Source organism: Rhodococcus sp. 14C212 (assembly GCF_011058195.1).
Classification (GTDB): domain Bacteria; phylum Actinomycetota; class Actinomycetes; order Mycobacteriales; family Mycobacteriaceae; genus Rhodococcus; species Rhodococcus aetherivorans.
Genome location: NZ_JAALEH010000004.1, coordinates 114126 through 170892, shown reverse-complemented (window position 1 = coordinate 170892; position 56767 = coordinate 114126). Strand labels below are relative to the sequence as shown.

The window sequence follows — 56767 nt, the reverse complement described above, 5'->3', positions numbered from 1 at the left end:
GGGGATGGGGAATCGCGATCACCCGCATGCCGGCCGCCGCCGCCGACCGCAGCCCGTTGCTGGAATCCTCCACCGCCGCACACCGAGCCGGGTTCGTCCCGAGTCGCTCGGCCACCGTCAGGTAGATGTCGGGGGCCGGCTTCCCACGTGCCACACCTTCGGTGGACAGCGCCACGGTGAACACGTCTCCCAGCGCGGCGGCGTCGAGCACGACGTCGATCAGCGCCTGCGGGGACGAGCTGGCCAGTCCGAGCGGCCACCGCGCCGCCATCGCGCGCACCGCCTCGACCGCACCCGGAATCAGCGGCAGCCGGTCGGCGTAGCGGGCACCCATACGATCGATGACCAGCGCCGCCACCTCGTCGGGCGGCAGGTCGACACCGAGGTCGTCGCTGAGATACCTCGCCCACTCCGGGGTGCTCATGCCCATCAACCGGCTCTGCGCGTCGTCCGTCCAGCGTCCACCGTGCTCGGCCACGACCTGCCGTCGTACCTGCTCCCACAGCGGTTCGGAGTCGACCAGCACCCCGTCGAGGTCGAACACCACCGCTTCCACACCACCGTTGTCGGACACAGGCCCAGTCTCGGCCACACCCGCCCGTCGGCAGGACACCGACACGCAGCCGATCGACGGCCGGACCCGGCGCCACGCGGCGGGTAGGTGGCCCGCGATCCCCCGAACCCGCCGAGTGCCGGACACCCGAGGTATTGCGCGCGCAGAATCGGATCCGACATGAAGTCGCGGCAGGAGGAGCCCGGTGGACATCGGAGTGGTATTCCAGTGCAATCCGCCGGCGGCGCGGGTCGTGGAGCTGGCCCGGCAGGCGGAGACGCACGGCTTCTCCCACGTCTGGACGTTCGACTCGCACCTGCTGTGGCAGGAGCCGTACGTCGTCCACAGCATGATCCTCGCCGCGACGCGCACCGTCATGGTGGGGCCGATGGTGACGAATCCGGCCACCCGCGACTGGACGGTCACGGCCTCGACCTTCGCCACGCTCAACGGCATGTTCGGCAACCGCACCGTCTGTGGAATCGGTCGGGGCGATTCGGCGGTGCGCACCCTCGGCGGTGCACCGGCGACGCTGGCGACGCTCCGCGACGCGATCGAAGTCATCCGCGAGCTCGGCAACGGCCGCGAGGCCCGCGTGCGGGACACGACGGTGCGCTTCCCGTGGGCAGAGACGTCGTCACTCGAGGTGTGGGTGGCCGGGTACGGTCCGAAGGCGCTCGATCTGATCGGCCGGGTGGCCGACGGATTCATCCTGCAACTCGCGGATCCGGAGATCGCGAAGTGGACGATCACGCGGGTCCGCGCGGCCGCCGAGGCGGCCGGTCGCGACCCGGCGGCGGTGACGATCTGCGCGGCGGCACCCGCATATGTGACGGACGGATCCGGCACGGCCCTGACACATGCCCGCGAGCAGTGCCGCTGGTTCGGTGGGATGGTCGGAAATCACGCCGCGGACCTCGTGGCCCGGTACGGCACCGACAGCGACGTGCCGGTGGCACTCACCCGCTACGTCGCCGGGCGTCCCGGGTACGACTACAACCAGCACGGCCGCGCCGGGAACCCGCACGCGGAGTTTGTGCCCGACGAGATCGTCGACCGCTTCTGCATCGTCGGCGCCGCGGAGGAGCATCTGAACCGGCTGAGGGAACTCGAGGAGATCGGGGTGGACCAGTTCGCCGTGTACCTGCAGCACGACGCGAAGACGTCGACCCTCGAGGCGTACGGGGAGACCGTGATCCCTGGGCTCGCGCCGCGGCCGGCCGCGACGACCGCCGAGCCGGCCGGCGTGTCCCGGCCGGCGAGCGAATGAATCGTTCGCCCGGGTAGCCGACACATCCGCCCGCTGCGACCGTCGCTCGGCTTCTGCGGATCGCGCGATCGGCGCCGCACCGGCGCGTATCGTTCTCCGATGTATGCACGTGCTCGTCGTGAGGGGGACGACCGTGAGCGAAACCGTAGGGCTGGTGGTATCCGGCGCGGGCGCCCGAGGGGCGTACGAGGCCGGAGCGATCGCATCGCTGCTGCCCCACCTGCCGCGGTCGGAGCGCCCTCCGATTCTGGTGGGAACCAGCGCCGGCGCGCTGAACGTCGTCGGACTGGCCGCCTTCGCCGGGGACGGGTACAAGTCCGCCACCCACAAGATCGTGAGCCTGTGGTCGACGGTGGGACTGGACGACGTCTTCGGGCCCGTCGGCACGCTGGTCGGCACCGGCCTGCGTTACCTCGGTCAGGCCGCCGGTCTGGACGTCACGCTGCCGAGCCTTCTCGACACCGAGCGCATGCACGACATGCTGGAATCACTCATCTGCTGGGAGGACCTGCACGCCAACATCCGCAGCGGGGCCATCGGGGCGGTCGCGGTGACGGCGACCTCGGTCGCCACCCGCGGCACCGTGGTCTTCGTCGAGAAGCACTCGTCGGTGCCGCTGCCCGACTACGACGAACATCGCAACATCAGCTACGTCGAGACGGAGCTGTCCGTCGAGCACGTATTGGCATCGGCGGCGGTGCCGGTGCTGTTCCGGCCCGTCCGGGTCACCGAACCGGCGGCGTGGGCGGGCTGGTACGTCGACGGCGGTCTGCAGCTCAACACCCCGCTGAAGCCGGCCCTCGCCCTCGGCGCGGACACCCTCGGAGTCGTCGCGACCCAGCCGCGGCACTGGATCGAACAGCCTGCCGCCGACCTCGCGCCCGGCGACGACGAACCGCCCGACGTGTTCGGCGCCGCCGCACTGGTCCTGCGCGCCGTCCTCTCGGACCGCATGATCGAAGACCTGCACCAGCTCGAGGTCCGCAACGACCGGCTGATGCGCATTCGTGCAGCCGGAGTGGACAGCGCGGAGGTGACCTCGGATCGGGAGATCGGGGTGCGGTTCGCGGGCCCGTCGCTCGAGCAGGTATACGACCTCGGCCGACTCGCCTACGCCGTGTACAACGAGAAGGGCACGGGGGTGGGCGGTCTGCGCCATCCCTGGCTGTCGGTGCTGGGCCGACTCGTGGGAGGAACCCGCGAGGACCACGGCGACCTGCTGAGCTTTCTGCTCTTCGACCCGGACTTCACCTCCGCCGCAGCCGAACTCGGGCTCGAGGCCACGCACGAACAGCCGCCGTCCGAGCGAATGTATCGCTCATCTCGGTAGTCCGACGGAACGATACATTCGCTCGGCGCGCGCGACGGGTGGCGGGGCGCGCGGCCGTGACGACGCGCGGGTGAAGTAGCGCGCGCCGTCGCCGCATCAGGTTCCCGGCTTCGCCGTCAGCAGCACCTTGAGGGCACCGGTCTCGGCGGCCCGGCCGAACACGTCGTAGGCCTCCTCGAACTCGTCGAGGGCGAACCGGTGGGTGATCATCGGCGAGGTGTCGAGCTTGCCGCTGCGGACCAGGCCGATCAGCGTCGGGGTCGAATGCGTGTCGACGAGCCCGGTGGTGATGGTGAGGTCCTTGATCCAGATGCTCTCGAGGTGCAGGGTGGCCGGCGCGCCGTGGACGCCGATGTTGGCGACATGGCCGCCCGGCCGCACCAGTTCGACGGCCTGCTCGAACGTCGCCGGCACTCCGACGGCCTCCATGGTGACGTCGGCGCCGAGGCCGCCGGTGAGGTCGCGCACCACCGCAGCGACGTCGTCGCGCCCGCCGTTGACCACGACGTCGGCGCCGAACGCCTTGGCCGCCTCGAGGCGGCTGTCGGCGAGGTCGACCGCGACGACGTGACTCGGACTGAAAAGCCGGGTCGCGAGGATCGCGGCGAGACCGATCGGCCCGGCGCCGACGATGACGACGACGTCGGCGGGCCGCACGCAACCGTTGAGCACGCCGACCTCGTAGGAGGTGGGCAGGATGTCGGCGAGCATGAGCATCTGCTCGTCGCTCACGCCCTCGGGTACGCGGTGGGTGGAGTTGTCGGCGAACGGAACTCGCACGAGTTCGGCCTGGGTGCCGTCGATGAGGTGGCCGAGGATCCAGCCTCCGCCGCCGAGGCACTGGCCGTAGCGGCCCTCGCGGCAGAAGCGGCAGCGGCCGCACGAGGTGATGCACGAGACGAGCACCCGGTCCCCGGGCGCGAGGTTCTGCACGCCCGGCCCGACCTCGACGACGGTGCCGACGGCCTCGTGCCCGAGGATGCGCCCGTCGGTCACCTCGGGGACGTCGCCGCCGAGGATGTGCAGGTCGGTGCCGCAGATGGTGACCGCGTCGACGCGGACGATCGCGTCGGTGGGGTCCTGGATTCGGGGATCGGGGACGTCCTCCCAGGAACGCTTTCCCGGACCGTGGAACACCAGTGCCTTCATTGCTTCGGGCCTTTCGCCGATCGGTGTCTGCCGGGTTCAGCGTCTCACCCGTAACGCCTTCGGGAAATGGCCATTGGGCCTCGAATCGGGCGGGTGGAGGTCACACCGAGGCGATCAGTGGCCGGAGACAATCGTGAGCCGGTCGGAGTCCGCCGCCTCGACCAGCGCGTCGGGGGCGGCGTACCCGTCGACCTCGACGACGGGTGCCCGGTCGACGGCGGCGCGGACGACGTCGCCGTCGGACATGAAGACGATCAGGCCCTGCCCCGCGGCGTCGGGAAGGTTCTCCCACACGGTGCCCCTCAGGCCGAGGTCGCGGTTGATCGAGCTCATCAGCAGGGGCAGCGAGAAGCAGTACATGCGGTCCCACGATCCCGGCGACAGACCGGCGTCCTCGGCGACGGAGGCGAGGGTGCGGGGTTCGCCGGTCAGCAGGACCGTGTCGAACTCCGCCTCGAGGATCGGATCGTCCTGCACCCGGACCGTGTCCGCGGACCCGCCGCAACCGGCGACGGCGAGCACCGTCGCCACCAAGAGCATCCCCGACCTCCGGGCCGTGCACGTCGGCACCGTGGATCTCGGCACCGTGCATCTCGGCACACTGCGCAGCACCCGTTCACCCCCAGTCGATTTCGCTCGAGAACGCGTGAAAGCTACAGCACCGCCCGCACGGGAAGCAGCGGCGTCGGGCGACGTCGGAATCACCGAGGAACTGCGCTGTGACGGCTGACAATCGGCGCGGGCGGTCTCACTCCCGCGCGGTGAGCTCCGCGATGTCGCCCCTCAGCTCCGACCGGAGCGAACCCATCAACTCTGCGGCGATCCCGAACTGGTCGCCGACGAAGTGGGTGTTGTCGGCGGACAGCTCCCGCGCTCCCGATCGGCCGATGAGGGAGTCGATCCGCTCGTCGAGGCTCGCGGTGCGTGCCTCGACCTCGGCGGTGCGCAGCTGGACCTCGGCGACGGTGAGCAGCTCGCCGATGCGCGCCAGTGCCGCCACCCGGTCGAGAAGCTGGTCCCACACCGGTGCGAGCGCGGCGATCCGCGCGTCGAGGGCCGCGCGAGCGGACGGCGCCGCGCGCCGGGCGTCGGCGAGTTCGGCGAGCAGGCCCCGCAGCGTGACGGTATCTACGGCGATCTGCGTCAGCTCGTCGGCGAGATCGAGCTGGGACCGCTGCACCGCGAGGTGTTCCGACCGCCACGCCGTGGAGCCTTCGATCCGGTCGTAGAGGGTGCCGGCGAGGAAGAGCAGGGTGTCGTACCGGTCGACGAAGTGATCGTCGCCGTCGGGCACCTGCCGGCCGAGGGCGTCGGCGGCGCGACGCCCCGCTGCGGCCGCCGCGGTGCCGTCGGACCAGCGCGTCACCCGGTCCACGGCGACGCCGAGCACGGCGCCGCGCACCTGATCGGTCGTTCTCTCGGGGATGGGCGCGGGCGTGCGCTGCAGCGCCGCGAACAGGGCGTCGCGCTGGTGCGGGTCGAGGTGCACGCCGTCGCGCCGTTCCCGCCGCACGGCCCGCACGCCCTGCGCGTAGTGCCGGCCGGACACGGTGACCGCGTAGTGGGCGTTGCGCAGCCGCTTGGCCAGCTCCCCCGCCCGGTACTCGAACACCAGCCGGGCGGCGCCGGGGCGCAGGTCCGTGGCCCGCGCCGTGAGGCGGGCGTGCTCGTCCGTGAGATGGCGCAACGCGCCGAACCCGCCGAGGGTGGGCAGGCCGCGGCCGATCCGGCGGCGCCGGGCCAGGATGTCGCGGGTCTCGTCGTCGAGACGGCCGGCGGCCAGGCAGAGCGCGGCGGCGTCCGACAGCGGGGCGTGCCGGCCGTCGAGCCGGTGCTGCTCACACCAGCGGCGCACCTGCGCGGCCATCCGCACGCGGCGCTGCTCGGCCGGTTCGAACCCGACCGGGAACTGCGGGTCGTCGGACATCGGGACCTCCTCGTGGCGTCCGGACCCTTCCACTGTTCCAGAAATCCCGGGACGGCGACGGGAGCGCCGGTCAGGCGAGGAACTCGGTGACGGCGTCGACCGCGGCGCGCTGGGCCCGGCCCTGCCCGGCCGGGGTGCCGCCGAAGGCGATGCCACTGCTCCACTGGGCGTCGCCGGGGAACATGCCGAGGCGGATCAGGTGGCCGGCGCCGTCGACGGACAGGTGCCTGTCGCGACCGTCGCGGCGGCGGCCGAGCAGCGCGCCCGCCATGTCGGTGGACGGCCACAGCTGGTCGTCGGTGCCGGTGATGCACAGGATCGGGGCGTCGACCTTCTCGGACCGCAGGTGGGCGGGGTCGGGTGCGTCGTGCAGGCCCGCGCGGTAGGCGTCGGACAGGCGCAGCAGCGACGGTCGGTGCCGGGCGACGTCGCGGCCGGCACGCCAGGCGTTGCGGATCATCTGCGGCATCAGCGCGGAGCTGGGCAGCGGGGCCCAGGGCTGGGGCTCGCCGCTCCGGGTCCACGACGGGGTGTCCGGGATCTCCCCGTCCGGCCCGAGTCCCTGCCACGATACGGAGCTGGGGCTGACGAGCACCAGCGCCCGCAGCGACGCGCCGTCGGCCGCGACGGCGGCGAGAAGACCTTCGGCGCCCCGGGAAATGCCCATGGCGGCAACGCTGTCGGTGTCGATCTCGGGCAGGGCGGCGAGATGGCGCAGCGCGCCGGTGAAGCGCTCGAGCGGAACGGCGGCGACCTCGGCGTTCTCGTCGAGCCACGAGTAGGCGAGGGCGACATGGCCGTGGGAGGCGAGGGCGGCGATGGTGGCGCGCTGGGAATCGACGCCGCCCTCGGATCCACCGACGCACAGCACCGCCGGCCATCCACGCGGCGGAGCCGGGCCGTCCGGGCGGGCGAGCAGACCCGGCCGTCCGGCGACGTCGAGATCCTCGACGGTCACGCCGGGCGCGGCGTCGGTGCGGATCACCGTGCGCCGCGTGGTGTGGGGACCGTCGGTGACGGTGAGCGTGACCGGCCACCGGCCGGGCGGGGGGACGAACAGGTCGGGTACGCGGTCGGGCTCGTCGAACCGCATGTCCCACAACGGTTCGTCGACGACGTCGACGCTGCCGTCGTAGCTGCGGTGGGACCGCCAGCGGGCGCCGAACATGTCGGCGCCCTCGGCGGTGACGGTGATCGTCGCGTCCGGCCGCGATCCGGCGAGGGTGAGGCGGAACGGCTCGTCGTGCCGCGACTGGCGCGGCACGACGAGGTGGACCCGGGGCGAGTCGAGGTCCGGGGGTGGTGCGGCCGGGGACGCGGGCTCGGGGCTCGGGTTGGCGGTGGCGGCGAGCGCGGACTTCGTGTCGAACCACTTGGGGAACAGGGCCGAAACCAGCCCGGCGGCGCCCAGGACGACGAAGGGGACGACCCAGTAGCCGACGACGGACAGCGCGTCGGTCTCGTCGCGGACGGTGGCGGAACCGTCGACGATCGGCGGGATCAGCGAGGACACGGTCATCACGGCGAACGCGGCGGCCCACATCCACGTCATCGCGGTGGTGACGTACCGGAAGCCGCTCGACGCGGCGGTCGCGGGATCGACTGTCTCGACGGCGTATTCACGCACGAACGGCCGCCCGGTGAGGATGCCGCCGAGGACGACGAGCAGCAGCCCGAGATTGCCGAGCGGCTGCAGCCAGCGTTCGAGGACGTCGTCGTCGAGCGTGAGCGCGGCGATCAGCAGCAGCGCGAAGACGACGACGGTGCCGACGTCGAGGGAGCGCCACGGCTTTCCGCGCACTCGCTGTACGAGGGGGCCGGCGGCGGCGAGCGCGAGGGCGGCGGCCACGGCGGTGACGAACCCGGTGTTGCCGACGAGGATCCAGTACACGATCCACGGCGCGAATCCGACGACGAGGGACATTCGCGGATTGTCTCCTGCCGCCTGGAGGTGTGGGGGTGCTTCCGCGATACGCCTCAGGAGTTCACGGGAACGAAGATCACCGTTCGCACTTCCTCCACGGGGGTGCCCGGCGGGCTCCAGTACTCCTCCCACGCGGTGCTCAGGTCGAGGTCGTGACCCTCGCGGGCGGCCCAGGCGGCGAGGGCCTCGTAGGTGTGCTCGAGCGTGTCGTAGGGACCGAGGTGGGTTTCGGTCGCGACCTCGCCGGCGGGCAGGTCGATCGGGACCACGTGGCCGTCGCCGTCGATCGGGGTGGCGACCTCGAAGCCGGCGGCGCCGTCGAAGCCCTCCTTGGTGAAGTTGCGGTAGTACGCGACGGCCGGGCCGGCCGGCGACGTACCCGCGCCGGCCAGGTACTGCTCGACGGCGCCGTACGCTTCGCCGAGGTGCTCGCCGATGTGCGCCACGTCGGTGCTGAATTCCACGGCGGCCAGATGCCTGGCCGATGCGTTCACGATCTCCGGCATGCGTCCTCCCCTGTCGAAGCCTGGGGCCACGATAGGCGATTCACACTGCCGGTTCGTGAACTTCCGGAGACATCGGGTGAGTGGGGGGTGCAGGGGTTGCCGGCGGCCGAATGTCACATCCGGTCGATGCGATCGAATCGATGTGACATTCGGCCCGCACACACGAGCACTCCGACGTCCGTGACAATCGTCACAACACCGGCCGGACCGCAGCGACCCTCGCCGCGGCGGCGCGGCGGGTCCTGCAGCCGGCGGCCCGTGTCCGCTTCGACCCGTTCGCGGCGTCGATACCGGTCCGATGCTGGACAATTCACGTAGTCGACGACGCTCGCGGGTCCGGCATCGCGCCGTGCGAAAGACCAACGGGCCGAATGTTACTGCCCGGTGTTACCCGGCGGTATTACCGGCCCCGCCGGGCCCGAGCCCCGGCACCGGCCCACATTTCAATCGTAATCGCCTGTCCGCCAGCAGTTCCCGCTTGCGAGCCGGAGAGGAACCGTCGAACCCCGCCCCGCCGAGCGCAAAACGTGACAAACCCTCATGTTTCCTTCATGCTGTTAGCGGAAGGATCGTCCCCACCGGGGGGCACTCGGCCGTCGACGACGACGGTCCGCGGGACGAGGCCGACCGCCTGTCCGCCGACACCCAGGCATCCGCCGGGCCAGTCGGTGCACACGTCCGCACGCATACGCCGACACGAGGAGCCGACCGATACATGTTCTTGCTCGCGTTATCAACCCGTGACGCGGGCCTCGGCATCGGTTAACTTTTTTCACTCACTGGCGAGAAGCTTCGACGAGCGTCGCACGAGCGCGCACAAACCTGGAGAACGGTGGCAACGAGTATGTTCAAACGGATCGCGGTGGTCAACCGAGGTGAGGCTGCAGTACGCCTCATCAGAGCAGTCCGGGAGCTCAACTCCGAGCACGGCTACGACATCAAGACGATCGCCCTGCACACGGAGGCCGAGCGGCGGGCCATGTTCGTCCGCCAGGCCGACGAGGGCGTCACCCTGCGGCCGTCCACCACGGCCGCCACCTCCTACCTCGACCACGCCGAACTCGAGCGCGCCCTCCTCGAAGCGAAGGCCGACGCCGTGTGGGTCGGCTGGGGCTTCGTAGCCGAGGATCCCGCGTTCGCGGAGGTCTGCGCCCGCCTGAACATCACCTTCATCGGCCCGTCGGCCGAGGCCATGCGCCTGCTCGGCGACAAGGTCGAGGCCAAGCTGCTCGCCGAGAAGGTCGGCGTGCCCGTCGCCCCGTGGTCGGGCGGACCGGTCGAGACCCGCGCCGACGCGCGCCGGCATGCCCAGGCCATCGGCTACCCGCTGATCATCAAGGCCCGCTCCGGCGGCGGCGGCCGCGGCATCCGCAAGGTGTACTCCGAGGACGAGCTCGAGCTCGCCCTCGAGCGCACCCAGGGCGAGGCCGAGCGTTCGTTCGGCGATCCCGTGGTGTTCATCGAGCGTCTCGTCACCGACGCCCGCCACGTCGAGGTCCAGGTCATCGCCGACGCCCACGGCAACGTCTGGGCGCCGGGCGTGCGCGACTGCTCCATCCAGCGCAAGAACCAGAAGGTCATCGAGGAGTCGTCCTCGCCGCTGCTGACCAAGGAGCAGGCCGACCACCTGCGCGCGGTCTCCGCGGACCTCGTGCGCGCCGCCGGGTACTGCGGCGCCGGCACCGTCGAGTACCTGTACCAGCCGGACCTGAAGATCTTCACCTTCCTCGAGGTCAACACCCGCCTGCAGGTCGAGCACCCCATCACCGAGGCCACCACCGGCATCGACCTGGTCAAGCTGCAGATCCGGGTGGCCTCCGGCGAGACGCTGCCCGGCGACTGCCCGCCCGAGTTCGGTCACGCCGTCGAGGCCCGGCTCAACGCCGAGGACGCCGACAACGGCTTCGCCCCCGCCCCCGGCTCCGTGCAGCTGCTCAAGTTCCCGCTCGGGTCCGGCCTGCGCGTCGACACCGGCATCGCCCAGGGCGACGTCATCCCGCCGGACTACGACTCGATGGTCGCCAAGATCATCGCGTGGGGCCGCGACCGCGACGAGGCCCTGGCCCGCCTGCGCACCGCCCTGCGCGAGACCACCGTCGTCCTCGAGGGCGGCACCACCACCAAGTCGTTCCTGCTCGACCTGCTCGACCGCGAGGAGGTCGTCTCGGCGTCGGCCGACACCGGCTGGCTCGACCGCACCGGCGCCGGCACCGCCACCGGCCCGTCCCGGGTGGCCGACATCGCGCTGATCGCCACGGCCGTCGACGTCTACGACGCCGAGGAGAGCCACGAGCGCGCCGCGTTCCTCACCTCCGCCCGCGGCGGCCGTCCCCGCGCCGGGCACTCGGTGGGCCGCAAGGTCGAGCTGAGCTACCAGGGCCAGGCCTACGAGCTGCACGTCGGACAGGTCGGGCCGCACCGCTACCGCATCGACGCCGGCAGCGGCGAACTCGAGGTGGACGTCGACCGGCTCGGGCAGTTCGAGTCCCGGCTCGTCCTCGCCGGCCGCCGCCACCACATCGTCTCGATCGCCGGCGCCACCGGCTTCCTCGTCGAGGTCGACGGCATCAGCCACCAGATCAGCCAGGACGAGGCCGGCGTCGTGCGCACCCCCGCGCCCGCCGTCGTCGTCGCGGTGCCCGTCGCCCCCGGCGACGAGGTCGAGGCCGGCCAGACGCTCGTGGTGCTCGAATCCATGAAGATGGAGACCGCGGTGCGCGCGCCCTTCGCCGGCCGCGTCCGCGAGGTCCTCGCCGTGGTCAACTCGCAGGTCGACGCCGGCGCACCGCTGCTGCGTGTCGATCGGATCGCCGAGGAGACCGTCACCGAGACGGTCGAGCGCGTGCAGTTCCCCGCCCCCGCTGCCGTCGTGACCGGCGACGCCGCCGCCGACGCGCTGGCCCGGCTCGACGCCCTCGAGGCGCTCGTCACCGGCTACGACGTCTCCGGCAAGCGGACCGCGACGCTGCTCGCCGAGTACGACCGCCTGCGCGGCGAGGCCGCCGGGAACTGCGACCTGGTGCGCGCCGAGCTGGCGCTGCTCACCACGTTCGCCGACGTGTGCGAGCTCTCGCGCAACCGCCCGACGCAGGCCGAGGAGTCCAGCGACGAGCGCGTGCACAGCCCCCGCGAGCACTTCCACGGCTACCTGCAGTCCCTCGACGTCGAGGTCGGCGGCCTGCCCGAGAGCTTCCGGGCGCGGCTGGCGCAGGCGTTGCGGCACTACGACGTCACCGAGCTGGACCGCACTCCCGAGCTCGAGGAGGCCGTCTACCGGCTGTTCCTCGCGCAGCAGCGCATCGAGACGCAGGTTCCGGTGGTCTCGGCACTGCTCGAGCGGTGGCTCGCGGAGACCGAGGGACCGGCCGGCATCTCGCAGGAGCTCAACGAGGTCCTCGACCGGCTCATCGTCGCCACCCAGGTGCGCTACCCGGTGATCGGCGACGCGGCCCGCAACCTGCGCTACCGCCTCTTCGAGGAGCCGGTGATCCGCAAGGTCCGCGAGCAGGTGTACGACGGGGTGCGCGGCAGCCTCGCCCACCTCGCCGACCACCCCGGCGCCGCGGACTACGCGCAGCGCGTCGAGGCCCTCGTGGCCACGCCCGAGCCGCTGATCGACCTGCTCGCCCAGCAGATCGCCCGACCGGAGACCGTTCCGGGCCCGCTGCTCGAGGTCATCACCCGCCGCGCCTACAAGATCCGCACGCTCGAGCAGGTGCAGTCCGACGTGCGCGGCGGCCGGCAGTTCGTCACCGGCAACTTCGATCTGCGCGGCACCCGGCTGTACCTGATCTCCACCGAGGCCCGGCACGGCGAGCTCGAGGCGGCGCTGGACACCGTCGAGGAGTCGGCGCGCACCCTGCCCGGCACCGAGAACCTGGTGATCGACCTGTACCTCGCGTGGGACGACGCCCCCGCCGACGCCGACGCGCAGGCCGAGGCACTGCGCGCGGTGCTGGCCGGCCGTGCGGTCACCGCCGCAGCCCGCCGGGTCACGGTGACGGTGTGCCACACCGACCGCGCCGAGGAGCACGTCTTCACGTTCCGCCCGTTCGAGACCGGGTACGCGGAGGAAGCCAACATCCGCGACATGCACCCGCTCACCGGCCAGCGCCTGGATCTGTGGCGGCTGAAGAACTTCGTCGGCACCCGCCTGCCGGCGAACCCGGACTCGTACCTGTATCACATTGCGGCGAACGAGAATCCGTCCGACGAGCGGCTGATCGCCCTCGCCGAGGTGCGGGACCTGACCCCCCAGCGCGACGAGACCGGCACGATCGTGGGCCTGCCCGCGTTCGAGCGGGCCCTGTCGAGCTGCCTCGACGCGATCCGCCGGTCGCAGGCCGGCCGCGGCAAGCGCCGCCTCGACGCGAACCGCGTGGTGCTGTTCGTGTGGCCCGAGGTGGATCTGAGCATCGACGACCTGAAGCGGGTCAGCCGTGGGGCGGCCCCGCTCACCGTCGGTGCCGGCCTCGAGGAGATCACCGTCATCGGCTGGTGGCGGGAGACCGCGGAGGCCGAGCCCCGCGAGGTGGCGCTGCGGTTCTCCTACCGCTCCGGCGCCGGCGTGGTCGTGCGCGTGACCGATCCGCCGAAGGAGCCGCTGCAGCCGCTCGACGAGTACACCCAGAAGGTCCAGCGCTCCCGCGCCCGCGGCACCGTGTACCCGTACGAGCTGATCCCGCTGCTCACCGGCAGCGAGGGCAGCTTCGTCGAGTACGACCTCGACGGTTCCGGTGCTGTGGTGCCGGTGCAGCGCCCGTACGGCCGGAACAAGGCCGGCCTGGTGGTCGGGCTCGTCACCACCCCGACGCCGCGGTACCCCGAGGGCATGACCCGCGTGGCGCTGTTCGGTGATCCGACGAAGGCGCTCGGCACCGTCGCGGAGGCCGAGTGCGCCCGCGTCGTCGCCGCGATCGATCTGGCCGAGCAGCTCGGCGTCCCGGTCGAGTGGTTCGCGCTGTCCTCCGGTGCCACCATCTCGATGGAGTCCGGCACCGAGAACATGGACTGGGTCTCGCGGGCCCTGCGCCGCATCATCACCTTCACGCAGGCCGGCGGCGAGATCAACGTCGTGGTCACCGGCATCAACGTCGGCGCCCAGCCGTACTGGAACGCCGAGGCGACGATGCTCATGCACACCAAGGGCATCCTGGTGATGACCCCGGACAGCGCAATGGTGCTGACCGGCAAGCAGTCCCTGGACTACTCCGGTGGTGTGTCGGCCGAGGACAACTTCGGCATCGGCGGCTACGACCGCGTCATGGGCCCCAACGGTCAGGCGCAGTACTGGGCGCCGAACCTGTCGGCCGCGGTCGAGGTGCTCTTCGGGCACTACGACCACGCCTACCTCGCCCCGGGCGAGCGGTTCCCCCGCAAGGCCGAGACCGTCGACCCGATCGAGCGCGACGTGCGGGTGTACCCGCACGTGCACCCGTCGAGCGACTTCACCACGGTCGGTGACATCTTCTCCGCGGAGACCAACCCGGACCGCAAGAAGCCGTTCGACATCCGCACGGTGATGCGCGCGGTGGTCGACCAGGACCACCCGGTGCTCGAGCGGTGGGCGGACATGGCCGACGCCGACACCTCGGTGGTGTTCGACGCCCACCTCGGCGGCAACGCGGTCACGGTGATCGGCATCGAGTCCCGCGCCATCGCCCGCAAGGGCTGGTTCCCCACCGACGGGCCGGACCAGTGGACCTCGGGCACGCTGTTCCCGAAGTCGTCGAAGAAGACGGCGCGGGCGATCAACGCGGCCAGCGGCAACCGCCCCGTGGTGGTGCTGGCGAACCTGTCCGGGTTCGACGGCTCGCCCGAGTCGCTGCGCAACCTGCAGCTCGAGAACGGCGCCGAGATCGGCCGGGCGATCGTCAACTTCGACGGCCCGATCGTCTTCGTCGTGGTCTCCCGCTACCACGGTGGTGCCTTCGTGGTGTTCTCCGGCGCGCTGAACGAGAACATGGAGGTGCTCGCGGTCGAGGGCTCGTTCGCCTCCGTGCTCGGCGGCGCACCCGCCGCCGCGGTGGTGTTCACCCGCGACGTCAATGCGCGCACGGCGGCGGATCCGCGGATCACCGAACTCGAGGCGCAGCTCGCCGCGGCCGAGGACGGGGAGAAGGCCCGCCTGCGGGTCGAGCTGGCGACGCAGCGCACCGCGGTGCGCTCGGAGAAGCTCGGCGAGGTGGCTGGGGAGTTCGAGGCCATCCACAACATCCAGCGCGCCCAGCAGGTCGGCTCCGTGCACTCGATCATCCCCGCGGCAGGGCTGCGGCCGGAGATCGTCGCCGCCGTCGAGCGAGGCATGGCGAAGGTGCTCGCGCAGTAACCGCACGATCCCCGAAGGGCCCCGCACCGGTTCGCCGGTGCGGGGCCCTTTCTCGTGCCCTCACGAGTCCGTCACCGCCTCGGGCGGTGTTCCGGGTACTTTCCCGCCGTCGCGGCGGTCGCACATCGCCCTGAGGCCGCTGAGTGAGGCGACCGACCCGCGCGCGCCACCCCCGATCCGGGGTGGCCCAATCCCCGAAAATGTGGGATCGTGAGCAAGCTCACAGGTTTGACGCCGCGCGGTTGCGGGTACCGATTTCCGTCCCCCACGGTCCCCGCGCGGGCCGCTACATGCACCCTGTTGGCACGCAGTGCTTCGCAGGCGACACCCCCGGGGCGAGCGGAACCGTTGCCACTCGAAGGTCGAATTATCCTGCAGCGCAGCTTATTTCGTAGCCGATTCACGGCAAAGTCAACAGACCAGCTGCATGTATGCCACACTCCTGACCGCGCAGTAACACCGCGCGCCATTCCGAACAGCCCTCCGTGCGGGGCGTTTGGTGGCAAAGGTCCCGGAACGGACATGCAGTCGGCCGGTAGATGAACGCCACCCCAACTCTGAACGTAAATCGTTGCTACTCAGGCCTATTCAATATCATTAGCGTAAGTCATTGCCCTGCCAATCATTTTCGGCGAAAGACATGACACACGCCGCGCGATGCTGCATCATTGATCTCGACAGGGGAGAACGAGCGGGAGCACTACGTGAATTCGGTTGGCAGGGGCGAATATCGCGAAGCGTGCAGGGACGCTCACATCAGCTGCTCGCGGTAGTACCCACGCCGATCGGACTCCGGGCACCGCCGCTCGGGGCACCGGCATCGCCGGCCCGACACATCTGTACTCGACGGCATCCGTCGAGTTCGCCGCATTCGAGGAGAACCGACATGACCAGCACCATCGAACCGTCGTCCCGTACCACCGTCGCCGGCACCAAGCTTCGCGGCCGCGTCGCATTCGTGACCGGTGGAACGCGCGGCATCGGCTCGGCCATCAGCCGCAGCCTCGCCGCCCAGGGCGCCACGGTGGCCGCCGGGTACGGGCGCAACACTGCCCAGGCCGACCAGTTCCTCGCGGACATCCAGGCGAACGGCCAGAACGGCGTCGAGTACAGCGTGCACAAGGGCGACGTCGCGAACGCGGACGACTGCCGTCGCACCATCGACGAGGTCATCGAGCGGCACGGGCGCCTGGACATCCTCGTCAACAACGCCGGCATCACCATCGACCGCACCGTGCTGAAGATGGAGGACGACGACTGGAACAACGTCATCTCCGTCAACCTCTCCGGCGCCTTCTTCCTGGCCCAGGCCGCCCTGAAGCACATGCTCGAGCGCGGCACCGGTCGCATCGTCAACGTCTCGTCCGTCATCGGTGAGACCGGCAACATCGGCCAGGCGAACTACGCGGCCTCGAAGGCCGGCATGTTCGGCCTGACCAAGACGCTCGCGAAGGAGGCGGCGTTCACGTTGGCCCGCTCCGGCAAGCTCACCCCGGACAGCATCGGCGTCACCGTCAACACCATCACCCCCGGCTTCGTCGCCACCGAGATGGTCGCGACCATCCCGGACAAGGTCCTCGACCGAATCAAGAGCACGATCCCGGTGAACCGCCTGGCCGATCCCGAAGAGATCGCCCGCGTCGTGCACTTCCTGGCCGCCGACGCCTCGTCCTACATCACCGGCCAGGTGTGGGGCGTCAACGGCGGACTCGACATGTGACCCGCTGCACCCAGACACACCTCCGCACTTCTCACTGAACGGTACTTCGGCACATGCAGCCTTTCGAGCTCAACCGACACGGGCGGATCGTCTTCCCGTCCAACTTCTTTCCCGATCTCGATTTCTCGACGATGACGAGCGTCGAGCAGCTCGATGCCGTCATCCGCCGCGATTTCGAGACCAAGGCACCCACGGTCTCGGAGATCCTCTCGCGGCACGCGCAGGGCGTCTACCGCACCAAGGTCGATCTCATGCGCGACATGGCCTTGAACCTTTTCTGGGCCAACCGCTTCGCGATCACGATGTTCGACAAGCGCCCCACCCGGTGGTCGGACGTGCCGCGCAACCGCGACGACGTCTACATGCCCGTCCTGACGCCGTGGCCGGACAGTGAGACGAAGACCGCCCAGGTCGCGGACGCCTACCGCGGCCTGCCCGCGGGCTGGGACGACCCCGCCGAGGACCGGATCTTCGAGACCCTCTTCGACGTCTTCGGTGCCCGCAAGCACATCGCCACCGGACTGCCGACGGTCAAGCCCACCGTCGCGCAGCTGATCGCCGATCCGTCGAACCGGACGATGCGCCTCGGGGAATACAACCCGGACTTCCCCCGGTTCGGCTACGACGAGATCCTCGACTGCCACGAGGACGTCGCCGAACTCGAGGCGCTGCGACGCTGGTCGATGGTGCTGCACAACCAGCAGCCGTGGGAGCGGACCCAGGTCGAGCTGACCGAGGTGGGACAGCTGCGGGACGACGACTACGTCGTGCTCTACTACCCGCGCGACCGGCACGTACAGCGGTTCATCTCCCGGGTCACCTCCGGGCGGACCGTCCCCACCGCCGTCCCCGCGAAGGTCGAGCCGGTGCAGCCCTCGCGGCCGTACCCGACGATCGACGTACGCCGCGACTTCACGGTGCAGCCGCGCATCGAGGCCCTCGCCGTTGCGCACGGTGATCAGGTGTGCACCAACGAGGATCTGATCCGCAACTCGGCCTACAACTGGTCGCCGATGACCGCGGACGAGATCACCGCCAAGACCGGGATCGAACAGCGCCGCTACACCTCGGGCAGCTTCGAGGACCTCGCGCTGTCGGCGGCGAAGTCGGCGCTCGAGCACGCGCAGGTGGGCCCCGAGGACATCGGTGCCGTCATCGTGTGCACCTGCACCAGCGCCCGGCTCATCCCGTCGCTGGCCACCTGGATCTCGGGCGAGCTGGGCATCGCCCAGACTCACGCCTCGTTCGACCTGGTCGCCGCGTGCGCCGGCCTGCCGTACGGGCTGGCGGAGGCCACCCGGATCCTGCAGCAGGTGCAGCGGCCGGTGCTGGTGGTGTGTGTGGAGAAGTTCTCCGACAAGATCGGCAATGTGCGTCCGTCCCGCATGATCTTCGGCGACGGTGCGGCAGCGCTCGTGGTCGGCGTGGCGCCCGAAGGCTCCGCACCGGACATCGAGTACATGCAGACCTACGCCAGCGGCCCGAACAGCCAGGTCAACTCGATCATCTGGCCGAACCCGGACTTCGACAACTACATCACCGTCTACGGACCCGAGGTCAAGGCTCTCGCCGGCCGTTATCTGGTCCAGATGCTCGACGACGTGAAGGCCCTGCCCGCCCCGGAGGGCGGCATGGGAACGCTGCTCGACAACATCGACCTGATCGTTCCGCACCAGGCGAACAAGACGATGATCACCGAGCTCGCAGCGGACGCCGGTCTTTCGTCGGACCGCCTGTACTTCAACATCGAGAAGGTGGGCAACGCCTCGTCGGCGAGCATCCCGCTCGCCATCCACGACGCGGTCCGGGACGGCGTGATCACCGAACCCGTGCGGATCTTCGCTCCGGGCTTCGGCGCCGGCGCCGTCGCCGGCTTCACGGTGCTGCGAATCGATCCGGCGGTGGTGGCCCCCTTCCGCCCGGTCGACGGCGAGGCCGTGGCCATCGACCCGCTGCGCGCAGCGTCCTCCTCGGACGACGTGACACTCGCCTTCGGCTGATCGAACCGTTGTCCCCCGCGTGGGGAATCGTTGCCCGCGTGCGCACCAGCGCACGCGGGCAACGGCTTTCGCACGGATGCTCAGGGCAGGACGCGGATCCAGTCGGCCAGGGCCCGGGCGACCTCGTGCGGAACCTCGGGAATCAGGGCGTGCCCGGCGCCGGGGATCAGCACGACCGTGACCCGGTCGGCGCCGAACTGCCCGGTGAGTTCGCCGCGGGTCGGCGCCGGACGGAACACGTCGTCGCCGGCCTGCAGGTCCAGCAGCGGCGACGGCGCGACCGTCCACCACGACTCCTTGTCCGTGGCCGCCATCGCCCGGCGCTGGGCGACGATCGCGGCGGGCCACCAGCCGTCCAGCCACACCGCCGGGTCGTGCCCCTCGGCGAAGAACACCGCCCGCAGGTGCTCGAGCCGCTCGGCATCCGGCAGCGACAGGTCGGAGCACTTGGCGACGCGTTCGGTGAGCGACTCCGGGAAGCGGCGGGCGCCCGCGGCGAGAATCGCCACCCCCCGCACCAGGTCGGGCCGATCCGCAGCGAGGACCCGCGCGACGTAGTGGCCGAAGGCGTGCCCGGCGAGGACGGCCGGGGCCGCACCGAGCCGCTCGATCACCTCGGCGACGTCGCGGGCGAGGTCGTGCAGGTCCAGGTCTTCGAGCGGACCGCGGCTCGTGCCCACGCCGCGCGGCTGGGGCCGGATCGCGCGGAAGCCGGCTTCGGCGAGATCGATTGCGATCGGGTCGAACTCGTACGAGTCGCGGCCGAGCGAGGGCAGCAACACCACGGCCGGGCCGGTTCCGTCGACGAGCACCTCGATCTCCACGTCGCCGAACGCGACGGTGTGTATATCGCTCATGGCGACATCCTTCCAGTGCCGCCGAGCCGACACCGAATTCCTGAGGCTTGCAGCCGTTACAGGCGCTCGCAACTGTTGCGGGCTCCCGGGAACCAGTGTCTGCTTCCTCCGTCCCGGCGCTGCATCATCACCACCGACACCGCACCGACCAGGGGCGCGGCCCTGTCCGACACTTGCGAGGCTACTGCCGAAAGAATGCGATCCGTTGGGGTCTGACGACTATTCGCCTTCTGTGTCCGCCTTCTCGGCCGGAGCGTCGAGTTCCCATCGGGAGGCTCTGCCGAAATTGTTGCTCGCCAAATATCAATAGCGATACCTTCCGATAGTCGAGATTGATCAATGGGGGCAGTAGTGGAGATCCGTCACCTGCGTACGTCCTTGCGGTAGCGGAGGAGCTTCACTTCGGCCGGGCGGCCGCGCGGCTTCATATGGCGCAGCCTCCCGTCAGCCAGCAGATCCAGCAGTTGGAGAAGGAGCTCGGCGTCCAGCTGTTCGAGCGCAACACACGGTCTGTCTCACTCACGAAGGCGGGCCAGGCGTTGCATGGCCCGGCGCAGAAGGTTCTGAACGACTTGGACCTGGCAAAACGCGCGGCGATGTTCGGTAGCTCGGGAATCACCGGCAGAGTTTCACTGGGTTTTGCCAGCGCCAGCAGCCGCCGCGTCCTGCCCCTGATCACCAGGGCCGTCAAGGGCAGCGAACCGGGCATCGACCTTGCTCTACAGGGGCAGACGTACGGCGGAGCGGTGGTGAATCAGATCCTCTCCGGAAGCCTCGACATGGGCTTGGCTCGTCTGCCTGTGCGCGACCCGTCGATCGACTGGCACATCATCGACTTCGAGACGCTGGTGGCTGCGCTGCCCGAAGACCACCCACTGGCGGCGAAACCGGAGCTGGAAGTCGCCGACCTGGCCGGTGAGCCGTTCGTGACCTTCCCGGGCACGCAAGGCTCCACGGTCAGGGACGCCACGGCCCTGATCGCCCTGCAGGCGGGCTTCTCCCCGCGCATCGTCCAGGAGGCGCCCGATTCCTACACGATTCTCAGTCTCGTCGCCGCCGGTGTCGGGATCACAGTGACCGTCTCCTCCGTCCAGCACATCCAAATGCCCGGACTTTGCTATCGGGCGTTTCCACACCTGTACCGAAAATGGCCGCTGTGCTGGCGTGGCACAGAAAGAACACGGATCCTGCCCTGCACGCTGTCGTGGCCATTGCCCGGGAGCTCCTGCCCACACCCGAGCCCGAGCCGGTACTCCTCATCCGGTAGTCCGAAGTTGCCTCGAAATGGCCGGATCAACCCCGACCGGACTCACTGAAGCCCCGGTTCCGCTGGGGTTCTTGTCGTTCTCGTAGACGTACCTTCGGATCGGTTAATCCCCGCTATCGAACTCATAGTGAATTCAGATCAATCAGAATTGGATTGCACTACTGTGGAAATGAGAAGCTCTGCGCGGTGGGTCACAACCCCCACCCCGGGGGCCGTGACTCACAGGAGCCGTTCCCCTCCCTCAACTTCTCCCTTCGATAGGTTCTCCATGTCAACGACAGCCACTGCCGGCGACGGCGCCGGAATACCCGACGGCACAGGGCACTTTCCGAGAAATCAGCGGAAGTCCATGATCGCCGTCGTCTCGTGGAACTTCCTCGAGTGGTTCGACTGGACCATGTATGCGCTCCTGACCACATACTTGGCCGCCAACTTCTTCGACAAGAACGATCCCCAGTCGGCGCTGCTCTCCACGCTGGCGGTGTTCGCCGGTGGCTTCCTTGCCCGCCCCCTCGGCGGGCTGATCTTCGGCCGACTGGGAGACAGGCTGGGACGCAAGACACCCCTGGTCATCTGCATGCTCATGATGGGCGCAGGCAGTCTGCTGATCGCAGTGATCCCGACCTACGACTCCATCGGCATCTGGGCCTCGGTTCTTCTTCTGACGGCTCGGCTCATCCAGGGCATCGCCCACGGCGGCGAAAGCGGAAACGCCTACACATACCTGGCCGAGATCGCCCCGGCGAACAAGCGGGGCCTGTGGGGCAGCAGCATCATGATGACCATGCTGCCCGGCGTCATGGCGGCAACCGCGATGAGCATCCTTCTGACGTCGATCATCTCCGAGGACGACATGTCGGAGTTCGGGTGGCGCATCGGCTTTGCCATCGGAGCAGTGCCGGCCGTCTTCGCGCTGTTCCTCCGCCGTCAGGCCGAAGAATCCGGATTCTTCGAGGAAGCCAAGGCGGCCGCCGGCACCGCGTCGGTCCGAGTGATCACGCGCCGGCAGCTGGTGATCATCGCCGTCCGCATTCTGATGCTGAGCCTCCTGACCAACGTCCTTTACTACACGTGGGTGAACTTCTCCTCGTCGTTCGCCATTTCCGGTAAGGGCATGGATCCCAACGGGGCTTACATCGCAACGTTCTGCGCACAGATTCTTGCCTTCATCGCACTGCCGTTCTGGGGGCGGCTCTCGGACCGGATCGGGCGCCGCAAGCAACTGGTGTTGTGGGCTGTCGCGGTCATTATGGTGGTGTTCCCCATCAACTGGGTCCTGACGTCGGCGCCGTGGACCCTGTTCGTGTCGCAGGGAATTGCCCTGCTCGTATGGGGCATCCAGTCGTCGATCCACTCCACAGTCATGTCCGAGCAGTCGCCGACGGAAGCCCTCGCGACGAGCGTAGGCATCTGGACCTCCGTGGGTGCCGCACTCTCCGGCGGCACGGCGCCCTATCTCTACGCCTGGCTCAACTCCATGGATGTCGGATGGATCTTCTCGGCCCACATCGTGGTGCTGGCTCTGGTCACCCTGGTAGCCATCAGGTTCATCCCGGAAACAGCCGGTCTCGAAATGGACCGCATCCCGCTGCCCGGCGAAGAGAAGGTCTCCAGCGAGGACGAGAGCACCGCCGTCCCGGTAGGCCGTTGAGGTCCCCTGAATCAACTCTGACGATCGGCTCGGCCCCAGCCTGGAATGCAGGCGGGGCCGAGCTGTTTCTTCATCGCGACCGACTCGAGATGACACGCAACATCCATGTGGTCGAACAGCACCCCGAAGTCGGGCTGATCGACACCGAGCTGAGCCTGCACCGCGGGTGAGGTCAGGCCGATCTTGCGGCCGACAATGCGGTGACCGGCGGCGACCGCCGCATCGACGTTGCGAGTTTGTACGCGGTAGGCGGTATCGATGTCGCTCCGCCCGATCAGATCCCGTACCGGCTTGCACGGGCGCCAGTACGTTCGGCGTCGGCCAGCCGTGCGGCGGCATCCTCGATCAGATGAGTGTCTACTGGGCGGACGAAGGTCATCCGGGGCCCCTTTCGGTGAACCTGCGTGGCGGGAGCGGCGGGGTCTATTCGTCGACGGATACGGCGGTAGTGATTCCGAATCCGGCTATCCACTCCGGGATTTCGCGGTAGAAACTCGAGGTGACGCGGTACTTCCCGGCGGCGCTCAGTGCCGCGTACGCGGCGATCCAGGTGCGCACTTCGTGGGAGGAGTGTCCGGCCAGTTCGACGAACCAGTCGTTGGTCCACCCGTCGATCTGCTCGAGGTCGCCGGAGGCGAGGACGTCGAGCAGGTGCCGGTCCCATTCGGGGTTCAGTGGCTGGATGGCGGCGGTGCCGGCGGCGAAGTCTTGTCCTGCGGTGATGACGCGCTGTTCGCGGGCATCACGTTCGGCGGGGGTGGGGTTGCGGCCGTCGATGAGACGTTCCCGCACGTCCGGTGGTGCGGTGGCGAACTGCGGGACCGGCGGGTCATGGGACAGGCCGCCGGAGCCGACCAGCAGCACACGCTTGCCCAGTTTCGTGGCGGCCTGGCCCACGGCCTCGCCGAGCAGCCGGACCCGGCTGACCGGGCCGAGTGGTTCGGCGACGGAGTTGATGAAGATCGGCACGGTCGGCACGGCGGTGTTCGAGCCGACCAGCAGTTGGAGTGCTTGGGCGAATCCGTGGTCGACGTGCATGCGTTCGGAGAAGGCGACGTCGATGCCGCTGTCGAGGACCTCGCGGGCGATGGCGTAGGCGGCGTCACGGTCGACGTCGAGAGGGCCGGCTTCGGTGCCGTAGTCGCCGACGGACTGCGCGGCGGCGCCGATACAGAACGGCGGTAGCAGGTCGTAGAAGACGCCGTTGTAGTGGTCGGGAGCGAAGATGACGATGAGATCGGGGGCGAAGTCGGCGATGAACCGGCGCGCGTGGTCGAATGCGGCGTCGACGGCGTCGATGACGGTCTGATCGGGATCGTTGCGTCCCATCAGGGGGGAGTGCGACATCGCGCACAGCGCTACGGGCATCGGTGGTCTCCTTGACGGTGTCCTCAGAGCTCGATTCTCCGAGGGCGGAGAAAGGGCGGGGAGAGGGCGTTTGGTGAGTGGTGGGTTCCGGGTCGGTGCCTGCCGGGTTCCACGGGGCGGGCACCGACCCGGGGTCTGGGTCAGCTGCGGCCGAGGAGGAAGTCCAGGTGCAGCTTGTTGAAGGTGTCGGGGTCCTCGTACTGGGGCCAGTGGCCGCAGTTCTCCATGATCGCCAGCGTGGCGCCGGGGATGTGGGAGGCGATGCGCTTGGCTTCGTCGACCGGACCGGAGGGGTCCTTGGTGGTCCACAGCACCATCGCGGGCACCGTGATGCCGTCGAGGGTGGCGTCGGTGATCATGTTCCGTTTGCGGGTTTCGAGGTCCTGCAGTGCCATGTTCATCTCGCACGCCTTGAGCCAGTCCGGCTGCTGGAAGATGGCCTGTCGGGTGCGGATCAGGTCGTCGGTGACCATGGTCGGGTCGGCCATGAGCCATTCGAGGCGTGCCTTGACCCGTTCCCAACTCGGGTCCTTCGCGGCTTCCATCGACAGGGTGTAAAGCCGTTCCATCACCTGAGGGTTGGCCATGGTGCCGCCCATGGTGTTGAGCACGATCCGGTCGACCTTCTCGGGATGGTCGTGCGCGAACTGCGCGGTGACCCAACCGCCGAGCGACTCGCCCGAGAAGGAGGCCTTCTCGACGCCGATGGCGTCCAGGAACTGCAGCACGTGGTCGATGTAGTGCTGGATCTCGAGCGGGTGGTCAGGCTTGGTCGAGTAGCCGTGGCCGATGAAGTCGATCGCCCAGACGTTGAAGTGCTCGGCGTGCGACCGCAGATTACGGACATAGGCTTCGGCGTGGCCGGTGATGCCGTGCAGCAGGATCAGTGCGGGCTTCGACGGGTCGCCGGCGTGCAGATAGCGGGTGCGGTAGGGGCCGGCCTGGATGAATCCCTGGCTGAACTCGACCTGGTTCAGGTCGTCCCAGACGCTGGTGTACGGGCGGCTCATGAATTTTCTCCTTCGACTGTGGTGGTGGCCGGTGCTGCGTCTTCGGCGGTGACGTGTGGGACGATGATCGGCACGGCCCGGGTGCTGTATTGCGGCTCGTCCGTTCCGCTCGGGTTCCCGTTGTCGCTGGCCGAGTGGTCGAGGACCGCAGTGAGCGCGTTCTCGAGGCTGGTGAGCGCTTCGGTGTCGTCCCACACCGGGGCGCTGTGCCGCCACGCGATGTAGCCGTCGGGCCGCACGAGCAGGGCACCGGCCTCATCGATGTCGCGGACCTGCCGCCAGTAGCCGTACGGGTCGAGGGTGCCGGGCTCGCCGACGACCACGGTCCGCAGGAACGGCAGGTCCAGCTTGGCGGCGGCACGCTTCCATGCCTGGCCGCCGATCCCAGTCAGCAGGGTCATCTGTCCCTTGCCGGTGACATCGAGCGTGGAGATCCGGGTGCCGTCGGCGCCGACCAGCCACGCATGCGGCAGCTTCGCGCCCGGCCGGGTCGTGGCCTGCAGATACAGTTCTCGGTCGCGTGCCCACACTTCCTTGCCGGCGTCGGGGTCGGGGACGACCGCGCAGGAGGCGTAACGTTGGTTGAGTTCGACGCCCTGGGCGTTGAACTCGCTGTTCTTGACCTCGAGTGCCTCGTACAACCGCTCCCGCAGCGCCCCACCTTCGGGGGAAGGATCCTTGAGTTTCACCAGACCGGCGGCGACCGGGTCGTCGCTGTCGTGATCGAACCACTCGCGCAGCCCGGCGTAGTCCTTGCGGGACTGGTTGGCACGAGTGACGATCTGCTTGCCGACCGGAACCCGCTCCGGGGAGTACGACTCGAGCAGACCCGGCCCCGCGTAGCCCTTGACGGCATAGGCGATCTTCCACGCCAGGTTGAATGCGTCCTGCATGGAGGTGTTCGAGCCCAGCCCGCTGCTCGGCGGGTGCCGGTGCACGGCGTCGCCCCCGCAGAACACCCGACCGGACTGATAGTGCTCGGCCCACTGCTGATTGACGTACCAGAAGGACCGCGACACGATCTCGATGTCCAGCTGCGGGTCACCGACGAGGGTCCGGATCTGTTCGAGAACGACATCATCGGACACGTCGGGCTCGCCCTGTGCCATGTCGAAGCCCCAGCCGGCGATCCACTGGTCCCACGGTTTGATCGCCCGCAGCAGGCCCATGCCGATCTCACCGAAACCGGCCTTGGAGTTGAAGATCCAGTGCAGGATGCTCGGCCGGTGGGCGACGTACTTGCTCAGGTCCGCGTTGAACCGGATGTAAGCGGTGCCGGCGCGGGCAAGCTCCCCTTCGAACGGTAGGCCGATCTGTTCGGCGATCTTCGAGCGGGCGCCGTCGAAGCCGAGCAGGAAGCGAGCTCGCTGGATGAACTCGGTCCCCGAGCGCACGTCCCGCAAGCGCACGGTCACGCCGTCCTCGTCCTGGCTGTGGTCGAGGTATTCGGTGTGGAAGCTGATGACTGCGCCGCGTTCGGCGGCGTTCTTGATCAGCACGGGTTCCATCAATGGCTGGGGAATATCGAGCATCGCGCACGGGCTCCCCGCGAGATAGTCACCGTAACGAGCACCGGTACCCCACGTTTGCATCCGGACGATCTCCTCGCCGGCCAGGCTCGTGGTGAACAGGGTGTCGCCCATCTGGTCCCAGGGGGTGGCATATTTGCGGGCCTCGTCTTCGACACCCAGATCGCGGAGTACCTCGACAGCGCGCTGATTGGTGATGTGCGCGCGCGGCGAGTTCGCCACCCACGGGAACATCGAGACGGCGTGAACGCGGATGCCGTACGTGGCCAGGGCGAGCGCCGCTGTGCCACCGGCGGGGCCGAGGCCGACGATCACGACGTCGGTGTCGTAGGAGGTGCGGTCGTGGTCACTCATGTCTGTCATCACTTCACTTGTCGAGGACGCGCAGGGGTGCTGCGGTGTCCGAAACTGTCGGAGTCGAAAATGTTTCGGTGTCAGGTGTTTTCGGGGTGGATGTGGACTGGTCGCGAATGAGCTGGCTCGCAGCGCCCTTGCGCCCCCAGCCGCCGGGCAGCAGGATCACCGAGACGATCGAGATGGCCGAGACGATCAGCAGGTAGGTCACGATCGAGTTGCTGGTGTGGGTGGAGGCATACAAGGCGGTCGCGATCGTCGGCGCGAACGCGGAGCCGGCGACCTGGGAGATGGTGTAGCCGATAGAGACCCCGCTGTAGCGCACGTCCGCGTCGAAGACCATCGTGAACAGGGACCCCGTCACCCCGGCGGCGGGCGCCATCGCGATGCCGAAGACCAGCACCTGCGCCGCCATGAACAACCACGGGTTTCCGGTATTGATCAACGCGAAGGCGGGGGCGATGACCACACCCATCGCGGCGGCGCCGAGCAGGTACATGGTCTTGCGGCCGAAGGTGTCGGACAGAGCGCCGAACACGGGGTAGAGAAGGACAGCGACGATGCCGGCGACGAATACTCCGGCCAGGGCGAAGGTGCGGCTGATCCCCGCCACGGTGGTGCCGTAGGAGACGAGGTAGGCCATGCAGATGTAGGCGAACACTCCCTGGGACAGGTAGGTGCCCGCGATCAGGAGAATTTCCTTCCAGTGCTTGCGGAACGCTTCGGCGATCGGCATCCGCACCACGGCGCTCTGTGCCTTCACCTCGGCGAAGTCAGGACTTTCGGCCAGGGACAGGCGAATGAACAGCCCGATCACGATCAGTACCGCGCTGAACAGGAACGGCAGTCGCCATCCCCAGGACAGGAACTGCTCGTCGGGCAATTGGGAGACCGCGAAGAACGCCAGGGTTGCGACGCTGGTCCCGGCGGGTGCCCCCATCTGGGAGAAGGATCCGAAAAAGCCCTTCTTCGCGGTGGGGGCGTGCTCGACGGCCATCAAGGTGGCTCCACCCCACTCGCCGCCGACGGCGAAGCCCTGCACCAGGCGCAGCAGGGTCAGCAGGATGGGGGCGGCGATCCCGATTTGGGCGTAACCGGGCAACAACCCCATCAGTACGGTGGCCGAGCCCATTCCGACCAGGGAGATCACCAGCATCTGCTTGCGGCCGACCCGGTCACCGAAGTGCCCGAAGACGACGCCACCCAGCGGGCGGGCGAGGAACCCAACGCCGAAGGTCGCGAACGACAACAGGATACCGATCGCGGACGAGACATCCGGGAAGAACAACTCAGGGAATACCAGCGCGGCCGCGGTGCCGTAGATGAAGAAGTCGTAGTACTCGACGGTGGTGCCGATGAAGCTGGCCATCGCTACCCGCAGCGGTGAGGTCTTCGTCAAGGAAGTAGGTGTGGTGCTCACGGTCGGGCTTCCCCGATCTGTGGGCGGAAGCAGGCTCGTGCCCCGAAGGACGATGCATGCGAAGCGGTCGTCATGGCCGCTCCTTTCTTCTGGGGATGTTCGAGAGGGGGTTCTCTGGAGAATTTTCGAGAGGGAGCACCCAACTGGAATGCTAGACGTCTAGTACAGACGCTACGCGGGCATGATGGGTGACGCAAGTCTCTGGGTGGGGGTAAAGGTGATCAACGGCGCGCCCGGCTAACAGAGCCGGGACAGGGGCAAGCGTGCAGGGTGCCGGCGATCGTCTGCAGTGCTACGGCCGAGAGCCCGCCCTCGGCTTTGTCGGCGCGAGAGCAAGCCCCGGTCGACGGCCCAGCTGTCGGGGTCTAGCTGGGCGGCTGGGCGTCGGATTCGTCACGGATGACCGCGATGGTGCCGACGATGTGGCGTTCCATGGCCTCGCGGGCGGCAGCTTCGTCGCGATTGCGGATGGCCTCGGTGATTTCGTGGTGGTCATGCTGCCGGTCGGGCAGTGCGCTCGAGAGCGGGTTGGTGATGCCGGTGGTGTTGATCAGGAAGTCCGACAGATCCCACATTCGCTGGCTGGTCTCCTCCATGATCCGCGAGTGCGCCATCGCATGGATGGCCGCATGGAACTCCCGGTTGTGCACGCGGTACCCGTGGGCGCGGACCACCGGGTCCTGGGAGGCGATCAGGGCATCGACCCGTGCCGAGATCAGATCCAGCTCCAGCAACTGGGCCTCCGTCCGCCGGGAGGCCGCCACCGCGGCGATGGCCCCTTCGAAACCGCCGAACAGGGTGTAGAAGTCTTCAACTTCGCGGGGGGTGTAGGAGACGACCTCGCAGCCGACCTGCGGAACGATGTGGACCAGCTTGTCGCTGGACAGACGGCGCAGGGCGTCCATGACAGGCTGCTTGCTCACCCCGAACTCCTGCCGGATCGACTCGACGACGATCTTCTCCCCTGCCGCATACCGACCCTCGAGCAGCCGGTTCTTCAGAATGTCGTACAACGCGGAGGACAGCCGCGCTCCCGAGGTGCGAACATTGGCGAGCAGGGCGGCGGCCTCGCTGCCCGGCTTGGGGCCGGTGTCGGTAGTGGTCATCGAGTCAAGCTTTCCGTCGGCGTCCCGGGCATGGCTTCCCTGTTCTGCGGCGTTCACCGCACCAGCTTGCATTCTAGTACTTGTGGTGTGAGTCACTGTGGGTTACCTTCATCTGGAACGCTAGCATTCCAGGATCTTGGTGATAGGCATCGTGGCCAACCTGTGGCTACCGCCGGAGGGCACGCGGTACACGCCATATCCCGGTCCCCGGATCCCCGCCCTGTGCGGGCGAGCGGCAGGAGCCGAGCCCACGGCCACGCGGGCCACATGCAAGGAGAACAACATGGAATTTTGTATCGGCATCTGCGCCAAGATCGATCAGGTCGCAATGGTGAAACGGGCCGAGGACCTGGGAGTCACCCACTTCGGCGTCGGCGAAGGACCACTGCTGTTCTCCGATCCCTACCAGTTCCTCGCTCTTGCCGCCCCGCAGACCACCACCATCAGCCTGGGCACCATGGTCACCAAATCCGCTGACCCGGATCGCCCCGGTCACCGCGAACTCGATGGCCACCCTCAACGCGCTGGCCCCGGGCCGGACCTTCCTCGGCATCGGCACCGCCAACAATGCCCTGCGCTCGATGGGCAACCGCACCGCGAAGATCTCCGAACTCACCCAGGCGATCGAGGTCTCACGGGAGCTGATGGCCGGCCGCCGGGTCACGCACCATTGGCTCGGGCAGTCCCGGGAAGTGGAATTTCTCGACAAGGACAGCGGCTTCTACAACGTCACCGACCACGTACCCATCTGGGTCGCGGCCGGCGGGCCCCGCGGGCTCGCCGAGGCGGCGAAGTACGCCGACGCCGTCGTCTACTGCCTCGGGCCCGACACCGACATGATCGGCCTGATCCGCCGCGAACTCGACAAGGCGGTCGCCGACGCCGGCCGGGCACCAGATTCGGTCAAGCTCGTCTCTCTGTCGTGGTTCTACCAACTCGGCAGCGGGGAAACCTGGGAAGACGGCGTCACCAACGGCTTCGGTTCCGGCCCGATCAGCTCGTGCATCACCAACGCCGACCTGATGGACCAGCACCGCGAAGAGCTCGGTGATCCGATTGTCGACGCGTCCCTCACCGCCGCCCAGCAATACCTCGGTGACCCGAAGGCCCCGGACCAGCCGCACTACCTCGATGTCTGGGCGAAATACCTGCGCGGACTCGACCCCCGACACCGCCCGATCATCACCAAAGAACTCGTCGACTACTGGTGCCTGTACGGATCCCCCGCCGAGCTGCGAGAGAAGGCGGCCCTGATGCGCGAGGCCGGCGTCGACATACTCCAGGTCTTCCTGTCCAACCCGTTCACCGCTGCCCGCGACATCGACAACATCGGGCACTCGATCCTCGCCCACGCCTGACCGCCTACCCTTCCCATCCAGGAGCTCTTGATGGAACTCGACCCGCGCACCACCGCCGTCGTGGCAGTTCACTGCCAAGGCGACATCGTCGGCCCCACCGGCGCCTTCGCCGACTTCTTTCACCAGCAGGTGACCGAACGCCACGTCATCGACCAGATTGCCGCGCTCATCGCCACCGCCCGTACGGCCGCCGCAACCGTGGTCTACACCCGGGTCGCGTGGAAGCCCGACTTCTCCGATCTCGAGGTCAATTCACCCCTGCTGGGCATCGTCGCTCAATCCGGCTGCCTCAAAGAGGGCAGCGAACTCGCCGAGATCGTTGAACCGCTCGCACCGCACGGAGATGACATCGTGCTCACCCATCAGCGCATCGGCGCGTTCGCTCGTACCGACCTCGACACCGTCCTGCGTGAGAAAGGCATCACCACTCTCGTCTTCGCCGGAGTGGCCACGAACGCCTCCGTCGAGGGCACTGCCCGGGTGGCCAGCGATCTCGGCTACCGGGTGGTGATCGTCGAAGATGCATGCTCCGCAGCCACCCCCGCAGCGCACCACGCGAGCATCGACTCACTCGGACTGCTGGCCGAGATCAGCACCGTCGACGAGGTCCGCACCGCCCTGACCGCGACGGTCACCGGCACCCGCGCCTGATCACACCGAAGCTCGCTTCGATGCGGGCACATGCCCGCGCCAGTACGTCGCCACCTATAGACCACAACCAAACACAATAAATACCAGGAGTTTTCGTACATGAAGTCCACCATGCGTGTGGCCCGCCTCCACGAGATCAATCAGCCGATGCAGATCGAGGACCTCCCCGTCCCCGAGCCACGGCCGACCGATGTGCTGGTACAGGTCAAGGCGTGCAACGTCGTGCCGAACCTGAGCAACGTCCTGGCCACCTACAGCGAATGGTTCCCCTACCTGCCGCTGCCCAAGCTCCCCGCCGTCTTCGGTCTCGACTCTGCCGGTGTCGTCGCCGCCGTCGGCAGCCATGTCACCGACGTCGCCGTCGGTGACCGGGTCTACGTCAACCCCGGCATCTCCTGCGGCAGCTGCCGCGCCTGCCGGCAAGGCAACGATCAGAACTGTGACCGCTATACCTTCATGGGCTACTTCTCCTTCGGCGCCGACGGCCAGAAAATGTTCGACGCCTACCCCTACGGCGGCCTCAGCGAGTATCTGACCGCACCCCAACGCAATCTGGTCAAACTGCCCGACACGGTCAGCTTCGAGGAAGGCGCCCGCTTCGGCTATCTCGGCACCGGCTACTCGGCACTGCGCAAGGCCGGCGCCGGCCCGGGCACCACGGTCCTGATCGACGGCATCTCAGGAACTCTGGGCCTGGGCACCTGCCTGAACGCCCTCGCGCTCGGCGCGACCCGCATCTTCGGCACCGGCCGCAACGCCGGTCTGCTCGACGACGTCCGCGCGATCGCCCCCGACCGCATCCACGTCCTCCCCGCCGGGGAGGATGAGCTGCGCAACTGGGTGCACGAGCACAACCACGGCGAGGGCGTCGACATCGTCATCGACGCCCTCGGTCCCGGCGCCCCTGCCGAATCGTTCCTCGACGCCATTACCACCCTCCGTCGCGGTGGCGTCGCGGTCGATATCGGCGGCATGATGGAACGCCCACCGCTGGATATGTTCTCGCTGATGTGCCGGCAGATCAGCGTGCTCGGCAGCTTGTGGTTCTCCACCGCCGAAGCCCAGGACATGGCCGACCTCGCTGGCGCCGGGGTCCTCGACCTCTCGGTCTTCGAACACCACAGTTTCCCGCTCGAGAAGATCAACGAAGCACTCGCCGACCTGCCTGCCCGTCATGGCGGATTTTCGAACTTCATCAGCGTTCCATGAGGTGACACGCGAAAGATGAGAGCGAGACGCGGTGCAGATGACCTTGGCGATGAAGATGCGAAGGTCATCTGCATTCAGCGCCGGTAGCTACGCGCGTATTGCAGGTTCAGTGCCGATAGCCGAAATCATGTGAGAATTTCTGTCCCTTCCGGTGACGCCTTGCCGGCGTGAAAATGGGTCAGGGTTGCCTGCCGACGCCGTCCTACATCTGGGATGTGCAAGCCCGTATGTGAGCCTGGCGCCGGGGTCCCGACCTGGAAGGGTCACGCACTGTTGCTTCGAGCACGCCGGTCAGTATTTCGGTTCCCTTGACCGAGACCCCCGGGCGGCCCGCCTGTAACAAGCAGTGGATGCGGCGGGAGGACGAACGACGTGAAACCCGAAGAGATTCCCGACAGCGATCACGAGCTGGTGGTGGAGCGGGTGTGTGCGATCGATGTGGCGAAGGCATCGGGGAAGGTGTGCACCCGGATACCGCCGCAGACCCGGGCCGGCCGGCGGATCAGCAGAGTGTGGGACGTGCCGGCCACGGCCAACGCGGTCACCGAACTTGCCGAGCACCTGATCGATCAGGGTATCGAGAGGGTCACCATCGAGGCCACCTCCGACTACTGGCGGATCTGGTTCTACCTGTTCGAGGCGGTCGGGCATGAGGTGCAGTTGGTCAACGCCCGGGAGGTGAAGAACGTCCCGGGGCGACCGAAGACCGACAAGCTGGACGCGGTGTGGCTGGCCAAGCTGACCGAGAAGGGAATGCTGCGGCCGTCGTTCGTGCCGCCCGCTCCGATCCGGAATCTGCGGGAGTACACCAGACTGCGGATCGATCTGACCAGGGAACGCACCCGGCACTGGCAGCGGCTCGAGAAACTGCTCGAGGATGCCCTGATCAAGGTGTCGTCGGTGGCGTCGAGCATCGACTCCCGCTCGGTGAGGGACATGCTCGAGGCCCTGATCGGCGGCGAGCGCGATCCGCGCCGGCTCGCCGAGCTGGCTCGCGGACGGATGCGGACCAAAAGAGCCGCCCTCGTCGAGTCGCTGACCGGTCGGTTCGACGACCATCACGCCGAACTGGCCCGGATACTGCTCGATCAGATCGACGCGTTGTCCACCCAGGTCGCCACGCTGACCACTCGCATCGAACAACTGCTCGCGACGATGGCCACGATGGTGCCCGACCCGGACAGCGCTACGGACACCCCCGTCACTGGCCCGGGCAACGCAGGTTCTCCATGCCGCATCGCCGCCGGGCTCACCGCGGTCGAGCGTCTCGACGAAATCCCGGGCATCGGACCCCTCGGGGCGCAGGTCATCGTCGCCGAGATCGGCCTGGACATGACCCGCTTCCCCACGCCCGCGCACCTGGTGTCCTGGGCCAAGATCTGCCCGCGCACGGTCCAGTCCGGCCCCAAAGTACGCTCCGGCACGCCCGGCAGGGGCAATCCCTACCTCGAGGGAGCTCTCGGCGAGGCCGCCGCAGCGGCTGCCCGCACCGACACCTTCCTCGGAGAACGCTACCGGCGATTGGTCAAACGCCGCGGCAAGCTCAAAGCGCTCGTCGCCATCGCACGCTCCATCCTCGTCACCGTCTGGCACCTGCTCGTCGACCCCACCGCCCGCTTCCACGACCTCGGAGTCGACTACTACACCAGCAAGATCAACACCCAGCGAAGGATCCGTGACCACATCCGCCAACTCGCCGCGCTCGGATACACCGTCAGCCTCGAACCCGCGGCCTGAACCGATCCCACATCCACAATCAGCAACAGCGGGGTCCGTTCACCCGCTACCGTCGTGCGCCCACTCACCAAGTCATTTTCCGGTCAGTCTGGGGATAGCAAAGCTCACTTCCCACTGCGATCCACTTCCTGCCGAACTCCATGACCAACCTCCTGTCGGTGGTGCGCCCTGTTGCGCAACACCCACCCTCGATCCCGCGCGTGAAACCTCGGGGAGACCGACATGAGGGAGTTCTCATGATCGAAAACGGGGGGTGGGTGCTCTGCTGCGAGGCGCCGCACGGACAATCGAGCGGCCGCGCGGATTCCCCCCGATCCGTGCGCCGTCCCGAGAGAAAGAGACATACATGAAGATTCGTCGGCTCATCGCCACCGCGGCCGGGTGCGCTGCCCTCGTCGTCGCCGCTCCGGCCACCGCGAACGCCTTCTCGCTCGCCGACCTGCTGCCCACCGGCTCCGCGGACTTCCTGTTCCCGCAGCCCGCTCCGCCGGCCCCTGCCCCGGCACCTGCACCCGCGCCCCAGGCGGCCCCGGCGCCCGCGCCGAGCGTCGGATACAAGAACTGCACCGAGGCGTGGAACGCGGGCGTGGCGCCGCTGTACCGGGACGAGCCCGGCTACGCGCCGAAGCTGGACCGCGACGACGACGGCATCGCCTGCGAGGTCGACCCCCGCTAGGACCCGCTGACGCGACGGGGGCCTGCGACCGTCTCCGGTCGCAGGCCCCCGTCGTCGTGTGCGGTGATTCAGAGCCAGCGCGGCGGCTGCACGTCGGCACCGGCGGTGAGCCCGACGGCGCCGCGCCCGGCGGCCCAGCGCACCACGGCGGCGAGCGGCCCGCTCACCTTCGCGGTCGTGTCGACAGTGTCCCGGACCGCGATCGGGTCGCGACCGTCGACCTCGAGCACGAGGCCGGCGCCGAGCTCCTTCTTGCGCCACATCCCCACGATGTCGTCGAGCAGCGAGTCGAGGACGACGGGCGGGAAGTCGCCGAAGCGCGCGCCGTTGCCCAGATCCACCGCGTGGATCCACACCTCGCGGGTGCGCATCCAGGCGGTCTCCTCGGCCGGCACCATCCGGCCCTGCGCAGTGCGGACCTGCGCCTGCCACGCCGACTCCGGCAGGTGCCGCCACTTCTCGTCGAGGCGGGCCACGGTGTGGGTGAACAGGTTCCGCAGCGCCGCCGCGTTGAGGGTGGCGCCCTCGGCGATCTCCTGACCACGCTGCTCGGTGGAGGCGTACATGGGCGTCTCGACGCCCGTGGCGGCCCAGTCCAGGAGCCGGCACAGGGCCGCGGCGTTGTAGCCGACGTGCGCGACGAGGTGCTTGCGCGTCCACCCCTCGAGCGCGGTCGGCGCGTCCAGTTCGTCGTCGGTGAGTTCGGCGAGACGCTGGGAGAAGTACGCGGTGCCGCGCCGGGCGATCAGCAGCCGCTCGGACAGGTCGAGATCGTTGAACCCCACAGGTGAGCTCCTACTTGACGATGGTCTTGTTGCGCACCGAACCGAGGCCCTCGATGCTGACCTCGACCGTCTCCCCGTTGCCGATGTAGCGAGCAGGCTTACGGGCGTGCCCGACCCCGCCGGTGGTGCCGGTGATGATGACGTCGCCGGGCTGCAGGGTGACGATGTGGGAAATGTAGTCCACCAGCTTGGCCGGGGGGAACACCAGGTCGTCCGTGGTGGCCGACTGCATGACCTCGCCCTCGAGCCGGGTCTCGATGCGCGAGCCGAGGGTGTAGTCGGTGCTCAGGAACGGACCGAAGCCGCTGGTCTTCTCGAAGGTCTTGCCCTGGTCCCACTGCAGCGTGCGGTACTGGTAGTCGCGCATCGTGTAGTCGTTGATCACCGAGTAGCCGGCGATGTACTGCTCGGCGTCGGCCTCGGAGACCTGGTACGCCTGCTTGCCGACGACGACGGCCAGCTCGGCCTCCCAGTCGAGCTGCGCGGCGGCGTACTCGGGGACGATCACGTCGTCGTAGGGGCCGGTGAGGGCCTCCTTGAACTTCGAGAACAGCGTCGGGTACTCGGGCAGGTCGCGGCCCATCTCCTTGATGTGGGTGCCGTAGTTCAACCCGACGCAGACGATCTTGCCGGGGTTCGGCACGACCGGGGCGTAGTCGGCGTTCGTCAGGTCGACGGTGCGTCCGGCCGCCTGCTCGGCGACGGTCTTCCAGTCCGGATCACTCAGCAGCGCGGACAGGTCGGCGTAGCCGTCGATCACGGTGGCGGTGGTGTCGGAATCGACGCGCACGGCGGCGGTCGTGCCGTCGAGGCGGAGGGTGGCGAGTCGCATGTCGGGTCAGGCTCCTTCGGAGATGTAGGTGCGGTTGAAGTGCAGGCGTTCGACGATCGGGGCGTCGGAGAAGGCGAACAGGTCGACGCCGCCGTCGGTCTCGAGCGACCACTCCACCCAGGACGGCACGACGATCATGTCCCCCTTGGTGACCGTGTGGTCCCGGCCGCCGAGGTGGAAGCGGCCCTCGCCCTCGAAGACCTGGAACACGGTCGAGCCGACGTCGCGCCGGGTGCGGGTGTGCGCGCCGGCACGCAGCCGGTGGAACTCGGCGCGGATCGTGGGCATGACGTCGCCGCCGGTGGTCGGGTTGGTGTACCGGATGGCGGCGTGGCCGGGTTCCGGGGTGGCGGCGTAGCCCTCGTCCTCGAGGGCGAGCTGCTCGTTGAGCGCGGCGTCGGTGTACTTCCAGCGGTAGCACGCGATCGGCGAGCTGGACTTGGCGTCCAGACCGACGAGCGGGCGCAGGCCGGGGTGCACCCACAGCCGCTCGGAGCGGGAGACGTCCGGAGTGGACTCGTCGGTCACCCCGTCGGAGCCGAACTCGAAGAACCCGGTGTCGGTGTAGTGGACGAACGGGATGTCGAGGCCGTCGATCCACGCCATCGGGTGGTCGGTCTCGTTGTGGTGGCCGTGGAAGTTCCAGCCGGGGGTGAGCAGGAAGTCGCCGCGGCACATGGCCACCGGATCGCCGTTGACGACGGTCCACACGCCCTCGCCCTCGACGACGAACCGGAAGGCGTTCTGCGAGTGCCGGTGCTCGGGCGCGGTCTCCTTGGGTCCGAGGTACTGGATCGCCGCCCACAGCGTGGGGGTGACGTAGGGGACGCCGCCGAGACCGGGGTTGGCCAGCGCGATGGCGCGCCGCTCGCCGCCGCGGCCGACGGGCACGAGATCGCCCGCCCGCTGGGCCAACGGGTACAGGGTCGACCACTTCCACACGAACGGCACGGCCTTGGACGTCGGGGCCATCGGCATCAGGTCGCCCAGCTGGGTCCACAGCGGATTGAGGTGCTCGGTCTCGAAGTCTGCGTAGAGCTGCTGCAGCTCGGGATCGGTGTTCTCGGTAGCGGTCATGACCTCTCCTCGTGAAGCGGGACACATGCGGCGTTGCTCTCAACGTAGGTCGCCCGCCCGTGCGCGGCACAAACAATTCTTCTATGCAGAATCTCCGTACCGCCCGCCGACCGGCCCGGACCGCGTCATTCGATGTGCGCGACGTCGACCTCGATCCCCCGGACCGTCGCCCGCATCCGGGAGACGAGGGACCCGTTCAGATGCTGGCGGTACCGCGTGATCGGCACCGCGGCCGTGATCGCTGCGATCGCCCGCCCGTGCCCGTTGCGGACGGCGACACCGAATGCGGCGACCCCCTCCTCGGTCTGCTCCACGTTGACGGCGAACCCCACCCTGCGGGCCGCCTCCAGTTCGGTAAGGAACACCTCGAATTCGCCGGGGGCGAGCCGCCGGTCCACCCCGTAGCCCACCGTCGGGCGCGGATCGACGTGCGGCTCCTCCGGCGGCCGCAGGTAGAGCTGCTCCAGTGTCTGTCTCGGCAACTCCGCCAACAGGATTCGGCCACCGGCCGTGAGTTCGGCGGCCAGCACCTGACCTTGGCGGTCGCCGACCCGCAGCATCGACTCGGACTCCGCGGAGTAGAGGAACCGGGCCTGCGACCCCACCCGGATGACGAGGTTGATCGTCTCGCCGGTCAGGATCGCCAGCGCCTCCATGTGCGGCCGGCAGAGTTCGGTGAGTTCCCGCGTCCAGCCCTGCTGCGCGGGTCCCACTCCCATCGCCGGGCCGGGGTGGTAGCGGCGCTTCTCGTCCTGCACGGCGAACCCCCGGTACACCAGCATCGACAGCAGGCGGTGCGCCGTCGACGGGGCCGTTCCGAGTTCCTCGGCGGCGTCCTTGAGCCGCAGCGCACCGACGTCGCGGAGCATCTGCAGCAGGCGCAGGGCGTTGTCCACCGATTCCAGGGCATACGACGGCCGGGTGATGGTCTTCGAGGCCTTCTTCGAGGCCGCAGCTTTTTTCTGCACACCAGAACTTTATTGCACCCGCATAGTGGGGCGCATCACGGTAGAACCATGCACAGTTCCCCCGGCGCCGACGCCGCCACCGGCGACCGCACGCTCGTCCTGCACCGCGGCACGGCGCTCGCCGTGATCGTCTGCTGGCTGTTCGTCGTCTTCGACGGCTACGACCTCATCGTCTACGGCAACGTCATCTCCAGCCTCCAGGACGAGTGGGGCATCAGCTCCGCGACCGCCGGAACCCTCGGCAGCCTCGCGTTCCTCGGCATGATGATCGGCGCGGTGCTCGCCGGGCGCCTGTCCGACGCGATCGGCCGCAAGCAGGCCGTCATCGGCTGCGTGGTGGTGCTGTCGGTGTTCACCACGCTCTGCGCCTTCGCCACCGGTCCGATCATGTTCGGCGCCATGCGGCTGATCGCCGGACTCGGCCTCGGCGGCCTGGTACCGACGTCGAACGCCCTGGCCGCCGAACTCGTTCCGCGGCGGTGGCGCGCCGCCGTCGCGACGATGATGATGTCCGGCGTGCCGATCGGCGGCTCCATCGCGGCCCTGCTCGGCATCCCGGTCATCCCGAACTGGGGCTGGCGCCCGATGTTCCTGTTCGCTCTCGTGCCCCTGTTCGTCCTCGTGCCCTTGGCACTGAAGTACCTCCCCAACACCCATTCCAAGACGGACACCCCTACCGGGGGCGGGTTCCGCGAACTGCTCGGCTCGAGGTTCCGGACCATCAGCATCATGTTCGCCCTGGTCACCGTGGTGACGCTGCTCGCCTGGTACGGGCTGGGCACGTGGCTGCCGAAGCTCATGCAGAACACGGGCACCGACCTCGGCAGCGCCCTGACCTTCGCGCTGGCGCTGAATCTCGGCGCGGTGGCCGGCTCGTTCATCACCGCGTGGGGCGGCGTGCGATTCGGCACCGTGCCCACCAGCATCGTCGCGGCGTTCGTCGCCGGCGTGGCCCTGCTCGCCCTGCTGCTCTCCCCGCCCACCGCGGTGGTGTACGCGATCTTCGTGCTCGCCGGCGTGGGCACCCACGGAACGCAGTGCCTCATCATCGCGGCGGTGGCCTCCTACTACCCCGACCACCTGCGCGGCACCGCGCTGGGCTGGGCCCTCGGCGTCGGCCGGATCGGTGCCGTCGCCGCCCCGCAGATCGGCGGCTGGCTGCTCGCCGCCGGACTGGGCGCGAACTCGAACTTCATCCTCTTCGCCGTGAGCGCGCTGATCGCCTCGCTGTTGCTGACCGTCGTGTGGAAGCGCTTCCCCGTCAGCGACGACGCGCCGCGCGGCCCGATCATGGCCCACTGATCCATTCGTCATATCGATCTACCGACCACAAGGAGTGTCATGTCCGATCTGAAGGACGCGCGAGTTCTCATCGCCGGCGGCGGCATCGGCGGAGTCGCCAACGCCCTCGCCCTCGCCCTCAGGGGCGCCGAGGTCACGCTGTTCGAGCGCGCTCCGGAGTTCGGCGAGGTGGGTGCCGGACTGCAGATCGGGCCGCACGGCTCCCGCATCCTCCAGGCGCTCGGCGTCTACGACGAGGTCATCTCCAAGGGTGTCCTGCCGAAGAACCTCGTCTTCCGCGACGCCGTCACCGCCGAGATCCTCACCAAGGTCGACCTCGGCCACGACTACCAGCAGCACTACGGCGGCGTGTACTTCGTCGTCCACCGTTCCGATCTGCACTCGGTGCTCGTCGAGGCCGCCCGCCGGGCCGGCGCCGACCTGCGCACCGACGCCGCCGTGCACGACGTCGTCACCGAAGGCGACAAGGTCCGCGTCGTCCTCGAAAGCGGCGAGGAGCACGTCGGCGACATCGCGCTCGGCATGGACGGCCTGCACTCACGGCTGCGCCCGAAGCTGTCCGACGACAAGCCGGTCGGCTCCGGATACGTCGCCTTCCGCGGCACGTTCCCGATGAACGAGGTCCCGCTCGAGGAGGAGATCGAGGACGTCGTCGGCTACATCGGCCCGCGCTGCCACTTCATCCAGTACCCGCTGCGCCAGGGTGAGATGCTCAACCAGGTCGCCGTCTTCCAGTCGCCCGCATTCCTGCGCGGTGAGGAGAAGTGGGGCAGCCCGGACGAGCTCGCGCACGCCTACGACCACTGCCACGAGAGCGTGCAGACCGCGCTGAAGTACCTGTGGACCGACCGTTGGTGGCCGATGTTCGACCGCAATCCGATCGACAACTGGGTCGACGGCCGCATGATCCTGCTCGGCGACGCCGCGCACCCGCCGCTGCAGTACCTCGCGTCCGGCGCCGTCATGGCGCTCGAGGACGCCAAGTGCCTGGCCGACTACGCCGCCGAGGACTACCGGGGCGACAACGCGAACTGGCCGAAGATCCTGCGCGACGTCAACGCCGAGCGCGCACCGCGCTGCAACCGCATCCTCACCACCGGCCGCATGTGGGGCGACCTCTGGCACCTCGACGGTGCCGGCCGCGAGGCCCGCAACGAGCTGTTCCGCACCCGCGACACGTCGAGCTACAAGTACACCGACTGGCTCTGGGGCTACAGCTCCGACCGCAACCGCTGACCCCCACCGTCGCCGGCCTGATCGGCCGAATGTCACACCGGTTCGATTGAATCGAACCGGTGTGACATTCGGCCGCCGGCTCGTAGGCTGGCGCGCATGGGTTCGCTGCGGGCCGCCGTCGTGGGCGGGGGGATCATCGGGGCCGCCACCGCGCGCGAGCTGGCGATGCACGGCGCCGACGTCACGCTGTTCGAGAAGGAGCCCCGGCTCGCAGCGCACCAGACCGGCCACAACAGCGGGGTGGTGCACGCGGGGCTGTACTACCCGCCGGGCAGCCTCAAGGCGCGCCTGTGCCGGCGCGGGGTGCACCTGCTCGCCGAGTTCACCGCCGCCCGCGGCCTGCCGTACGACGAGTGCGGCAAGATCGTCGTCGCACTCGACGGCAGTGAACTCGGGCGGCTCGACGCCATTCACGAGCGGGCCGTCGCCAACGGGGTGCCGGGGATCCGCCGGATCGGGCCCGACGAGATCGCCGACATCGAGCCGCACGCGCGCGGCATCGCCGCCTTGCACTCCCCGCACACCGCCATCGTCGACTACGTCGCGGTGACCACCGCCCTCGCCGACGACGTCACCGCAGCGGGCGGCACCGTCCGGCTGGCCACGCCCGTCACGGCGGTCCGCTCCCGCGGCGACGAGGTGCTCGTCGGCACCGGCACCGGCACGGACGGCTTCGACCTGGTGATCACGTGCGCGGGCCTGCAGTCGGATCGGCTCGCCCACGGCGCCGGGGACCTCGCGACACCCGCGATCGTGCCGTTCCTCGGCGACTACCACCTGCTGCGGCCCGAGGTGGCCGGGCGGGTGCGCGGACTGATCTATCCGGTGCCCGATCCGCGGTACCCGTTCCTCGGTGTGCATCTGACCAAACGGATCGACGGTGCGATCATGGTCGGGCCCAACGCCTTCCTGGCGCCGGGCCGCGAGGCGTACGACCGCCGGTCGCGGTCGCTGCGTGACCTGCGCGACGCCGTGTTCTTCCCCGGGTTCCGCAGGTTCGCCGCACGCAACGTCCCGGCCGCTATGCGGGAGTTGCGCACGGCGGTGAGCATCCGGCGGTTCGTCGCCGAGGCCGCGAAGTACGTGCCCGGACTGACCGTCGCCGACGTGCTCCCCGGCCCGCGGGGGATCCGTGCGCAGGCGATGGACGCCGACGGCTCGCTCGTCGACGACTTCGTCATCACCGGGCACGGGCGCGTGGTGCACCTGCGCAATGCGCCCTCCCCCGGCGCGACGTCGTCGATGGCGATCGCCGAGTACCTGGTGGAGGCGGCGCTCGAGCGGGCGGGCCTGCAGACCTGACGTCCCGGTGTCACCGTCGCCAGAACAGGTGGTGGATCACCCCGCTCGGGCTGGGTACGACCTCGAGGTGGAACCGGTCGAGCAGTTCGTCGGGCGACTCCCACAGGCGCACTCCCGCTCCGAGCTGCACCGCCGGTACGACCGCCACGTGCATGGTGTCGACGAGGTCCGCGTCGAGAAATTCCCGGATGGTGGTGGCCCCGCCGCCGAGCCGGACGTCCTTGCCCTGCGCCGCTTCCCGCGCCTGCGTGAGGACCGTGGCCGGGTCGCCGTCGACGAAGTGGAACGTCGTGTCGGACAGCGTGAACGACGGTCGCGGATGGTGGGTCAGCACGAACACCGGGGTGTGGAAGGGGGGTTCGTCGCCCCACCAGCCGCGCCAGTCGTGGTCCTGCCACGGCCCCCGTTGCGGACCGAACTTGTTCCGGCCCATGATCTCGGCGCCGATGTTGCGGGCGAAGTCCCGCGTGAAGTAGTCGTCGAGGCCCCGGCTCCCGCCCGGGTCGGTGCGGTTGGGCCAGCTCGCGGTCGCGCCGGCCCACGCGAACATCGCACCGGGGTCCGCGTGCCCGAACGGCCGCTCGAGGCTCTGGCCTTCCCCGGCCCCGAAACCGTCCCCCGAGACGGCGAAGTTCTGAACCCTCACCAGCTGATGCACCGGGCACCTCCTGCACTGTCGACAGCATTGCACAGATTCGGACTCCGCGAGGCGGGTGAACTCATCGGCGCACGGGGGGTCCGACCGCTCACACGACGTACGTCTCGAGCCACCGCTTCATCACGGCCGTCGCGTGCGCGACGGTCTCGGGTTGTACCGACCGCAGCTCGGCGGCGACGGCGTCGGCGGACCCGGGCCCGAGGGCCGCCTCGAGCGACGCCCGGTACTCGTCGATCGCGAGCCAGTCACCGAGCTGGTCGGCGTCGGTCTCGAGATGGAACTGGACGCCGTAGCTGCTGCCGTACCGGAACACCTGGTTCGGGTAGGCCCGCGACGATGCGAGCAGGGTGGCGCCCGGCGGCAGGTCGAAGGTGTCGGCGTGCCACTGCAGCACCGGGAAGGTGGACGGCAGCTCGCCCCACACCGGGTCGGCGGCCGAGGCGTGCGCGAGTTCCACCTCGCCCACGCCGACCTCCGGGACGGGGCCGGTGTGGACGTCGGCGCCGAGGGCCGCGGCGAGCAGCTGCGCGCCGAGACACACGCCCCACACCGGAATGCCGGCGGCGACGGCGGACCGCAGGTAGGCGATCTCCTCCTCGAGCCACGGCACCGTCGCGGCGTCGGCGACGCCCATCGGGCCGCCCATCACGACGACGGCGGCGTAGTCGAGGGCCGCGGGCACCGGGTCGTGCCCGAGCCGGACGGTGTGGACCTGCGCGTACTGCTCGAGCACCGGCAGATACGCGGCGGGGCCCTCGCATTCGACGTGGCGGAGTTCCAGGACGACACGGTTCATCGCCCCAGCATGCCCGTTGTACGTTGCACCTCGGGTGCCCGGAGCGTGAACGTTCGGTGAGCGAACGTCGCCGGTCGGTGCTCCCCCACGGATCGCCGCCGCCGTGGTGCGATGGTGAGAGGCGGCCCGACGGGCGGGCCGGCGAGGGAAGGATTCGACATGGCACGGATCGTGATCATCGGCGGCCACGGGAAGGTGGCCCTGCACCTCGAGCAGCTGCTCGCCGACGCCGGCGACGAGGTGACCGCGGTGATCCGCAACCCCGACCACGCCGACGACGTGCGCGCCGCGGGCGCGACCCCCGTCGTGGCCGACGTCGAGCACCTCGGCGTCGACGAACTCGTGCCGCTGCTGTCCGGTCACGACGCGGTGGTGTGGTCGGCGGGCGCGGGCGGCGGCAACCCGCAGCGCACGTACGCCGTGGACCGCGACGCGGCGATCGCCTCGATGACCGCGGCCGAGCGCGCGGGGGTGCGCCGCTACGTGATGGTGTCGTACTTCGGGGCCGGCCCGGACCACGGCGTCCCGGAGGACAACGGCTTCTACGCGTATGCCGAGGCGAAGGCGGCCGCGGACGCGCACCTGCGCGGCACGGACCTGGACTGGACGATCCTGGGCCCGAGTGCGCTGACCCTCGATCCGCCGACCGGCCGGATCGAGACCGGACCGGACGCCGGCAAGGGACAGGTCTCGCGGGCGGACGTGGCGGCGGTCGCGGCCGCGGCGCTGCACCGGCCCGCGACGGTGCGGCGCACCATCGAGTTCAACAACGGGGACACCCCGATCGAGGACGTCCTCGACGCCCTCGGCTGAGGAGCGCTTGACGGGTGACGCCGGCGGGGCCGATGGTGGAACGGGCCGGCAGGAGCACAGCTCGACGACAGGGGTACCCGCCATGAAGGTTCTCGTTGCGTACGCAAGCCGGCACGGCGCCACCGCCGGCATCGCGGAGCGGATCGCCGAGGTTCTCCGGACCGAGGGGCACGCGGCGGACACTCTGGAACTGCCGGCTCCGGCGTCGGTGGACGACTACGACGCCTGCGTCGTCGGCAGTTCCGCGTACCTGGGGCACTGGGAGAAGGCGGCGAGCGCGTTCGTCCGTGAGCACCGCGACGGACTCGTCGCCCGCCCGGTCTGGCTGTTCACCAGCGGACCGCTCGGCACCGACGAGGTCGACGACCAGGGACAGAACGTGCGGGAGGGCGCGGCCCCGCGGGAACTGCCGGAGCTGACCGACGCGGTCGCGCCACGGGAGCACCACGTGTTCTTCGGCGCCCTCGACCCGAAGACGCTCGGTGTCGGAGCGCGGTTGATGCGCAAGTTACCCGCCGGCCGAAAGGTGTTGCCCGAAGGCGATTTCCGAGACTGGCCGGAGATCGAGGACTGGGCGAGGAGCATCGCCCGGACGCTGGACGCGGCGTGATCGCAGCACAGGAGGGCATCTGGAACTCGGGCATGCCCTACCTGTGCGCCGGTACGGGTCCGCCCCTGCTGTTCATGCCCGGCCTGTCGAATCACCACCGGCAGCCCCGAGGCTTCGATCGTCGCCTCCAGCTGGGGCAGATCGCGCCCTGGACGACGACGCGCCGCGTGTGGTGGGTGAACCGCCGGCCGGGCCTGCAGCCGGGAGCCACCATGGCGGATCTCGCCCGCGACTACGCGGAGGCGATGCCCGACCACTTCCCCGGCCCGGTCGACGTCCTGGGCGTCTCGACCGGCGGCAGCGTCGCGCTCCAGTTGGCTCTCGACCACCCGGCGCTGGTGCGCAGGTTGGTGCTCGTGGCGTCGGCGCACCGCCTCGGCCCGGGCCGCGAGGTGCAGCGACGGGCCGCGGCCGCCGTGCGCGAGGGGCATCCACGACGGGCGATGGCGGAGCTCGCGGCGACGACGGGGGCGCGATGGTGGTCACGCAGGCTGCTGTGGGCGCTGGGATGGCTGCTCGAGCCCTCGGGCGCCCGGCACGGGTACGACGATTTCCTCGCCGTGGCCGAGGCCGAGGACCGCTTCGACGTGACCGCCCGGCTGCCCGAGGTGTCGTGTCCGGTGCTCGTGATCGGCGGCGACCGGGACGGCTTCTACGGCGCCGCGCTGTTCCGGGAGGCCGCGGCCGCCGTGCCGCGGGGCCGGGCGCTCGTCCATCCCGGGGTGGGCCACCTGGGAGTGATGACGGGTGAGCGATGCGTGGGGGACGTGTCGAGCTTTCTCGACACCCCCGACGCGCCGGGCTTCCCAGGGAACTGGCGGCCACCCTCCGGCACAGCCGGATAATCGTCTCGTCATCGGGACGGGTCGGCGGAGGGAGCTCACGTGAAGGTATTGGTGGCGTACACGACGGCATACGGGGCGACCCGCGGCGTGGCCGAACGGATCGCGCAGCGGCTCACCGAGGCCGGGCACGACGCGGACCTGCGGGATCTGGCCGAGCCGGTCGATCCGTCGGCCTACGCCGCCCTCGTGCTCGGCAGTTCGGTGCACAACGGGCAGTGGCTCGCCCCCGCCGCACGTTTCGCGGATCTGCACCGCGCGCACCTCGCGGGGAAGCCCGCGTGGCTGTTCTCGGTGCAGACCATCGGTGCGACGAGCGCGATGATCTCCGCGCGGCTGGCCGGGTGGGCGCGGCCGAAGATGAAGGAGCCGAAGGTGGCGGCGGCGCTGCGGGCGACGGCGAACGTGCGCGAGTACCGGGCCTTCGCCGGGGCGATCGAGCCGGAGCAGTGGCCGGGGCCTCTGGGCCGGGTGGTGTTCCGCCTGACCGGCGGCCGGTACGGTGATCACCGGGACTGGGCCGACATCGACGCCTTCGCCGCCCGGATCGTCCGGAATATCGACCGGCCGTAGCCGGTAATTCACATTCCGGGCCGACCTCGCGAATCGCACATAATTCCGAATCCCCGCGCCCCGGCTGCCGTCCGAACAATATGCTCGCCCACATATCTGCAGGCTTCCCTGCCCCTGACCGGCCGAAATGCCGAATATCAAATAAAAAGGACAATGGATATCCGAATTACCTGCGCCTCAACCACACTCGTGTTACACATGAAAAGTCCGCCCGAACAGACAGAAATGAAGGAGATTTCATGTCAAGCCTCCAAGATTTGCTCGGTTCACTCGAGCTCGGTGACCTGCTCAAACTTATCCTGGATCTGCTCAGCTGACCGTCCGGCGCATAAGAGCCCGCACATGCCCCGTGCGGGCTCTTGTGCGTCGTAGCATCGAATGATCCCGTCCCGACCGAAGGTGATCCCATGCGCCGTCCGAGACCGTTCCGTCGAGTGACGGCAGTCGTCGCGGCGACGCTGACGGCCGCCGCGCTCGCCGTGACCGCACCCGCGGCGGCGCAGCCGGCCCCGAGCGCCGGCGGTTCGTACCTCGAGCGCAGCGAGGACAACAGCCCTCGGCAGCGCACCCTGTACGTGTACTCGGCGTCGATGAGCCGCGTGATTCCGGTGGCGGTGCTGCTGCCGCGGGACACGAGCGCCCCCCGCCCGGTGCTGTACCTGCTCGCCGGCGCCGGCGGCGGCGACGGCGGCACCCTCACCTGGCTCGACCGCACCGACGTGGCCGACTTCTTCGCCGACGAGGACGTCAACGTGGTGCTGCCGCTCGAGGGCGCGTTCAGCTACTACACCGACTGGAAGCAGGACGACCCGGTCCTCGGCCGGAACAGATGGACGACCTTCCTCACCCGCGAGCTGCCGCCGATCGTGAACGCGGCGCTCGGCACCACCGGCGCGAATGCCATTGCGGGACTGTCGATGTCGGGGACATCCGTGCTGAGTCTCGCGGAATCCGCACCGGGCCTGTACCGCGGTGTCGGCGCCTTCAGTGGCTGCGCCCAGACGAGCACCCGTCCCGGCCGGACCTACGTCGAACTCGTCGTCGAGGTGCGCGGCGGCGGCGACACCGACAACATGTGGGGCCCCGAAGGCGACCCCGCCTGGGTGGCCAACGACCCGTACGTCAACGCCGAGAAGCTGCGCGGGATGCAGATCTACCTGTCCAACGGCACCGGGTTGCCCGGTCCGTACGACCGGCTCGATCATCCGAACGTCGCCGGCGACCCGGCGAACCTCGCCGAGCAGGTCGTCGTCGGGGGCATCATCGAGGCCGCCACCAACGAATGCACGCATCTGCTGGCCCGACGGCTCGCCGAACTCGGCATCCCGGCCACCGTCGACTTCCGGCCCGTGGGCACCCATTCCTGGGGCTACTGGCAGGAGGACCTGCACCGGGCCTGGCCGATGCTCGGCGCCTCCATCGGCGCCTGACACGCAACGCGCGACGGCGCCCCCGTCCGGGATCGCCGGGCGGGGGCGCCGTCGTCGGACGGACTCAGGCCTGTGGGGCCAGTTCCTGGGTGCGCACCGGGGACGTGTCGGTCGCCGCTGCGATGGCCTCTTCGAACTCGCGGTGGCCGGCCTGCGAGCCGAGCTGCAGGGCGAGCCGGACCAGGAAGCCTTCCCGGTCGGACGGGTCCACCTGATCGAGCGCATCCGACAGACCCAGCCACACGTTCTCGCGGCGCTGCTCCTCGTCGGTGAGCACCTGCGCGGGGCGGGCGGGGACGGCCGGGCCCTCGGGTGCCGTGCCGGCGCGGAGCGCGGCCGCGACGCCGGACAGTTCGGCGACCGGCACCCGGCACAGCAGCAGGCCGTCGGGGCGGATGACGAAGGCCTCGCCCGCGGTCGCGCCGAGCGCCTCGGCCAGGTCGGGCGCGTCGAGCACCGTGACCCCGTCGGCGGCGGCACCGCCGACGGCAGCAGGACTGTCGGCACCGCCGACGGCAGCAGGACTGTCGGCACCGCCGACGGCAGCAGGACTGTCGGCACCGCCGACGGCAGCAGGACTGTCGGCACCGCCGACGGCAGCAGGACTGTCGGCACCGCCGACGGCAACAGCGCGCACGCTCTCCGGCGCGAGCGCATCGGCGAGGTCGGCGGTGGCCGCGGCGAGCGCGGCGCCGCCGGCGGCGTCGAGGCCGAAGCCCACGACGGCGAAGCCGGTGCCGCGGACCACGTTGAGCGAGGATGCGGTGCTGCCGTCGGCGGTGACGACCCGCACGCGGCGGTCCTCGACGGGGTCACCGGGCAGCACCCCGGTCAGCCCCTCCGCGACCGGCCAGGTCAGCGGCGACAGGCGAGCATGGGTGGCGCTGGACTGACGCGGGTTGATCAGTTCACCGAACTTGGGGCGGCCCACGGCGAGCGCGAGCACCGCGTCGCGGGTGGTGCGGTAGCCGTGGGTTCCCGGGGACATGATGAGCGTGGACTTGCCGGCGTTCGCGACGTTCTGCTCCCACGCGTCGTGCCGCTCGATCGAGTACGCCTGCAGCAGCGCGGCGTCCGCGTTGCCGTGGACGACGGCGGCGAGCTGCCAGGCAAGCGTCTCGGCGTCCTCCATGCCGGAGTTCAGGCCGCGCACGCCGAAGATCGGCACGAGGTGCGCGGCGTCGCCGGCGAAGAGGATGCGGTCGTGGGTGAACTCGCGCAGCGCGAGGGCGCGGGCGCTGTAGAACCCGTGCCACTCGAGCGTCCAGGGCAGGTCGTTCTGCAGCCAGTCGAGGTGCTTGGTGATGCGGGCCCGGATGGCGTCTTCCTGGGTCTCGATCTCCGCGTCCTCGGACGGGTCGAGCTGGTAGTCGATGCGCCAGATGTTCTTCGGCTGCTTGTGCATGATGATCGTCGAGCCGGGGTTGCTCGGCGGATCGAACCAGACCATGCGCTCGGCGGGCAGGTCCGACTCCCAGTGGATGTCGGCGATGACGTAGCGGCCCTCGTAGTTGGTGCCCTCGAGGCGCAGACCCGCGAGCTCGCGCATGCGGCTGCGGCCACCGTCGGCGGCGACGACCCACGCGGCGCGCAGGTGACGCTTGCCGAACGCGGTGTCGACCTCCAGGGTGACCTCGTCGTCGCCACGGAGGATGCCGGCGATGCTCGCCTGCCAGTGCAGCGTGATGAGGGGGTTCTGTTCGAGGGTGTCGACGACGATCTGCTCGTACTCGGACTGCGAGACGTTGATCATCGGCGGTCGCACGTCGAACTCGCGCTGCGGCATCCGGAAGTGCAGCACCTGCTGGTCGCGGTAGAAGCTGCGGCCACCGACCCAGGGCAGGACGATCTTCTCGAGCTCGGCGCCGAAGCCGAGGCGTGCGGCGGCCTCGAGGCTGTGCCGGGAGATGCAGATGGCGCGGCTGCCGAAGGAGACCTGGTCCGCCGCCTCGAGGATCGTCACGGGGATGCCGCGCTGCGCGAGACCGAGGGCGACGGCCATGCCGACGGGTCCGGCTCCGACCACGACGACGGGCAGCGCCTCGGCATCGGGCTGCATCGACGCGAAGTCGGATGCGGGGTACTTGGGGGGCTGGTAATAGGTCGACATGCCTCAGGCCACTTCCTGCTCGGACCGATGGGATTGCGCCACCCCGACCGAGGGGTCGTGGGGATGGCGGAGAAGGAGGATGCTGATCAGGCTGACGAGCGCGATCAGCACGAAGTACGCGGTGACGGCGAGCGAGGTGCCGAAGGCCGCGAAGAGGGAGGTCGCCACGATGGGGGCGAGGCCGCCGCCGAGGATCGCGCCGATCTGGTAGCCGAGCGACGCGCCGCTGTAGCGGATGTGGGCGGGGAACAGCTCGGCGAACAGGGCGGACTGCGGTCCGGCGCAGGCGCCGAGGACGAAGCCGAGGGTGATCATCGCGACGAGCATCACGGGCAGGATCGCGGTGTCCATCAGCGGGAAGAACAGTGCCGCGACGATCACGAGGGCGATCGAGCTGACGATGTAGACGCGGCGCCGGCCGACGATGTCGGACTTGTAGGCGCTGATCGCCATGCCGGCCATCCAGAACGGACACGAGGCGATGAGCAGGAACAGCATCGTCGACTTGCCGAAGCCCAGCTGCGACTCGCCGTACTTGAGGACGTAGACCATGTAGGCGTAGGCGATGCCGTTGGTGGCGACGAAGGTGCCGCCGGCGAGCAGCACGGTCTTCCAGTGCTTGACGAGGACCTCGGCGAGCGGGAGCTTGACGTCCCCGGCCGCGTCCCGGCTCTTCTCGAAGTCGGCGCTCTCCTCGAGCCCGAGCCGGATCCACATGGCGACGCCGACGAGGACGGCGCTGAGCAGGAACGGCACGCGCCAGCCCCAGTCCGCGAACGCGGCGTCGTCGAGGACGGCCGTCAGCGGCAGGAACACGAGGTTGGCGAGGAGGACGCCCGCGGGAACGCCGATCTGGGGTGCGGCGCCGTAGAGACCGCGCTTGCCGACCGGGGCGTTCTCGGTGGCGACGAGGACCGCCCCGCCCCATTCGCCGCCCACGCCGAGGCCTTGGACGAAGCGCAGGGCCACCAGCAGGATCGGGGCGGCGACGCCGATGGCGGCGTAGTTGGGCAGCAGACCGATGGCGACGGTCGCGAAGCCCATCAGCAGCAGCGAGGTGACGAGCATCGACTTGCGGCCGACGCGGTCGCCGAAGTGGCCCATGACGATGCCGCCGATGGGGCGGGCCACGAAGCCGACGGCGAGGGTCGCGAAGGCGGCGAGGGTGCCGGCCAGTTCGGACGTGCCGGGGAAGAACTGCGGCCCGAGCACGAGGGCGGCGGCGGTGCCGTAGATGAAGAAGTCGTACCACTCGATCGCGGTGCCGACGAAACTGCCGAGCGCCGCCTTGCGGGCCTTGCGCTGCAGCACCTCCGGCGACGGTGCCGGTGCGGTAATCGTCATGTGTTGCTTGCCTTTCACGATACGGCCCGCGTCACGGCGGACCGGGCAAGCATGACCCCCATCACAAGCGGTTGAAAAGCGCAACTATTCGTGCTGATACCCCGGAAATTCCGTGGTACTTCGGATCACCGCAGGTCAGGGTCTCGCGGTGGGTGTCCCTCCGGTGGATGCGAAGTGAATGAACGCTCGTGTCACCCGGCTGAGCATCGAGTCCTGATGCCAGGCGACGACCACGTCGACCGAGTCGGGAACCGGATCGACGAGTGGCCTGACGACGAGCGGGAGGTTCTCGTACGTCACGTCGAGCGGGGGTCGCTGCAGCAGCAGGGTCCACCCCAGGCCGCGGCCGACGAAGGCCCGCGCCGTCTCGTAGTTGGAGGTGCGGTAGGCGACGCGCGGCGCGAACCCGGCGCCCCGGCACACCTCCATCGCGTGGTTGCTGCTCGGCGGCGCGTCGAGCAGCACCATCGGGTCGTCGCGCAGGTCGGCCAGCCGCACCGGGCCGTCCCCGCCGGCGAGACGGTGGTTCGCGTCGAGCAGCACCGTCGGCTCGCGCGTCATCAGCGTCGCCTTGCGCCACTCCGCGGACAGTTCGAGGTCGTAGACGATCGCGAGGTCGAGCTCGCCGTTGTCGAGCTGGGTGCGCAGCCGGTTCTGGGTGTCCTCCCGGAACTCGACCCGCGCGCGCGGGAAGCGGTGGGTGAAGCCGGCGAGCAGCGCGGGCAGCACCGTCGGCCCGAGGGCGGGGTAGCACCCGATGGCGACGGGGCCGGCCACGCCGCCGCCCTCCCCCACCGCGTCGGCCTGCAGTTCGCTCGCCTGGTGCAGCAGCACCCGGGCGCGGGCGAGTACCGCCTCCCCCATCGCCGTCAGCTGCACGCCGCGGGCCCGCCGTCGCACGGCCAGCTGCGTCTGGAGCGACTTCTCCAGGTCGGTGAGCGCCGCGGACAGCGCGGACTGCGACAGGTGCAGCCGCTCGGCGGCGCCGGCGATCGTTCCCGTCTCGGCGACCGCGACGAACGCGGCGAGCTGGCGCATGGTGAAGTTGGGCACCGAGTCGGGACGGGTCATGCGGGCAACGGTATCGAGCGGGAGCCTTTCGTCCCCAGCGGAGGTTGTCGCCGGTGCCACTCGACGGATGCCGCAACGACAGCCCGGTGGTCGCGGCAACCTCCCGCTCCCACGGGCCCGCGCCGGTCAGGCGGGTGCGCAGCAGCGCGACGTCCCGCTCGACGTCGACTACGCGCGGCGGGGCCGGGCACCCGTGCGGTGCCCGGCCTCGCCGGTGGCGCGGATCAGGCGCTCAGGTCGACGTCCTTGCTCTCCTTGACGAACCGGGCCAGGACCACGGCGCTGAGGGCGCAGCCGGCGATCAGGTACACGATCACGCTGCCGATGGTGCCGGAGCCGGCGTACAGCGAGGCCACGATGACCGGGGTGAAGCCGGCGCCGAGGAGGCTGCCGATCTGGTAGCCGAGGGAGGCGCCGGTGTAGCGGGCGCGGGTGCCGAACTGCTCGGCGAGGAACGCCGGCATGGGGCCGAACGTCAGCGACTGCAGGACCGAGCAGGCGATCACGAAGGCCAGCACGACCAACAGGAAGTTGCCGGACGAGGCGAGCTGGAACAGCGGCCACGCCAGGACGACCATGCCGACGAAGCCGGTCATCATGACGGGCTTGCGCCCGTAGGTGTCCGACAGCCGGGCGGCGCCGAGGATGCCGAAGATCGCGACGAACTGGCAGATCGCGAAGGCGGTGAGGCCCTGTGAGCGGGACACACCGTTCTCGGCGGCGTAGGTGATCACGAACGTCGAGAACAGGGCCTGGATCACGAACGGCGCGGTGCACACCAGTCCGGCGAGGATCAGGGTGCGCGGCGCGCGCAGGATCGTCACCAGCGGGATGGTCTCCGTGCTCCGGTCCTTCTTCGCCTCGGCGGCGCGCAGCGCCTCCTCGAAGACGGGGCTCTCGGCGATGCGGGCCCGCACGAACAGGCCGACGGCGAGCAGGACGGCCGAGAACAGGAACGGGACGCGCCAGCCCCACGAGAGGAAGTCGTCCTCCGGCAGGAGAGCGGCGAGCGAGAGGGCGACGGTGCCGAGCACGGCGCCGGTGGGGCCACCGGCGTTGGTGAACGCCGCCGCGAAGCCGCGGTGGCGGCCCTTGACGTGCTCGAGCGACATCAGGGCCGCCCCGCCCCATTCGCCGCCGATCGCGACGCCCTGCACCGCACGCAGCAGGATCAGCATCACGGCGCCCCAGGTGGGTATCGCCGGGACGAGGCCGATGAGGAAGGAGGCCACCCCCATGATCGTCATCGACAGCAGGAGCATCTTCTTGCGGCCGATGCGATCGCCGAAGTGGCCGAAGACGATGCCACCGAGGGGGCGGGAGAGGTAGCCGATGGCGAAGGTCGCGTAGGAGGCGATCAGCGCGAGGCCGGGGCTGAGGTTCGCGAAGAACACGGGGCCGAACACGAGCGAGGAGGCGGTCGCGTAGAGGATGAAGTCGTAGAACTCGACGGTGCTCCCGAGGTAGCTCGAGAACACGACGCGACGGATGTCCTTGTTCCGCTCCGCCGGCGCGACGATGGCGGCGCGCTCTGGGTCTGCGAGGGTCATGGTGGGTCCTTACTCTGCGAGGACGATGCTAGATCCGGTCGGCGGGGCCGCTCAGAAGGGGTAGACGGGCACGTCGCGGCGGACGGTGATCCAGCGCGACTCGGTGAACGCCTCGATGCTGTTGGCGGCACCGCCGAATCGGGCGCCGTTGCCCGAGGCGCCGAGGCCACCGAACGGGATGTTCGCCTCGTCGCCGACGGTCTGGTCGTTGATGTGGGCGATGCCGGTGGGGATTCGCTCGGCGAGGGCGAGGCCCTTGCCGACGTCGCGGGTGAAGATGCCGAGCGACAGCCCGTACTCGGTGTCGGTGGCCAGGGCCACGGCCTCGTCGAGGGTCGAGAACTTCACGACGGGGGCGACGGGCCCGAACACCTCCCGGGCGTAGGCGGGGGCGCCGGCGGGGACGTCGGCGAGGACGGTGGGGCGGTAGAACAGGCCCTCGTAGGTGCCGCCCGCGACGAGGCGGGCGCCGGCGTCCACGGACGCGGTGACCAGAGCGTGGATCTTCTCGAGCTGGCCGTGGTCGATGATCGGTCCGAGCGCGACCTGCTCGGTGACCGGGTCGCCGACGGGCAGCGCCTCGGCCTTGGCGGCGAGCTGCGCGACGTACTCGTCGTAGACGGACTCGTGCACGATGTGCCGGCCGGTGGTCATGCACACCTGGCCCTGGTGCAGGAAGGAACCGGCGGCCCCGGCGGCCACGGTGGCGGCGAGGTCGGCGTCGTCGAGGACGACGATCGCGGAGTTGCCGCCGAGTTCGAGGTGGACCTTCTTGAGGTTGCGGGACGCGGCGGCGCCGACGGCGCGGCCGGCCGGGGTGGACCCGGTGAAGGAGATGACCGGCACCCGCGGGTCGTCGACGAGGGCGGCGCCGACGTCCGCGCCGGCGGGCAGCACGGACAGGACTCCGGCGGGCAGGCCGGCCTGCTCGAAGATGCGGGCGAGGGCCACGCCGCCGCAGACGGCGGTACGCGGGTCGGGCTTGAGGATCACGGCGTTGCCGAGGGCGAGCGCCGGCGCGACCGATCGGATGGCGAGGATCAGCGGGAAGTTGAACGGGGCGATGACACCGACGACACCGACGGGCACCCGCTTCGACATGCTCAGGCGCGGTGCCTCGCTGGGCAGGATCTCGCCGAGCGCGTGCGAGGGCAGGGCCGCGCCCTCGAAGCACTCCTGCGCCGCGACGTGCGTCTCGAGCTGTGCCTTGGGGCGCAGGGAGCCGGACTCGCGCATGATCCAGCGTTCGATCTCGTCGGCGTGCTGCTGCCACAGGTCGCCGGCGCGGCGCAGCACGGCGGCGCGTTCGGTGTGCGGGCGGGCCGCCCAGTCGCGCTGGGCCGCGACGGCACGGTCGACGGCGCGTTCGAGGTCGCCCTCGTCGGCGAGGCCGACGCTGCCGAGCGTCGCGTCGGTCGCCGGTTCGACGACCTTGATCTCACCGGCGCCGCCGGGGATCCAGTCTCCGGCGAAGATCATTCCCTGCCAGATGGATTCGTCGAGAAGTGCCATCACGAACTCCTTGTGTACGGGTGCCGGACCGGCCGGCGGGCGAAGCGGGGGCACGCGGCGGGCGCGGCCCTGAATGAGGGGACCGCCGAGGCGGCCGGGGGTGAGGCGACCGCCGATGCGGCCGGACGAGGCGGGACGCTCGCTCCGTGTCGGGGAGCGAGCCCTCCGTTGGCCCCTGAAGTATGGGTCACGTCACAATGGCGTGAAAAGCAGAATTAGCCGGTGATATTCCACAGGTCTGCTCAATAATGGCGGCATGCGGGACCGCGGGTGGCACCGACACCGGTCGCCACCCGCGGATCCGGTGAACCTGCAGGTCAGGAGGTCGGCCCGACGGCGTCGAGAACGCCCCACGTGCGCAGGATCTCGGACGGGTCGTCCTGACCGGGCACGGGAGGAGCCGTCGGCACGCCCGCCGGGGTGCGCGAGAAGCGGGGCGCGGGCGCAGGTTCGGGGTGACCGTCCCGGTACAGGAAGGTGCCCCGGGCGGTGAGGTGCGCGTCGGCGGGCGCCTCGGTCATCGAAAGGATCGGGGCGACACAGGCATCCGTGTCACGGAAGACCGCCGCCCACTCGTCGCGCGGGCGGGTGGCGAACGCGGCGGCGATCCGCTCGCGCAGCTCCGGCCAGCGCCGGCGGTCCCACTGCCCCGGTAGCTCACCGTCCGTATCGAGGCCGAGGCCGGCGAGAAGCTGCGCGTAGAAGGGTGGTTCGAGGGCCGCGACCGCGGCGTGCCGGCCGTCGGAGGTCTCGTACACGTCGACGAACGGGGCCCCGGAGTCGATGAGGTTGGTGCCACGCTCGTCGTTCCACGCGCCCCCGGCGAGCATCGAATACGGGTTGGCCATCAGGTGCGCGACGCCGTCGACGATCGCGGCGTCGACGACCTGGCCGCACCCGGAGCGCTGCGCCTCCCACAGCGCGGCGAGGATGCCGGACACGAGATACATTGCCCCACCGCCGAAGTCGCCGACCAGGCTGAGCGGCAGCTGCGGGGGCCCGCCGGCCCGGCCGATCGCGTGCAGCGATCCGACCAGGGCCTGATAGGTGGGGTCG

At 69.5% G+C, this 56767-nt stretch carries 44 protein-coding genes and 1 pseudogene (1 of these 45 running past the window's edge); 20 read left to right on the top strand and 25 right to left on the bottom strand.

Features of this window, described 5'->3' with window-relative positions; all coding sequences use genetic code 11:
- The coding region (locus G6038_RS03820; RefSeq protein ID WP_165035994.1) for an HAD family phosphatase at positions 1-574 on the bottom strand (574 nt) is incomplete at its 3' end.
- 184 nt (positions 575-758) lie between these two features.
- Between G6038_RS03820 and G6038_RS03815 the strand changes: the two genes are divergently transcribed.
- Together G6038_RS03815 and G6038_RS03810 are read left to right on the top strand one after the other, a co-directional pair.
- A complete protein-coding gene (locus G6038_RS03815) occupies positions 759-1823 on the top strand; it encodes a TIGR03842 family LLM class F420-dependent oxidoreductase (RefSeq protein WP_165035993.1) in 1065 nt (354 codons plus the stop codon).
- A gap of 154 nt (positions 1824-1977) precedes the next feature.
- The gene (locus G6038_RS03810) at positions 1978-3153 is read left to right on the top strand and encodes a patatin-like phospholipase family protein (protein WP_346772736.1); all 1176 of its coding nucleotides are present in this window, start codon (positions 1978-1980) and stop codon (positions 3151-3153) included.
- Positions 3154-3249: 96 nt separating this feature from the next.
- Here G6038_RS03810 and G6038_RS03805 read toward each other — a convergent pair whose 3' ends face one another.
- From G6038_RS03805 to G6038_RS03785, 5 genes are all read right to left on the bottom strand, one after another.
- Positions 3250-4302, bottom strand: coding sequence for a zinc-dependent alcohol dehydrogenase family protein (locus G6038_RS03805; protein WP_165035991.1), 1053 nt, complete (start codon positions 4300-4302; stop codon positions 3250-3252).
- A gap of 114 nt (positions 4303-4416) precedes the next feature.
- Positions 4417-4842 carry a hypothetical protein gene (locus G6038_RS03800; protein ID WP_165035990.1) on the bottom strand — a complete coding sequence of 142 codons (426 nt, stop codon included), beginning with the start codon at positions 4840-4842 and terminating at the stop codon, positions 4417-4419.
- A gap of 208 nt (positions 4843-5050) precedes the next feature.
- Complete coding sequence (locus G6038_RS03795; protein WP_165035989.1) at positions 5051-6229, bottom strand: hypothetical protein; 1179 nt, start codon at positions 6227-6229, stop codon at positions 5051-5053.
- A gap of 70 nt (positions 6230-6299) precedes the next feature.
- Positions 6300-8153 carry an acyl-CoA thioester hydrolase/BAAT C-terminal domain-containing protein gene (locus G6038_RS03790; RefSeq protein WP_165035988.1) on the bottom strand — a complete coding sequence of 618 codons (1854 nt, stop codon included), beginning with the start codon at positions 8151-8153 and terminating at the stop codon, positions 6300-6302.
- A 53-nt stretch (positions 8154-8206) separates the two neighbouring features.
- A complete protein-coding gene (locus G6038_RS03785) occupies positions 8207-8659 on the bottom strand; it encodes a GyrI-like domain-containing protein (protein ID WP_165035987.1) in 453 nt (150 codons plus the stop codon).
- 844 nt (positions 8660-9503) lie between these two features.
- Between G6038_RS03785 and G6038_RS03780 the strand changes: the two genes are divergently transcribed.
- The 3 genes from G6038_RS03780 to G6038_RS03770 all read left to right on the top strand — a co-directional run bounded on the left by G6038_RS03780 (position 9504) and on the right by G6038_RS03770 (position 18707).
- Entirely contained in the window at positions 9504-14987 is a 5484-nt protein-coding gene (locus G6038_RS03780; RefSeq protein WP_165036003.1) for a biotin carboxylase N-terminal domain-containing protein, read from the top strand.
- 886 nt (positions 14988-15873) lie between these two features.
- Positions 15874-16707: a 3-oxoacyl-ACP reductase family protein gene (locus tag G6038_RS03775; RefSeq protein ID WP_165035986.1), complete on the top strand. Its 834-nt coding sequence runs from the start codon at positions 15874-15876 to the stop codon at positions 16705-16707.
- Positions 16708-16760: 53 nt separating this feature from the next.
- Positions 16761-18707, top strand: a complete 1947-nt coding sequence (locus G6038_RS03770; RefSeq protein WP_165035985.1) for a 3-oxoacyl-[acyl-carrier-protein] synthase III C-terminal domain-containing protein — start codon at positions 16761-16763, stop codon at positions 18705-18707.
- Positions 18708-18787: 80 nt separating this feature from the next.
- Here G6038_RS03770 and G6038_RS03765 read toward each other — a convergent pair whose 3' ends face one another.
- Positions 18788-19564 carry an alpha/beta fold hydrolase gene (locus G6038_RS03765; protein WP_165035984.1) on the bottom strand — a complete coding sequence of 259 codons (777 nt, stop codon included), beginning with the start codon at positions 19562-19564 and terminating at the stop codon, positions 18788-18790.
- Positions 19565-19992: 428 nt separating this feature from the next.
- Here G6038_RS03765 and G6038_RS03760 point away from each other — a divergent pair, with 428 nt between their 5' ends.
- Positions 19993-20880, top strand: a complete 888-nt coding sequence (locus tag G6038_RS03760) for a LysR family transcriptional regulator (protein WP_206024213.1) — start codon at positions 19993-19995, stop codon at positions 20878-20880.
- 300 nt (positions 20881-21180) lie between these two features.
- The gene (locus tag G6038_RS03755) at positions 21181-22482 is read left to right on the top strand and encodes an MFS transporter (protein WP_165035983.1); all 1302 of its coding nucleotides are present in this window, start codon (positions 21181-21183) and stop codon (positions 22480-22482) included.
- Positions 22483-22580: 98 nt separating this feature from the next.
- Here G6038_RS03755 and G6038_RS31130 read toward each other — a convergent pair.
- The 6 genes and pseudogenes from G6038_RS31130 to G6038_RS03725 form a co-directional block, all read right to left on the bottom strand.
- Positions 22581-22861, bottom strand: a pseudogene (locus G6038_RS31130) (2-keto-4-pentenoate hydratase); the annotation flags it as partial.
- A gap of 44 nt (positions 22862-22905) precedes the next feature.
- Positions 22906-23850: a 3-carboxyethylcatechol 2,3-dioxygenase gene (locus G6038_RS03745; protein ID WP_165035982.1), complete on the bottom strand. Its 945-nt coding sequence runs from the start codon at positions 23848-23850 to the stop codon at positions 22906-22908.
- 140 nt (positions 23851-23990) lie between these two features.
- Positions 23991-24860, bottom strand: coding sequence for an alpha/beta hydrolase (locus G6038_RS03740; protein ID WP_165035981.1), 870 nt, complete (start codon positions 24858-24860; stop codon positions 23991-23993).
- The gene (locus G6038_RS03735) at positions 24857-26752 is read right to left on the bottom strand and encodes an FAD-dependent monooxygenase (protein WP_165035980.1); all 1896 of its coding nucleotides are present in this window, start codon (positions 26750-26752) and stop codon (positions 24857-24859) included. Before G6038_RS03735 ends, G6038_RS03740 begins: the two co-directional genes overlap by 4 nt.
- A gap of 4 nt (positions 26753-26756) precedes the next feature.
- Positions 26757-28112 carry an MFS transporter gene (locus G6038_RS03730; RefSeq protein WP_165036002.1) on the bottom strand — a complete coding sequence of 452 codons (1356 nt, stop codon included), beginning with the start codon at positions 28110-28112 and terminating at the stop codon, positions 26757-26759.
- 416 nt (positions 28113-28528) lie between these two features.
- Positions 28529-29269, bottom strand: a complete 741-nt coding sequence (locus tag G6038_RS03725) for a GntR family transcriptional regulator (RefSeq protein ID WP_165035979.1) — start codon at positions 29267-29269, stop codon at positions 28529-28531.
- Positions 29270-29775: 506 nt separating this feature from the next.
- On the opposite strand from G6038_RS03725, the gene G6038_RS03720 reads away from it, so the two are divergent.
- The 5 genes from G6038_RS03720 to G6038_RS03700 all read left to right on the top strand — a co-directional run bounded on the left by G6038_RS03720 (position 29776) and on the right by G6038_RS03700 (position 34900).
- On the top strand, positions 29776-30627 hold the full coding sequence (locus G6038_RS03720) for an LLM class flavin-dependent oxidoreductase (RefSeq protein WP_240918277.1): 852 nt from the start codon (positions 29776-29778) through the stop codon (positions 30625-30627).
- A 30-nt stretch (positions 30628-30657) separates the two neighbouring features.
- The gene (locus tag G6038_RS03715; protein ID WP_165035978.1) at positions 30658-31278 is read left to right on the top strand and encodes an isochorismatase family cysteine hydrolase; all 621 of its coding nucleotides are present in this window, start codon (positions 30658-30660) and stop codon (positions 31276-31278) included.
- Positions 31279-31377: 99 nt separating this feature from the next.
- Positions 31378-32487 carry an alcohol dehydrogenase catalytic domain-containing protein gene (locus G6038_RS03710; protein ID WP_165035977.1) on the top strand — a complete coding sequence of 370 codons (1110 nt, stop codon included), beginning with the start codon at positions 31378-31380 and terminating at the stop codon, positions 32485-32487.
- 372 nt (positions 32488-32859) lie between these two features.
- Positions 32860-34224: an IS110 family transposase gene (locus tag G6038_RS03705; RefSeq protein WP_165035976.1), complete on the top strand. Its 1365-nt coding sequence runs from the start codon at positions 32860-32862 to the stop codon at positions 34222-34224.
- Positions 34225-34570: 346 nt separating this feature from the next.
- Positions 34571-34900, top strand: a complete 330-nt coding sequence (locus G6038_RS03700) for an excalibur calcium-binding domain-containing protein (RefSeq protein WP_165035975.1) — start codon at positions 34571-34573, stop codon at positions 34898-34900.
- 68 nt (positions 34901-34968) lie between these two features.
- Here the strand turns inward: G6038_RS03700 and G6038_RS03695 are convergent, their stop codons facing one another.
- From G6038_RS03695 to G6038_RS03680, 4 genes are all read right to left on the bottom strand, one after another.
- Complete coding sequence (locus tag G6038_RS03695) at positions 34969-35685, bottom strand: maleylpyruvate isomerase family mycothiol-dependent enzyme (RefSeq protein ID WP_165035974.1); 717 nt, start codon at positions 35683-35685, stop codon at positions 34969-34971.
- Between the two features lie 10 nt (positions 35686-35695).
- Entirely contained in the window at positions 35696-36517 is an 822-nt protein-coding gene (locus tag G6038_RS03690) for a fumarylacetoacetate hydrolase family protein (protein WP_165035973.1), read from the bottom strand.
- A 6-nt stretch (positions 36518-36523) separates the two neighbouring features.
- A complete protein-coding gene (locus G6038_RS03685; RefSeq protein WP_006939100.1) occupies positions 36524-37594 on the bottom strand; it encodes a cupin domain-containing protein in 1071 nt (356 codons plus the stop codon).
- A 125-nt stretch (positions 37595-37719) separates the two neighbouring features.
- Positions 37720-38562 carry an IclR family transcriptional regulator gene (locus tag G6038_RS03680; RefSeq protein WP_165035972.1) on the bottom strand — a complete coding sequence of 281 codons (843 nt, stop codon included), beginning with the start codon at positions 38560-38562 and terminating at the stop codon, positions 37720-37722.
- Between the two features lie 48 nt (positions 38563-38610).
- Between G6038_RS03680 and G6038_RS03675 the strand changes: the two genes are divergently transcribed.
- The 3 genes from G6038_RS03675 (at position 38611) to lhgO (ending at position 42402) form a co-directional block, all read left to right on the top strand.
- A complete protein-coding gene (locus tag G6038_RS03675; RefSeq protein WP_165035971.1) occupies positions 38611-39864 on the top strand; it encodes an aromatic acid/H+ symport family MFS transporter in 1254 nt (417 codons plus the stop codon).
- A 39-nt stretch (positions 39865-39903) separates the two neighbouring features.
- Positions 39904-41100 (top strand): FAD-dependent monooxygenase, encoded by a 1197-nt coding sequence (locus tag G6038_RS03670; protein WP_165035970.1) that lies wholly within the window; start codon positions 39904-39906, stop codon positions 41098-41100.
- Between the two features lie 96 nt (positions 41101-41196).
- A complete protein-coding gene (gene lhgO, locus G6038_RS03665; RefSeq protein ID WP_165035969.1) occupies positions 41197-42402 on the top strand; it encodes an L-2-hydroxyglutarate oxidase in 1206 nt (401 codons plus the stop codon).
- A 10-nt stretch (positions 42403-42412) separates the two neighbouring features.
- On the opposite strand, the gene G6038_RS03660 is transcribed toward lhgO, so the two are convergent.
- Both G6038_RS03660 and G6038_RS03655 read right to left on the bottom strand, forming a co-directional pair.
- On the bottom strand, positions 42413-43060 hold the full coding sequence (locus tag G6038_RS03660) for a dihydrofolate reductase family protein (RefSeq protein WP_165035968.1): 648 nt from the start codon (positions 43058-43060) through the stop codon (positions 42413-42415).
- A gap of 88 nt (positions 43061-43148) precedes the next feature.
- The gene (locus G6038_RS03655) at positions 43149-43856 is read right to left on the bottom strand and encodes a gamma-glutamyl-gamma-aminobutyrate hydrolase family protein (RefSeq protein WP_165035967.1); all 708 of its coding nucleotides are present in this window, start codon (positions 43854-43856) and stop codon (positions 43149-43151) included.
- Between the two features lie 159 nt (positions 43857-44015).
- Between G6038_RS03655 and G6038_RS03650 the strand changes: the two genes are divergently transcribed.
- The 5 genes from G6038_RS03650 to G6038_RS03630 all read left to right on the top strand — a co-directional run bounded on the left by G6038_RS03650 (position 44016) and on the right by G6038_RS03630 (position 48124).
- On the top strand, positions 44016-44669 hold the full coding sequence (locus G6038_RS03650; RefSeq protein WP_165035966.1) for an SDR family oxidoreductase: 654 nt from the start codon (positions 44016-44018) through the stop codon (positions 44667-44669).
- Between the two features lie 82 nt (positions 44670-44751).
- On the top strand, positions 44752-45279 hold the full coding sequence (locus G6038_RS03645; RefSeq protein WP_165035965.1) for a flavodoxin domain-containing protein: 528 nt from the start codon (positions 44752-44754) through the stop codon (positions 45277-45279).
- Positions 45276-46124 (top strand): alpha/beta hydrolase, encoded by an 849-nt coding sequence (locus tag G6038_RS03640; protein ID WP_346772735.1) that lies wholly within the window; start codon positions 45276-45278, stop codon positions 46122-46124. The genes G6038_RS03645 and G6038_RS03640 overlap by 4 nt, the downstream gene beginning before the upstream one ends.
- A gap of 39 nt (positions 46125-46163) precedes the next feature.
- On the top strand, positions 46164-46694 hold the full coding sequence (locus G6038_RS03635) for a flavodoxin domain-containing protein (protein WP_165035964.1): 531 nt from the start codon (positions 46164-46166) through the stop codon (positions 46692-46694).
- A 407-nt stretch (positions 46695-47101) separates the two neighbouring features.
- Positions 47102-48124: an alpha/beta hydrolase family protein gene (locus tag G6038_RS03630; RefSeq protein ID WP_165035963.1), complete on the top strand. Its 1023-nt coding sequence runs from the start codon at positions 47102-47104 to the stop codon at positions 48122-48124.
- Positions 48125-48188: 64 nt separating this feature from the next.
- Here G6038_RS03630 and G6038_RS03625 read toward each other — a convergent pair whose 3' ends face one another.
- From G6038_RS03625 to G6038_RS03600, 6 genes are all read right to left on the bottom strand, one after another.
- Positions 48189-50234, bottom strand: a complete 2046-nt coding sequence (locus G6038_RS03625; RefSeq protein WP_165035962.1) for an FAD-dependent monooxygenase — start codon at positions 50232-50234, stop codon at positions 48189-48191.
- 3 nt (positions 50235-50237) lie between these two features.
- Positions 50238-51578: an MFS transporter gene (locus G6038_RS03620; protein WP_165035961.1), complete on the bottom strand. Its 1341-nt coding sequence runs from the start codon at positions 51576-51578 to the stop codon at positions 50238-50240.
- Between the two features lie 135 nt (positions 51579-51713).
- A complete protein-coding gene (locus G6038_RS03615) occupies positions 51714-52649 on the bottom strand; it encodes a LysR family transcriptional regulator (protein ID WP_161996756.1) in 936 nt (311 codons plus the stop codon).
- 224 nt (positions 52650-52873) lie between these two features.
- Positions 52874-54199 (bottom strand): MFS transporter, encoded by a 1326-nt coding sequence (locus G6038_RS03610; protein ID WP_165035960.1) that lies wholly within the window; start codon positions 54197-54199, stop codon positions 52874-52876.
- 51 nt (positions 54200-54250) lie between these two features.
- A complete protein-coding gene (locus G6038_RS03605) occupies positions 54251-55711 on the bottom strand; it encodes a benzaldehyde dehydrogenase (protein ID WP_165035959.1) in 1461 nt (486 codons plus the stop codon).
- A gap of 317 nt (positions 55712-56028) precedes the next feature.
- Positions 56029-56767: the 3' portion of a CaiB/BaiF CoA-transferase family protein gene (locus tag G6038_RS03600; protein ID WP_165035958.1), read on the bottom strand. 401 nt of this gene lie beyond the right edge of the window; 739 of the gene's 1140 nt are visible here — the last part of the coding sequence; its start codon lies beyond the right edge, outside the window; it ends in the stop codon at positions 56029-56031.

What these genes read in the sequence shown, in the direction of transcription:
- G6038_RS03620 (WP_165035961.1), bottom strand. Translation starts at nt 51,578, where the DNA reads ATGACGATTACCGCACCGGCACCGTCGCCGGAGGTGCTGCAGCGCAAG.
- G6038_RS03775 (WP_165035986.1), top strand. Translation starts at nt 15,874, where the DNA reads ATGACCAGCACCATCGAACCGTCGTCCCGTACCACCGTCGCCGGCACC.
- G6038_RS03645 (WP_165035965.1), top strand. Translation starts at nt 44,752, where the DNA reads ATGAAGGTTCTCGTTGCGTACGCAAGCCGGCACGGCGCCACCGCCGGC.
- G6038_RS03800 (WP_165035990.1), bottom strand. Translation starts at nt 4,842, where the DNA reads ATGCTCTTGGTGGCGACGGTGCTCGCCGTCGCCGGTTGCGGCGGGTCC.
- G6038_RS03720 (WP_240918277.1), top strand. Translation starts at nt 29,776, where the DNA reads ATGGCCACCCTCAACGCGCTGGCCCCGGGCCGGACCTTCCTCGGCATC.
- lhgO (WP_165035969.1), top strand. Translation starts at nt 41,197, where the DNA reads ATGGGTTCGCTGCGGGCCGCCGTCGTGGGCGGGGGGATCATCGGGGCC.
- G6038_RS03700 (WP_165035975.1), top strand. Translation starts at nt 34,571, where the DNA reads ATGAAGATTCGTCGGCTCATCGCCACCGCGGCCGGGTGCGCTGCCCTC.
- G6038_RS03655 (WP_165035967.1), bottom strand. Translation starts at nt 43,856, where the DNA reads ATGAACCGTGTCGTCCTGGAACTCCGCCACGTCGAATGCGAGGGCCCC.
- G6038_RS03755 (WP_165035983.1), top strand. Translation starts at nt 21,181, where the DNA reads ATGATCGCCGTCGTCTCGTGGAACTTCCTCGAGTGGTTCGACTGGACC.
- G6038_RS03745 (WP_165035982.1), bottom strand. Translation starts at nt 23,850, where the DNA reads ATGCCCGTAGCGCTGTGCGCGATGTCGCACTCCCCCCTGATGGGACGC.
- G6038_RS03725 (WP_165035979.1), bottom strand. Translation starts at nt 29,269, where the DNA reads ATGACCACTACCGACACCGGCCCCAAGCCGGGCAGCGAGGCCGCCGCC.
- G6038_RS03805 (WP_165035991.1), bottom strand. Translation starts at nt 4,302, where the DNA reads ATGAAGGCACTGGTGTTCCACGGTCCGGGAAAGCGTTCCTGGGAGGAC.
- G6038_RS03650 (WP_165035966.1), top strand. Translation starts at nt 44,016, where the DNA reads ATGGCACGGATCGTGATCATCGGCGGCCACGGGAAGGTGGCCCTGCAC.
- G6038_RS03615 (WP_161996756.1), bottom strand. Translation starts at nt 52,649, where the DNA reads ATGACCCGTCCCGACTCGGTGCCCAACTTCACCATGCGCCAGCTCGCC.
- G6038_RS03690 (WP_165035973.1), bottom strand. Translation starts at nt 36,517, where the DNA reads ATGCGACTCGCCACCCTCCGCCTCGACGGCACGACCGCCGCCGTGCGC.
- G6038_RS03685 (WP_006939100.1), bottom strand. Translation starts at nt 37,594, where the DNA reads ATGACCGCTACCGAGAACACCGATCCCGAGCTGCAGCAGCTCTACGCA.
- G6038_RS03675 (WP_165035971.1), top strand. Translation starts at nt 38,611, where the DNA reads ATGCACAGTTCCCCCGGCGCCGACGCCGCCACCGGCGACCGCACGCTC.
- G6038_RS03740 (WP_165035981.1), bottom strand. Translation starts at nt 24,860, where the DNA reads ATGAGCCGCCCGTACACCAGCGTCTGGGACGACCTGAACCAGGTCGAG.
- G6038_RS03710 (WP_165035977.1), top strand. Translation starts at nt 31,378, where the DNA reads ATGAAGTCCACCATGCGTGTGGCCCGCCTCCACGAGATCAATCAGCCG.
- G6038_RS03730 (WP_165036002.1), bottom strand. Translation starts at nt 28,112, where the DNA reads ATGGCCAGCTTCATCGGCACCACCGTCGAGTACTACGACTTCTTCATC.
- G6038_RS03760 (WP_206024213.1), top strand. Translation starts at nt 19,993, where the DNA reads ATGGCGCAGCCTCCCGTCAGCCAGCAGATCCAGCAGTTGGAGAAGGAG.
- G6038_RS03780 (WP_165036003.1), top strand. Translation starts at nt 9,504, where the DNA reads ATGTTCAAACGGATCGCGGTGGTCAACCGAGGTGAGGCTGCAGTACGC.
- G6038_RS03670 (WP_165035970.1), top strand. Translation starts at nt 39,904, where the DNA reads ATGTCCGATCTGAAGGACGCGCGAGTTCTCATCGCCGGCGGCGGCATC.
- G6038_RS03625 (WP_165035962.1), bottom strand. Translation starts at nt 50,234, where the DNA reads ATGTCGACCTATTACCAGCCCCCCAAGTACCCCGCATCCGACTTCGCG.
- G6038_RS03715 (WP_165035978.1), top strand. Translation starts at nt 30,658, where the DNA reads ATGGAACTCGACCCGCGCACCACCGCCGTCGTGGCAGTTCACTGCCAA.
- G6038_RS03785 (WP_165035987.1), bottom strand. Translation starts at nt 8,659, where the DNA reads ATGCCGGAGATCGTGAACGCATCGGCCAGGCATCTGGCCGCCGTGGAA.
- G6038_RS03795 (WP_165035989.1), bottom strand. Translation starts at nt 6,229, where the DNA reads ATGTCCGACGACCCGCAGTTCCCGGTCGGGTTCGAACCGGCCGAGCAG.
- G6038_RS03605 (WP_165035959.1), bottom strand. Translation starts at nt 55,711, where the DNA reads ATGGCACTTCTCGACGAATCCATCTGGCAGGGAATGATCTTCGCCGGA.
- G6038_RS03630 (WP_165035963.1), top strand. Translation starts at nt 47,102, where the DNA reads ATGCGCCGTCCGAGACCGTTCCGTCGAGTGACGGCAGTCGTCGCGGCG.
- G6038_RS03790 (WP_165035988.1), bottom strand. Translation starts at nt 8,153, where the DNA reads ATGTCCCTCGTCGTCGGATTCGCGCCGTGGATCGTGTACTGGATCCTC.
- G6038_RS03610 (WP_165035960.1), bottom strand. Translation starts at nt 54,199, where the DNA reads ATGACCCTCGCAGACCCAGAGCGCGCCGCCATCGTCGCGCCGGCGGAG.
- G6038_RS03735 (WP_165035980.1), bottom strand. Translation starts at nt 26,752, where the DNA reads ATGACAGACATGAGTGACCACGACCGCACCTCCTACGACACCGACGTC.
- G6038_RS03770 (WP_165035985.1), top strand. Translation starts at nt 16,761, where the DNA reads ATGCAGCCTTTCGAGCTCAACCGACACGGGCGGATCGTCTTCCCGTCC.
- G6038_RS03765 (WP_165035984.1), bottom strand. Translation starts at nt 19,564, where the DNA reads ATGAGCGATATACACACCGTCGCGTTCGGCGACGTGGAGATCGAGGTG.